The organism is Eggerthella sp. BIOML-A1 (assembly GCF_009875595.1).
Lineage (GTDB): Bacteria > Actinomycetota > Coriobacteriia > Coriobacteriales > Eggerthellaceae > Eggerthella > Eggerthella lenta.
In genome coordinates this window covers 115,343-173,013 of record NZ_WWRZ01000005.1, presented here as the reverse complement: position 1 = coordinate 173,013, position 57,671 = coordinate 115,343, and the positions used below count along the sequence as shown (strand labels likewise).

The 57,671-nt window shown below is 65.7% G+C and carries 41 protein-coding genes (2 of these 41 running past the window's edge); 32 read left to right on the top strand and 9 right to left on the bottom strand.

Annotated elements, in window-relative coordinates:
• The 5 genes from GT590_RS07750 to GT590_RS07730 all read left to right on the top strand — a co-directional run.
• A protein-coding gene (locus GT590_RS07750) for a 4Fe-4S dicluster domain-containing protein (protein WP_009305085.1) crosses the window boundary here: on the top strand, positions 1-478 show its 3' portion. The gene continues 149 nt to the left of window position 1, outside the view; only the last 478 of its 627 coding nucleotides appear in the window; its start codon lies off the left edge, out of view; its stop codon occupies positions 476-478.
• A gap of 18 nt (positions 479-496) precedes the next feature.
• Positions 497-1,723, top strand: coding sequence for an NrfD/PsrC family molybdoenzyme membrane anchor subunit (gene nrfD / locus GT590_RS07745; RefSeq protein ID WP_114551520.1), 1,227 nt, complete (start codon positions 497-499; stop codon positions 1,721-1,723).
• A gap of 62 nt (positions 1,724-1,785) precedes the next feature.
• Entirely contained in the window at positions 1,786-2,142 is a 357-nt protein-coding gene (locus GT590_RS07740) for a hypothetical protein (protein ID WP_114551519.1), read from the top strand.
• Positions 2,143-2,148: 6 nt separating this feature from the next.
• Positions 2,149-2,598 carry a DUF4405 domain-containing protein gene (locus GT590_RS07735; protein WP_114551518.1) on the top strand — a complete coding sequence of 150 codons (450 nt, stop codon included), beginning with the start codon at positions 2,149-2,151 and terminating at the stop codon, positions 2,596-2,598.
• Positions 2,588-3,286 (top strand): molecular chaperone, encoded by a 699-nt coding sequence (locus GT590_RS07730; protein WP_114551517.1) that lies wholly within the window; start codon positions 2,588-2,590, stop codon positions 3,284-3,286. The genes GT590_RS07735 and GT590_RS07730 overlap by 11 nt, the downstream gene beginning before the upstream one ends.
• Positions 3,287-3,660: 374 nt before the next feature.
• On the opposite strand, the gene GT590_RS07725 is transcribed toward GT590_RS07730, so the two are convergent.
• Together GT590_RS07725 and GT590_RS07720 are read right to left on the bottom strand one after the other, a co-directional pair.
• Complete coding sequence (locus GT590_RS07725) at positions 3,661-4,719, bottom strand: beta-propeller fold lactonase family protein (protein ID WP_114551516.1); 1,059 nt, start codon at positions 4,717-4,719, stop codon at positions 3,661-3,663.
• Positions 4,716-5,390 carry a YitT family protein gene (locus GT590_RS07720; RefSeq protein WP_114551515.1) on the bottom strand — a complete coding sequence of 225 codons (675 nt, stop codon included), beginning with the start codon at positions 5,388-5,390 and terminating at the stop codon, positions 4,716-4,718. The genes GT590_RS07725 and GT590_RS07720 overlap by 4 nt, the downstream gene beginning before the upstream one ends.
• Positions 5,391-5,653: 263 nt before the next feature.
• Here GT590_RS07720 and nrfD (GT590_RS07715) point away from each other — a divergent pair, with 263 nt between their 5' ends.
• The 12 genes from nrfD (GT590_RS07715) (at position 5,654) to GT590_RS07660 (ending at position 17,093) form a co-directional block, all read left to right on the top strand.
• Positions 5,654-6,637, top strand: coding sequence for an NrfD/PsrC family molybdoenzyme membrane anchor subunit (gene nrfD, locus GT590_RS07715; protein WP_161170991.1), 984 nt, complete (start codon positions 5,654-5,656; stop codon positions 6,635-6,637).
• A 13-nt stretch (positions 6,638-6,650) separates the two neighbouring features.
• Positions 6,651-7,046: a GntR family transcriptional regulator gene (locus tag GT590_RS07710; RefSeq protein WP_009608997.1), complete on the top strand. Its 396-nt coding sequence runs from the start codon at positions 6,651-6,653 to the stop codon at positions 7,044-7,046.
• A gap of 33 nt (positions 7,047-7,079) precedes the next feature.
• Positions 7,080-8,069 (top strand): slipin family protein, encoded by a 990-nt coding sequence (locus GT590_RS07705; protein ID WP_114551513.1) that lies wholly within the window; start codon positions 7,080-7,082, stop codon positions 8,067-8,069.
• Between the two features lie 80 nt (positions 8,070-8,149).
• Entirely contained in the window at positions 8,150-8,428 is a 279-nt protein-coding gene (locus GT590_RS07700; RefSeq protein ID WP_114551512.1) for a helix-turn-helix domain-containing protein, read from the top strand.
• Complete coding sequence (locus GT590_RS07695; protein ID WP_114551511.1) at positions 8,418-9,563, top strand: type II toxin-antitoxin system HipA family toxin; 1,146 nt, start codon at positions 8,418-8,420, stop codon at positions 9,561-9,563. The genes GT590_RS07700 and GT590_RS07695 overlap by 11 nt, the downstream gene beginning before the upstream one ends.
• 295 nt (positions 9,564-9,858) lie before the next feature.
• The gene (locus GT590_RS07690; RefSeq protein WP_009609000.1) at positions 9,859-12,324 is read left to right on the top strand and encodes a molybdopterin-dependent oxidoreductase; all 2,466 of its coding nucleotides are present in this window, start codon (positions 9,859-9,861) and stop codon (positions 12,322-12,324) included.
• Positions 12,324-12,947: a 4Fe-4S dicluster domain-containing protein gene (locus tag GT590_RS07685; protein ID WP_161170990.1), complete on the top strand. Its 624-nt coding sequence runs from the start codon at positions 12,324-12,326 to the stop codon at positions 12,945-12,947. Before GT590_RS07690 ends, GT590_RS07685 begins: the two co-directional genes overlap by 1 nt.
• A gap of 11 nt (positions 12,948-12,958) precedes the next feature.
• The gene (nrfD, locus tag GT590_RS07680) at positions 12,959-14,185 is read left to right on the top strand and encodes an NrfD/PsrC family molybdoenzyme membrane anchor subunit (protein ID WP_009305072.1); all 1,227 of its coding nucleotides are present in this window, start codon (positions 12,959-12,961) and stop codon (positions 14,183-14,185) included.
• A 75-nt stretch (positions 14,186-14,260) separates the two neighbouring features.
• Positions 14,261-14,617 (top strand): hypothetical protein, encoded by a 357-nt coding sequence (locus GT590_RS07675; protein WP_114538229.1) that lies wholly within the window; start codon positions 14,261-14,263, stop codon positions 14,615-14,617.
• A 25-nt stretch (positions 14,618-14,642) separates the two neighbouring features.
• Positions 14,643-15,119, top strand: coding sequence for a DUF4405 domain-containing protein (locus GT590_RS07670; protein WP_161170994.1), 477 nt, complete (start codon positions 14,643-14,645; stop codon positions 15,117-15,119).
• On the top strand, positions 15,079-16,407 hold the full coding sequence (locus GT590_RS07665) for a radical SAM protein (protein ID WP_240129808.1): 1,329 nt from the start codon (positions 15,079-15,081) through the stop codon (positions 16,405-16,407). The genes GT590_RS07670 and GT590_RS07665 overlap by 41 nt, the downstream gene beginning before the upstream one ends.
• Positions 16,408-16,409: 2 nt before the next feature.
• Positions 16,410-17,093, top strand: a complete 684-nt coding sequence (locus tag GT590_RS07660; RefSeq protein ID WP_161170989.1) for a molecular chaperone — start codon at positions 16,410-16,412, stop codon at positions 17,091-17,093.
• Here the strand turns inward: GT590_RS07660 and GT590_RS07655 are convergent.
• Positions 17,051-17,992, bottom strand: coding sequence for a YafY family protein (locus tag GT590_RS07655; protein WP_114551506.1), 942 nt, complete (start codon positions 17,990-17,992; stop codon positions 17,051-17,053). The genes GT590_RS07660 and GT590_RS07655 overlap by 43 nt on opposite strands.
• A 10-nt stretch (positions 17,993-18,002) precedes the next feature.
• Positions 18,003-18,644, bottom strand: coding sequence for a GNAT family N-acetyltransferase (locus GT590_RS07650; RefSeq protein ID WP_114551505.1), 642 nt, complete (start codon positions 18,642-18,644; stop codon positions 18,003-18,005).
• Positions 18,645-19,156: 512 nt separating this feature from the next.
• Between GT590_RS07650 and GT590_RS14515 the strand changes: the two genes are divergently transcribed.
• The 8 genes from GT590_RS14515 to GT590_RS07610 all read left to right on the top strand — a co-directional run bounded on the left by GT590_RS14515 (position 19,157) and on the right by GT590_RS07610 (position 27,434).
• A complete protein-coding gene (locus GT590_RS14515; RefSeq protein WP_229068530.1) occupies positions 19,157-19,453 on the top strand; it encodes a helix-turn-helix transcriptional regulator in 297 nt (98 codons plus the stop codon).
• Positions 19,454-19,455: 2 nt separating this feature from the next.
• A complete protein-coding gene (locus GT590_RS07640; RefSeq protein WP_147271391.1) occupies positions 19,456-20,016 on the top strand; it encodes a hypothetical protein in 561 nt (186 codons plus the stop codon).
• Between the two features lie 191 nt (positions 20,017-20,207).
• Positions 20,208-21,320 carry a serine hydrolase gene (locus GT590_RS07635; protein WP_114551503.1) on the top strand — a complete coding sequence of 371 codons (1,113 nt, stop codon included), beginning with the start codon at positions 20,208-20,210 and terminating at the stop codon, positions 21,318-21,320.
• On the top strand, positions 21,317-22,486 hold the full coding sequence (locus GT590_RS07630; RefSeq protein WP_114551502.1) for a hypothetical protein: 1,170 nt from the start codon (positions 21,317-21,319) through the stop codon (positions 22,484-22,486). The genes GT590_RS07635 and GT590_RS07630 overlap by 4 nt, the downstream gene beginning before the upstream one ends.
• Positions 22,487-22,928: 442 nt before the next feature.
• Complete coding sequence (gene pheS / locus GT590_RS07625; protein ID WP_343085333.1) at positions 22,929-23,981, top strand: phenylalanine--tRNA ligase subunit alpha; 1,053 nt, start codon at positions 22,929-22,931, stop codon at positions 23,979-23,981.
• Positions 23,982-24,208: 227 nt separating this feature from the next.
• Entirely contained in the window at positions 24,209-26,647 is a 2,439-nt protein-coding gene (gene pheT, locus GT590_RS07620; RefSeq protein ID WP_086414834.1) for a phenylalanine--tRNA ligase subunit beta, read from the top strand.
• Positions 26,648-26,794: 147 nt separating this feature from the next.
• The gene (locus GT590_RS07615; RefSeq protein WP_009305060.1) at positions 26,795-27,097 is read left to right on the top strand and encodes a nucleotidyltransferase family protein; all 303 of its coding nucleotides are present in this window, start codon (positions 26,795-26,797) and stop codon (positions 27,095-27,097) included.
• Complete coding sequence (locus GT590_RS07610; protein ID WP_009305059.1) at positions 27,084-27,434, top strand: DUF86 domain-containing protein; 351 nt, start codon at positions 27,084-27,086, stop codon at positions 27,432-27,434. Before GT590_RS07615 ends, GT590_RS07610 begins: the two co-directional genes overlap by 14 nt.
• Before the next feature lie 13 nt (positions 27,435-27,447).
• On the opposite strand, the gene GT590_RS07605 is transcribed toward GT590_RS07610, so the two are convergent.
• Positions 27,448-28,218 carry a hypothetical protein gene (locus GT590_RS07605; protein WP_086414833.1) on the bottom strand — a complete coding sequence of 257 codons (771 nt, stop codon included), beginning with the start codon at positions 28,216-28,218 and terminating at the stop codon, positions 27,448-27,450.
• A 130-nt stretch (positions 28,219-28,348) separates the two neighbouring features.
• Here GT590_RS07605 and GT590_RS07600 point away from each other — a divergent pair, with 130 nt between their 5' ends.
• The gene (locus GT590_RS07600; protein ID WP_086414832.1) at positions 28,349-29,074 is read left to right on the top strand and encodes a TVP38/TMEM64 family protein; all 726 of its coding nucleotides are present in this window, start codon (positions 28,349-28,351) and stop codon (positions 29,072-29,074) included.
• 246 nt (positions 29,075-29,320) lie between these two features.
• Entirely contained in the window at positions 29,321-30,205 is an 885-nt protein-coding gene (locus GT590_RS07595) for a methionyl aminopeptidase (protein WP_114551501.1), read from the top strand.
• Between the two features lie 161 nt (positions 30,206-30,366).
• Here GT590_RS07595 and GT590_RS07590 read toward each other — a convergent pair whose 3' ends face one another.
• Positions 30,367-31,776 carry a sensor histidine kinase gene (locus GT590_RS07590; protein ID WP_114551500.1) on the bottom strand — a complete coding sequence of 470 codons (1,410 nt, stop codon included), beginning with the start codon at positions 31,774-31,776 and terminating at the stop codon, positions 30,367-30,369.
• A gap of 6 nt (positions 31,777-31,782) precedes the next feature.
• Positions 31,783-32,502 carry a LytTR family DNA-binding domain-containing protein gene (locus GT590_RS07585; protein ID WP_114516299.1) on the bottom strand — a complete coding sequence of 240 codons (720 nt, stop codon included), beginning with the start codon at positions 32,500-32,502 and terminating at the stop codon, positions 31,783-31,785.
• 265 nt (positions 32,503-32,767) lie between these two features.
• On the opposite strand from GT590_RS07585, the gene GT590_RS07580 reads away from it, so the two are divergent.
• The 3 genes from GT590_RS07580 to GT590_RS07570 all read left to right on the top strand — a co-directional run bounded on the left by GT590_RS07580 (position 32,768) and on the right by GT590_RS07570 (position 55,634).
• On the top strand, positions 32,768-34,093 hold the full coding sequence (locus GT590_RS07580) for a GHKL domain-containing protein (protein WP_161170988.1): 1,326 nt from the start codon (positions 32,768-32,770) through the stop codon (positions 34,091-34,093).
• 208 nt (positions 34,094-34,301) lie between these two features.
• Complete coding sequence (locus GT590_RS07575; protein WP_114551498.1) at positions 34,302-45,815, top strand: fibronectin type III domain-containing protein; 11,514 nt, start codon at positions 34,302-34,304, stop codon at positions 45,813-45,815.
• A 216-nt stretch (positions 45,816-46,031) separates the two neighbouring features.
• Positions 46,032-55,634, top strand: a complete 9,603-nt coding sequence (locus GT590_RS07570) for a fibronectin type III domain-containing protein (protein WP_161170987.1) — start codon at positions 46,032-46,034, stop codon at positions 55,632-55,634.
• A 173-nt stretch (positions 55,635-55,807) separates the two neighbouring features.
• On the opposite strand, the gene GT590_RS14310 is transcribed toward GT590_RS07570, so the two are convergent.
• Positions 55,808-55,957 (bottom strand): hypothetical protein, encoded by a 150-nt coding sequence (locus GT590_RS14310; protein ID WP_181872148.1) that lies wholly within the window; start codon positions 55,955-55,957, stop codon positions 55,808-55,810.
• A gap of 167 nt (positions 55,958-56,124) precedes the next feature.
• Between GT590_RS14310 and GT590_RS07565 the strand changes: the two genes are divergently transcribed.
• Both GT590_RS07565 and GT590_RS07560 read left to right on the top strand, forming a co-directional pair.
• Positions 56,125-56,370: a hypothetical protein gene (locus GT590_RS07565; RefSeq protein WP_114551496.1), complete on the top strand. Its 246-nt coding sequence runs from the start codon at positions 56,125-56,127 to the stop codon at positions 56,368-56,370.
• Positions 56,357-57,166: a hypothetical protein gene (locus tag GT590_RS07560; protein WP_114551495.1), complete on the top strand. Its 810-nt coding sequence runs from the start codon at positions 56,357-56,359 to the stop codon at positions 57,164-57,166. The genes GT590_RS07565 and GT590_RS07560 overlap by 14 nt, the downstream gene beginning before the upstream one ends.
• 109 nt (positions 57,167-57,275) lie before the next feature.
• Here GT590_RS07560 and GT590_RS07555 read toward each other — a convergent pair whose 3' ends face one another.
• Positions 57,276-57,671: the 3' portion of a peptidylprolyl isomerase gene (locus GT590_RS07555; RefSeq protein ID WP_009305051.1), read on the bottom strand. The gene runs 33 nt beyond the window's last position; the window shows 396 of its 429 coding nt (coding positions 34-429); its start codon lies off the right edge, out of view — the gene reads right to left on this strand; the stop codon is at positions 57,276-57,278.

Sequence of the window (57,671 nt, the reverse complement as noted above, 5' to 3'; positions counted from 1 at the left end):
GGCGGGAGCATACCCGAATTTGACGATGGAGAATATCGCTGTTGCGTGCCAGCATTGCGAGAATCCTGCGTGCGTGAAGGTGTGCCCTGTTGGAGCAACGTACAAAGATCCTGAAACCGGTGCGGTTCGTCAGGACTACGATAAGTGCATCGGCTGCCGCATGTGCATGTCGGCATGTCCGTACACGGGCGTCCGCTCGTTCAACTGGGAAGAGCCGAAGCATGCGATCGGCCATGCTATGGGCGATGCCGACGTGGCGACGCATCAGAAGCACGTGGTGGAGAAGTGTACGATGTGCTGGCATCGGCTGGCGAAGGGTTTGCAGCCGGCTTGCGTGGAGGTATGTCCCGGACGGGTGCGCTTCTTCGGCGATTTCAACGATCCCGAATCAGAGGTGTCGCGCCTTCTTCGCGAACGCGCCCATAAGCAGCTTCTGCCCGAGCGCGGCACGAACCCCTCCGTCTACTACCTCGTTTAAGCAGAAAGGGAGAATGAAATGTCTGAGAACACTCAGGCGGCGCCTGCCGCCAAGGCTCCTGCTGCCAGATTCGGGGGCAAGGGGCTCAACATCGGCATCGTCGTGGCGGCCGTCGTCACGATCGCGGGGCTGGCCCTCTGGGGCGTGCAGCTGTCCGGCGGCCTCGTGCAGACCGGCATGCGCAATCTCGACTCGTGGGGCCTCTACATCACCATGTTCATGTTCCTGGTGGGGCTCTCGGCCGGCGGCCTGATCATCAGCTCGGTGCCGCGCGCGTTCGGCATGAAAGGGTTCGGCGGCATCTCGAAGATCGCCGTGTGGACGTCCATCTGCTGCACGGTGCTCGCCGTGGGCTTCGTGGTGATCGACCTCGGCCAACCGCTTCGCCTGTGGGAGCTGTTCGCGTACTCGAACCTGGGCAGCCCGCTCATGTGGGACATCGCGGTCATCTCGATCTACCTCATCCTGTCCGTCGTGTACCTGTGGGCGACGCTGCGCGCCGAGGCGGGCAAGGTGTCGGAGAAGGCCCTGCGCGTGATCTCGGTCGTCGCGCTGGTCACCGCCGTGCTCGTGCACTCGGTGACGGCTTGGATCTTCGGGCTGCAGCAGGCCCACGAGTTCTGGCACACCGCCCTGCTTGCGCCCTGGTTCGTGTCCTCGGCGCTGGTGTGCGGCGTGGCGCTGGTGCTCGTGGTGGTCATCGCGCTGCGCAAGGCCGGGTACCTCGAGCTCGATCAGGCCAACGTCGTCAAGCTCGTCAAGATGCTGGGCGCGTTCGTCGTCGTCGACCTGTACTTCTTCGGATGCGACCTGCTGACCGCCGGCTTCCCGGGCGGCTCGGGCTCCGAGATCGTCGCCATGCTGGTGTCCGGCCCGCTCGCCCCGTTCTTCTGGGTCGAGATCGTCGGCTGCGCGCTGTGCGCCGCGGTGTGCTTCGCGCCGAAGCTGCGCACGAACCCGCTCATCGTGGTCGCCAGCCTGCTGGCCATCGCGGGCATCTTCTGCAAGCGCGTGCAGCTGCTGGTGGGCGGGTTCCAGATCCCGAACCTGGACTACGCCGGTTCCATGACGCAGTACACGGTGACCGATTGGGCGTCGGGCATGACGGGCGCCTACCAGGGCATGGTCTACTGGCCGACGCCGATCGAGTTCGGCATCGTGCTGGGCGTGATCGGCCTGGGTGCCTTGCTCCTGCTGCTGGGTCTCAAGTACCTGCCGCTCAAGCCGGTCGACCAGGATCGCTGACAGGGACGCTTCGGAAGGAGCGCGGCTTCGCGCGCTCCTTCCTTGTCTGACGAGGTGAAGCCATGTTCAAGAAACTGCTCGTGACGCTTGTCGCCTTCCTGCTTGCGGGCGCGTGCGTGCTCGCGGCGGGTGCCGCGGCCGAGCCTGCGACGGGGGTGCGGCCGATCGAGGCCGATTCCCCCTGCCCGGCCGTCGGGTGCGCGTCGGGGTCGTGCCACGGCTTCGACGACGTGCCCGAGCCCGACGGCATCCACGAGATGACGTGCCCGGAGGCGTCGTGCGCCTCGACCGAGTGTCATGCGTGGGACACGCTGGCCACGCGCTATTACCAGGCGTCCGACGCGAGCCTGAACCTGTGGGTGCTTGCGCCCGTGGCCTTGGTCGTGGGTCTTGTGCTGATCGTGCGGAAGGTAGGGTGATGCCGTATGGATAGGAAGCTTCTCGCCGTCGATGCGGCGTGCTTGCTGGTTTACCTGGTCGCGGCGAGCCCGGCTCTCACGGGCGTCGGCGTCCACGAGTGGCTGGGCCTCGGCGTGCTGGTCGTCTTCTTCGCGCATGCCGCGATGCATGTCGACTGGGCCGTCGAGGCAGTTAGGTCCGCGTTCGCGCGGCCTTCGTGGGCGCGGACGGGGAACCTTGCGCTCGACCTTCTCATCGTCTCCGCGTTCATGACGGTGACGGTGTCGGGAATCATGGTGTCGGGCGCGGTGCTGCCGGCGCTGGGGCTGTACGCGGACGGCTACTACTTCTGGGATCCGCTGCACGCGATCGCGGCGAAGGCGCTGCTCGCGCTGCTGCTCGTGCACGTCGTGGCGCATTGGCGCTGGCTGGTCGGTTTCTTCAAGAACGGGAAAGGGGAACGTCATGGGAAATGAAGTTGCGGACGCGAGCGTCTGGCAAATTCGCGCCGCCGCCTGGGAGCTGGCGGCGCTGAGCCTGCGCTACCCGGGCGCGGAGCTGGCCGGGGCCGCGGCGGGCGGCGAGTGGGACGAGGCGGCGGGGGAGATCCTGGCCGCGCTGGGTCTGCCCGCGGAGGTCCCCGCGGCGGCGGGCGATCCCGCAGGCCCTCCCGCCGCCCGCGCGGCCGACGCCGAGGCCGCCGCGGGCGCCGACGCGCTCCTGCGCGCCCTGCGCCCGGAGGCCACGCGCCTGTTCGTCGGGGCGCCCGAGCCCGCCTGCTCCCCCTACGAGGGCGTGTGGGCCGCGGAGGCCGACGGGGTGCAGCCGCTTCTGTTCGTGAACCCCCGCTCCATGGAGGTCGAGCGCTTCATGCGCTCCTGCGGCCTCGGCCGCCCGGAGGGCACCAACGAGCCCCTCGACCACGTCGCGACCGAGTGCGAGCTCCTGGAGCACCTGGCCCTGCGCGCGGCCGGCGCCCCGGCTTCCGAGGGCGCCCCGGCCGACGCCGACCTCCCCGGAGGGAGCCCGGCCGCCGCCTACGAGGCCTTCCTCTCCGGGCACGCCCAAGCCTGGATGCCAGCCTTCGCCGAGCGCCTGGCCGCCGAGGCGCGCCATCCCTTCTACCGCGCGGCGGCGGCCTACCTGGGGGCGCTGGTCGATTAGGACGTTGCCAAACCGGCCGATTCCAGCCATCTTGCCGCGAGCCTCTGACCAGGTAAAATAATGTATATTACCTGGTCAGAGGTTTGACAAAAAATGACCGTATTGGTAACCGGCTGTTCGGCCGCTTCGTCTCGCGTTCGGTCGAGGCGGCGAAATCCGGTAGAGATTCACGGTTCAGGCGCAGATCGGGGTGCTTCGCGGCTTCGAAGAAGCCTGATAACGCGGAAATCCCTGGTAACGCATCTCGATGTCGGCCTATGTCGTGCCCAATCCGTGATTTTCTGCCACATTCTGCCGACGCAATCGCACGTGCGTTGAAAGCGCGAAGTATTTGGCGCGTTTCGGTCGTCCGTTGTGTGGCCGCCGCTTGCGGCTTACGCGTCCCAGATGACGCACGCCGGTTGTGGCACGTCCACGCACGCGACCGCTCGCAGCATTCCGTCGGCATCGCGTTCGAGCAGGCGCACGTCGTCGCTCGCGAGGTTGGCGACGGCCAGAAAGCGCCCGTCGGGCGACAGCGAGAAGTGCCGCGGCCCCTTCCCTCCGGACGCAACGTCGCAGCGCCCCGCAACCCGTCCCTGGTCGTCCACCGGGAAGACGACCAGCTGGTCGCTTCCGCGCACCGACGCGTACAGTTGCCGCCCGTCGGGCGAGAACGCGATATGCGCCGCCAGCGCGTCACCGCTCGGCGCCTGCGGCAGGCTCAGCTGCTCGACGATCCTCCAATGCAGCCCGCCTTCGCCGATCCGGAACACCAGCACGTCGCACGCCAGCTCGTTCACCAGCGCGGCCATCGGCAGACGCGGGTGGTACGCCACCATGCGCGGCCCCGACCCCGCCGGCACATGCACGGTTTCCGCAGCCGTCGGCGCGAGCATTCCGCATGCGTCCGCCTGGTAGATCGCGAGCGCGTCGAGCCCCAGGTCCACGGCGACCAGCAGCCGCGTTCCCGGCACGAAGCTCAGCGAGTGCACGTGGGGCGCCTCCTGCCGATCGTCCCGCAGGCCGCGTCCTTCGTGGCGCCGCGACGGCAAGCCCGCCGCCAAACGCCCGTCGTCCAGCAGAGCGCAGCAGGCGACGGACCCGCTCAGATAGTTCGCCCCGAAGAGGTTGCGTCCGTTCGGATCGGGCAGCACGAAGCACGTGCCCGCATCGTAGGGCGCCGTGCACGCTCCGCGGCAGGTCAGCGAGCCGTCCGGCTCGATGGCGTAGGCGGCCATCCGCCCGCAGGAGTCCAGCTCGTGAGCGGCGAACAGCAGCGATCCGCGCTGCGCCAGATAAGTTGGGTTCGCCCCGCAGCCGTCCGCGCGCACGACGTGCGCCTCGCTGCCGCCTTCGCCGAACGCGATCGTGCGGATCCCGCCGCGATCGGCGCCGTTGGTGTAGCTGCCGACGAACAGCCGCCGCAGGGCAGGAGCAACATCGGCGCTCATGAGCGCTCCTCCGCCAGTTCCTCGCGGTTCAGAATTCCGAAGCGGCGGTACAGCGGCAGCGTGGCGAACCGATTCCACGCCGTGATCAACGGTCCGGTGAAGAACGCGGCGATCACGGTGAACACGCCGATAGGCCCGCCCGCCAGCACCGCCAGGACGGTCACGGAGATGTCCTGCGTCATGCGGCACGCCGTGTACGAGAAGGGCAGGCGCTCGGCGGCGATGGGCGCGATGGCGTCGATGGGCGCCACGCCCATGCGCGTCTTCAGGTACAGCGACACGCCCAGCGTGAACAGCAGCGTGCCGACGACCAAATGAACGCCGGCGCTGACCAGGCCTTCGAACTTCGGCAGAAAGCCGAGCAGCCACGTGAACAGCTCGATGAGGTAGCCGACGCCCACCATGTTGATGAGCGTGCCCAGGCCTATCTGGTACTTGTCCAGCGCGAACACCGCCGCCAAGATCGCCAGGTTCACCAGCAGCTGGAACGTGCCGAAGTCCATGCCCACACGCGCGCTGAACCCCAGGTTCATAGCGGTGAACGGGTCGACGCCCACGTTTCCCACGCGGCACACCGTGGTGCCCAGCGCGATGCACACGACGCCGAGGCATGAGAGCAGCAGCTTGCCTTTGAGGTTGTAGGTGTGGCGCAGGTCCATCCATTTCGCCATGAGCCGTCGCCTTTCTTGCGGGAATGATTCCGTCGATTCGCCAAGTATGGCCGGGAGGTCCGTAATCCCGGCGCGCGGCCGCTTTTTGTGCGGAACCTGTCAGGGCTTCGCCATGCGTCCGGCACGCAGCGGGGAAGGGCGGCCGCCGACTGGCGCGACCCGCCCCGCGTATGACACGTTGTCATATCAAACGCTTCCGTTTTGTGCGATACTGACCCCAGCGCAAAAGCGCTCGGGCGCGCGGAAGGCGAAGGAGGGGGACGATGTTCAGCGTTTTGGCGGTGGGCTATCTGTTCCTCGGCGGTGCGGGCGCGGGCGCCATCGCGGTTGCGTCGATCCTCGACCTCGCGTGGGTGAAGGCTCCGTTCGGGCATGCATCGCGCATCGGCATCGGGGAGGCGACGCCGCTTGAGCGCACGGTGGCTGTCGGCATGCTCGCCGGGTTCGCGGCGCTCGCGCTCGGCATGCTGTTCTTGCTGTTCGACCTCGGGCGCATCGATCGCGTCGCCTCGCTCTTGCTGCGGCCCTCGCTCTCGTTTCTCACGGTGGGCACCTACGCGCTCGCGGGGCTGGCGGCGTGCGCGGCGCTGCTGGTGGCCGTGCGGTTCGCCTATCTGCCCGGCGTGCCGCGTGGGGCGGTCCGAGCCGTCGAGGCTGCGGCTGCGGTCGTGGCCGTCGTGGTCATGCTGTACACCGGTTTGCTGTTGCAGAACACGGGCGCGGTGGCCTTGTGGAGCTCTCCGCTCGTGCCCGTGCTGTTCCTGCTGTCGTCGCTTTCCTGCGGGATCGCGACGCTTCTGCTGGCGGCGTATTTCGCGCCGGCGGATGCGGCCACGGCATGGCTTTTCCGCACGCTCGCGCGCGTCGACGCCCTGATCGTCGTGCTGGAGGCCGTGGCCGCGGCGCTGTTCGTCGCGTTCGCGCTCGCCGACGACCATCCGGGGGCGGTCGCGTCCGCCCAGCGTCTTGCGGAGGGCGACTTGGCTTTGTGGTGGTGGGTGGGCTTCGCGCTGTGCGGGCTCGTCGTGCCGCTGGCGGTGGAAGGCGTGCTGTCAGCGCGCGGCTCCTTCTCCGAGGCGTGCCGGACGGCGCTGGCCGTGGCGGCCGTGCTCGTGCTGGTGGGCGGGTTCAGCATGCGCACCGCCCTGGCCGAGGCGGGATCGCATCGCGAGCTCGCGCTGGAAGGCGCGGCGGCGGAGCAAACGTCCGAAGGCGAGCCGACCGGGCTCGAACTTCGATTGGAATAGAAAGAACGGACACGTGGCCCTATTCGAGATAAACGAGAAGAGCAGCATCCCCATCTGGCTGCAGCTGAAGAACCGATTCATCTACCTCATCACCTCGGGGTACTACAAGCCGGGCGACCAGCTGCCCACCGTGCGCGGCCTCGCCGCGGACGTCGAGGTGAACTACAACACGGTGAGCAAGGTGTACATGAGCCTCGAGCAGGACGGCTACATCCAGTCCAAACGTCGCCAGGGCGCGTTTGTCCTCGATGTGTCCGACAAGCCGGGCGTCAGCATCTCGTCCACGGCCGAGATCGTCACGAGCGAGTACCTCAAGCGCTGCTTCGAGCTGGGCATGTCGCTGGAGGACATCGAGCAGCAGTTCGCGCTCAGCTTGAACGAAGCGAAAACCAAGCGGGACGCAGGCTAAAGGCCGCGCCCGAACGCGAAGGGAGATCGAACGATGAAACGCGACAAGCGAGCAGGCGTGGAAGCGGGCGTCGGGCCGTCCGGGTTCCCTACGGGCGCTCTGCCCGCGTATTCCGACGGCCGCAGCGCCCCCGACAATATCCGTTCGGCGACCAACCGCAGCCGGGCCTCGCGCAACGGGGCCGTCGTGTTCGCCGCGGTAGTGTTCGTGCTGGCGTTCGGCATCGTGCTGGCGGCAGCGCAGGCGGCGTTCGGGGAGATCGGCCTCGTCGCCCTCGTGAGCGCGGCCATCGTCGGGTGGCTGGCGTCCTCGTCGGTGCACATCGTGCTGGAGTGGGAGAAGGCGGTGGTGCTGCGCTTCGGCAAGTTCAACCGCGTGGCGGGCCCCGGCATCGTATTCACCTGGCCCATCGTCGAGTTCTACACGTTGCGCATCGACCAGCGCGTGGCCACCACGTACTTCGGCGCCGAGGAGACGCTCACGAGCGACCTCGTGCCCATCAACGTGGACGCCGTGCTGTTCTGGATGGTGTTCAGCGCCAAGAAGGCGTGCGTGGAGGTGGAGGACTACTCGGCCGCCGTGGCCTGGGTGGCCCAGACGGCCATGCGCAAGGCCATCGGGCGCGCCACCGTGGCCGAGGTGGCCATGCGACGCGATCAGCTGGACGCCGAGCTGAAAGACGCCATCGAGGAGAAGCTCAGCCCCTGGGGCATCGACATCATCGACGTGGAGGTGCGCGACATCGTCGTTCCGAAGGAGCTGCAGGAGGCCATGGCCATGGAGGCCGTGGCCGAGCGCAAGAAGAACGCCCGCATGGTGCTGGCCGAAGCCGAGAAGGACATCTCCGAGATGCTGAAGGACGCCTCCGAAGTGTACGCCGGCGATCAGGACGCCATGAAGCTGCGCACGATGCATCTGGCCTACGAAAGCGTCGAGCAGTCGGGCGGCACGCTGGTCATCCCCAGCGCCTTCAGCGAGGGTTTCGCGCCGAATGGGCAAGAGGCGTCCCGGCAATCGGAATAGACGTGGTAGGCGATAATCAACAATAGCTACTATACGAGCTAAAATTGCAAAATTGATAGATTTAAGCTAATATACGAGCTATGATTACCTTGCTTGACCAAGAAACCCCGGACGATATCGCTGCGGCGCTCGCTCAGCGTGTCCGCATGCGCCGCAAAGAGCAGAAGCTCACCCAGGCGCAGCTGAGTAGCAAGGCCGGCGTGAGCCTTGGGTCGTTGAAACGCTTCGAGCATGACCATCAGATATCGCTGCAATCGCTCATCAAGCTGTCGATAGCTTTGGGGTGCGAGTCCGATTTCTCCGAGCTGTTCTCCAAGAAGGGCTACTCCTCGATCCAGGAGGTTCTCGATGAACGATAGCTCGCTGTGCGATGTCGATCTCGATATTCGTTCCGTCCGAGTTCGGTATGCCGGACGTATGGTAGGGACGCTCGCCCTGACCGCCGACGGCGTCCTCGCGTTCGAATACGACGATGGCTGGATAAGGGAGGGTTTCAGCATCAGCCCGCTCAGCCTTCCGCTGGAAAAGCGCGTTTTCGTTGCGCGGCGACATCCGCTCGACGGCGTGTTCGGCGTGTTTGACGACAGCTTGCCCGACGGATGGGGGCGTTTGCTGGTCGATCGGTTGCTTCGATCTCACGGCATCGATCCGTTCGCCGTGAGTCCCATCGCCCGGCTTGCCATCGTGGGGTTCAACGGCATGGGCGCACTCGAATATGTTCCGGAGATACCGTTGACGAGTCCTGCGACTTCGACGGACTTCGATGAGCTGGCTCGAGAATGCGCGAGCGTGCTCGCTGCTGACGGCTCCCAGGATCTTGACACATTGTTCGCGATGGGCGGCTCGTTGGGTGGGGCGCGACCGAAAGTGCTGACCAGCATCGATGGCGACGATTGGATTGTGAAGTTCGCCTCTTCCCAGGATGATCGCGACATCGGCGAAAGCGAATACCGATATGCTCTCGCGGCCAAAGCGTGCGGAATCGATATGCCCGAAGTTCGCCTGTTTCCCTCGAAGCGCTGCTCGGGTTATTTCGGCGTACGCCGCTTCGATCGGGTCCCCGATGCATCGGGTGTTGCGCGCAAGGTGCACATGGTTTCCGCCGGCGCGCTTTTGGAGACGTCGCATCGAATCCCCAACTTGGACTACGAGACTCTCATGCGCCTCACGCTCAAGTTGACGGACAGCTTCGAGGAAGTCGTGCGTCTGTACCGGCTCATGTGCTTCAACGTGCTGGCGGGAAACAGGGACGATCATGCGAAGAACTTCTCGTACCTTTACGACGAGGATCGGGCGGTCTGGACGCTGTCGCCTGCGTACGATCTCACGCGCAACGCAGGCATGAACGGCGAGCATGCCACGACGGTGAACGGAAAGGGCAAGGGAATCGGGCTGGACGACCTTGTTTCCGTGGGCGTCAAGGCGGGCTTGTCGAAGTCGAGCGCGCGGACGATAGCCGACGAAGTGCGGCAGGCGACGGCGGGACGGCTATAAGCTCTCATACCATAACCTCCATGATAACCCTTTATACTCCCAGTTCAACCTCTATATCCTCAAAATAGTATAACTTCCTGTCATAGCCTGCCATACATTGTTATTGATAATCATAGTGACGTATGGCAGACTATGACAAGAAGGAATCGGCCGATTCTGATATGAGGGGGGAATATCGGAACCTGTATCGGAGCGCACGCGCACCCATGCAGCCGGAGGGGGATACCCGTACGCGGAACACTCACCTTCTTACGATGATCCCCGGGCATTCTGCAACATGAATGGAGGAGGAGACATGTCTGAAACGAAGAGCCCGCTCGGCGGACTCACGCGTAGAGGCTTCCTGAAGACGACGGGTGCCGTCACGGCCGTCGCGGCTGTCGCAGGCACGGGCGCTGCGCTGGCGCCGATGCCGGCGAATGCGGAGGGAAGTTCATCCGCTGATGGCGAGCAGACGTTCAGGAGCGCATGCCGCGGCAACTGCGGTAGCCGCTGCCCCTTGGAGGTGACGGTGCGCGAGGGCAAGGTGGTCAAAGCCCGTCCCATGGATATGCCCGGCGAGGATGCCGTCCGCAAGCGCTTCTGCGTGAAGGGGTTCAGCCAGCCGCAGCGCGTGTACGATACCGACCGGCTCAAGTACCCCATGAAGCGCGTCGGGGAGCGCGGAGCGGGCGAGTGGGAGCGCATCAGCTGGGACGAGGCTGTTAGCACCATCGCGGAGAAGATGGGCGCGGCTATCAAAGATTACGGTGGCACGTCGGTTGCCGTTTGGTCCTCGTATGGTTCGTACGGCGTTCTGAACGGTGCGATGGCAGGCTACATGTCCGTTGCCTACGGTCGCTTCATCACGGCCGTCGGGGGCTCGGTACTGGGAGCCGGTGCCGATACGGCGCAGCAGCATGAGCAGTCGACGCTGCTGGGGATTTCGGGCAACGACTTCGTGGATGCCGCCAACGCCAAAACCATTATCTCGTGGGGCGGCAATCCGGCAGAGGCGTACGTGCATGCGTGGCAGTTCGTGTGCGATGCGCGCGAGAAGGGCGCAAAGCTCATCACCATCGACCCGCAGTTCACCGCGTCGGCCATGCACTCCGACGTCTACGTTCCCGTCCGGCCGGGCACCGACGGCGCGCTCATGCTGGCCATGGCCAATCATATTATCGAGAACGGCTTGATGGACGAAGAGTTCATGCGAAGCAGCACGGTGTCTCCGTTCTTGGTGAAGGAGGACGGCACGTACCTTCACATGAGCGATCTGGGCACGCCTGCCACCGAGGGTCCGGTGGATCCTCGCACGGGCAAGCCCACCGTGATCGATCCGGTTGCGGTGTGGGACGAGGCTGCCGGCGCACCTGCGACCGCCGATGCCGCGCAGAAGCCCGCCATCGAAGGATCGTTCGAGGTGCAGGGTTTCGCCGTGAAACCGGTCTACCAAGTTGTCAAGGAGAGCATTTCCGAATACACCGTCGAGAGGGCTGCGGACATTTGCGACCTCCCGAAGGAGCAGATCGAGGAACTGGCCCGCGTGTATGCCACCGAAGGCCCCGTGTACGTCATGACGTTCCAGGGACTCGGACACCATGCGAACTCCCATCACAACTTCAAGAACCTCGCGTTCCTCGCGGCTCTGACCGGCAACGCCGGCAAGCCGGGCGCTTCCATCTGCGGCAGCCCATCGACGGGCATGGTGGGCTACAACGTGAAAGCCTACATGTTGGGAACTCCCGGTGCCAGCTTCTGCGGCATGTACCTCCCGAAGGTCATGGAGGAGAAAAAGTGGGCGGGGCAGGATCTCGAGATCCGCGTTCTGTGGTGCTGCAACGGCAACATGCTGTCCTGCGAGTCGGGCCGTCAAGACCTCATCGACGCGGTCAAGAAGATCGACTTCGTGGTGTGCGCAGACGTCAACATGACCGACACTGCGCAGTGGGCCGACATCCTTTTGCCGGTGCCCCATTCGTTCGAGGTGCAGGATTTCGACCCGGTGTGCTCGGTGCCGTATCCCACGTTCACCCAGAAAGCGCTCGATCCCCTGTACGAATGCAAGACCGATCTGGAGATCATGCGTTTGGTGACCGCGAAGATGGGCATGGACATCTACCCGAAATCGGACGATGATTTCTTGAAGGAAGTCATCGACACCGAGGCCAACGTCAAGCAGGGCTGCACGTTCGAAGAGCTTAAGACGGGCAAGCTGGTTCGCGATGCTTCTTACACCGATTCGCGTATGGTGCCGAAGTTCGGCAGCGCCGAGGCGCAGCGTTTGAAGTACTACCTCGAGAAGCCCACGCCGCGCAACAACTTCGGGCAGAAGATCGCCGATTGCGAGCGTCTGCCTTACTACGAGCACGCGAACGAGGCATACGAGGAGAATCCGCTGCGCGACAAGTATCCGCTGTTCGGATGCAGCGAGCACAGCAAGTATCACGTGCATTCGCAGCTGGCGTACACGCCGGTCATGCGCGAGCTCGAGCCCGAGCCGTTGCTGAAGGTCAACGCGACCGATGCCGCCGAGCGCGGAATCCAGCAGGGCGACTACGTGCGCGTCTACAACGATCACGGCTATGCCGTGCTCAAGGCGCGTGTGACCGAGGGCATCAAGCCGGGAGTCGTCTCTATTCCGCACGGTTTCCAGGCTAGCCAGTTCGTCGAGGGGCATACGCAGGATCTGACGAATGTGTACATGAACGATTTCTGCTCGAACAGCGCCTTCTACGACTTCCTCTGCGAAGTCGAGAAGTACGAAGGGGGTGTGAGGTAATGACCCGCTACGGCATGGTCATCGACACGAAGCGATGCGTGGGGTGCAACGCCTGCTCCGTGAACTGCAAGATAACGAACAACCTTCCCGAGACTAATTGGTGGACCCGGGTCCTCACGGAGGGCGGCGACGAGATCGACACGCCGGCCGGCGTCTTCCCTGACGTGTCGATGCGCTACATCACCGTAGGCTGCCAGCATTGCGAGAACCCGGCTTGCACGAAGGTGTGCCCTGTGGGGGCAACCTACAAAGATCCCGAGACGGGCGTCGTGCGCCAGGACTACGACAAGTGCATCGGCTGCCGTATGTGCATGGCGGCTTGCCCGTACACGGGCGTGCGCTCGTTCAACTGGGAGGAGCCGAAGTACCCCGTCGACCATGCTGTCGGCGATGCAGACGTCCCGAAGCACCAGAAGCATGTGGTCGAGAAATGCACCTTCTGCTACCAGCGCCTTGCCCGTGAGGAGGTGCCGGCATGCATGGAGTTGTGCCCGGCCCGCGCCCGTCACTTTGGTGACTTCGACGATCCGGATTCGGAGGTGTCGAAGCTTGTCAAAGAGCGCTCCTGCGAGCAGCTGCTGGCCAGCGAAGGCACGAAGCCGTCCGTGTACTACCTCGTGTAAGGGGATTGATCATGTCTGAGAACGTATCGGCGGAGAAGTCCGCCAAGGTTTCCGCTGCCGGATTCGGCGGCAAAGGGGTTGCTGTCGCCATCGTGGTGGCGGCCATTCTCACCGTCGGCGGTTTGGCTTTGTGGGCATTTCAGCTGACCAGCGGCATGGTGAACACCAACATGCGCAATCTGGACTCGTGGGGGCTTTACATCACGATGTTCATGTTCCTCGTCGGTCTGTCCGCCGGCGGCCTTATCATCTCGAGCGCTCCGCGCGTGTTCGGCATGGAGGGTTTCGGCGGCGTGTCGAAGATCGCCGTGTGGACCTCCATCTGCTGCACGGTGCTGGCGATCGGCTTCGTCGTGATCGACCTCGGCCAGCCGCTGCGCCTTTGGGAGCTGTTCGTGTACTCCAATCTCGGCTCGCCTTTGATGTGGGACATCATCGTGCTGGGCACGTACCTGATCCTGTCCATCGTGTATTTGTGGGCTATGCTGCGCTTCGAGGGCGGCAAGGGCTCTGCCGCTGCCTTGCGCGTGGTGTCCGCCATCGCTCTGGTGTGCGCCGTGCTCGTTCACTCGGTCACCGCTTGGATCTTCGGTTTGCAGCAGGGTCGCGAGATGTGGCATACTGCGCTTCTGGGCCCCTGGTTCGTGTCGTCGGCTCTGGTGTGCGGCGTGGCGCTCGTGCTCGTCGTGGTCATCGCGCTGCGCAAGGCTGGTTACCTGGAGCTCGCGCAGGAGCACGTCGTCAAGATGCTCAAGCTCCTCGGGGTGTTCGTGATGGTGGATTTATACTTCTTCGGTTGCGACTTGCTGACCGAGGGCTTCCCGGCCGGATCGGGGGCGGAGGTCGTCGCCATGCTGACCACGGGTCCGCTCGCTCCTTTCTTCTGGATCGAGGTCGTCGGGTGCGCCGCCACGGCGGTCATCGCCTTCGTGCCGAAGCTGCGCACGAACCCGCTTATCGTGATCGCAGCGGTGCTGGCCATCGTGGGCATCTTTTGCAAGCGCGTGCAGCTGCTGGTGGGCGGCTTCCAGATCCCGAACCTCGATATGCCCGCCGTCGTGTCCGGTCCGGCTCTTACGGATGCGGGTGCGGCTCTGCAGAGCGCAGGCGGATCGATGGTGTACTTTCCGTCGATGCTCGAATTCGGCGTCGTGCTGGGCGTTTTCGGGCTGGGCGCGCTCATGTTGCTGCTGGGCCTCAAGTTCCTCCCGTTGAAGCCGACTGAGCGTTCGCACTAGATACGATCCGTTTTTCGGCGGGGCGCCTGAACCATCGGGCGCCCCGCCGTGCGACATGGAGGGGTGGCGAACGAGATGCTGAGGAAAGCGATCATCACCTTGGCGACGTTCTTTTTCGCGGGGGTCGTCGTGTTCGGGGCTGTTGCGGCTGCGAGTCCGGCGGTGGGGCTTCCCCGGCCTATCGAGCCCCACTCGCCTTGCCCGGTCGTCGGGTGCGCGTCGGGGTCGTGCCATGGTTTCGGCGATGTGCCCGAGCCGGATGGCGTGCACGAGATGGCCTGTCCCGAGGCGGGCTGCGCCAGCGTCGAGTGTCATGCGTGGGATACGCTGGCGACGCGCTATCGCCGCGCGTCCGATGCCAGCTTGAACCTCTGGATCTTGGCGCCGGTCGTGCTCGTCGGGCTGCTTGTTCTGATCGTGCGAAAGCTTTAAGAGGGGAAGTGACCTGGTGAAGCGGATGCTCGTTGTTGATTTCTCGGCGTTTCTGACTTATGCGCTTGCAGCGCTTCCCTCGTTGACGGGCGTGCCTGCGCACGAATGGTTTGGTTTGGCCTTGCTGGCGCCCGTTTTCGTCCATTGCGCGCAGCATGTCGATCGGGTCGCGCGCGCCCTTCCGCGATGCGCCCGCGGGGCGCGTCTGCGGAGCTGCGGGCGTTTGGCGCTCGATGCCGCGTTGCTCGTGGCGCTCTCGACCGTCTTCGTGTCGGGATTGGGCATGTCGGGCGCGGTGCTGCAGGCGTTCGGCCTGTATGCCGAGGGGTATTATACGTGGTCGCCTCTGCATGCCGCGGCGGCGAAGGCGCTGTTCGCGCTTCTTCTCGTGCATATGGCCGTGCATGCGGGTTCGCTGTACAATCTGCTGAAACGGCGCGGCGTTGCAAAGGCCGCCGCGCATGACGACGGAGGTTTCGACGATGAGCGCCGATCTGTTTGAGGCGAGGCCCACGCTGCGCGCGTGGCTTGACGAATATGCCGCCATCGAAGCTGATTATCTTGCTCGGCTTGCCGATTGGGGCATCCGCATCGCGCCGCGCGATGCGGATGCGGATGTGGTCCGTGCGGCGAAGGATCGGCTGCGGGAGAAGGGCGCGCAGTTCCGCAACGGCGATGCCGGCGTCGTCTGCGGCAACCTGTCGTCGGCGTGCGTGGCCTGCACGGGAGGGCGGGGGAGCAAGACGTTCTTCCTGTCGCTTGCATGCAATCGATCTTGCTATTTCTGCTTCAACGCCAACCAGGCCGACTACGCCGATCGTCTGCGCGTGAACAATGCGTGGCGCGACGAGGTCGATGCGTTCGCCGATGCGTGCGGCGGCGAGGTCACCCATGTAGGGTTGACGGGGGGCGAACCCTTGCTCCATGCCGACGAGTCCGTGGCGTTCTGCGCTTACGTTCGCCAGCGCTTTCCGCGTGCCCATATCAGGTTGTACACCGCCGGCGATTTCCTTGACGAACCGCTGCTCGATCGCTTGCGCGATGCCGGGCTTGACGAGCTGCGCATGAGCATCAAGCTGGACGTTCTCGACGTCGATCGCGCCGATGAGATCATCGATGACGCCGTCGACGTGCTTGCCCGTGCGAAGCGCTTCATCTCGCAGGTGATGGTGGAGATGCCCGTGATACCGGGCACGGGCAAGGCGATGCGTCGTCTGCTGGATCGTCTTGATCAAGTCGGCGCGTTCGGCATCAACCTTCTTGAGTTCTGCTACCCCATGGGAGCTTGGGACGAGTTCGAGCGCCGCGGCTTTTCGGTGAAGAACCCGCCGTTTCCCGTGCTGTACGACTACGGCTACGCAGGCGGTCTGCCGCTGGCGGGCAGCGAGCTCTTGTGCTTGGAGTTGTTGGAGTACGCGCTTGACGAGGGGTTGTCCCTTAGCGTGCATTACTGCTCGCTCGAGAACAAGCATCGCGATCAGATCTGCGTTCAAAACGGCGCTTGCTCCGTCGATGCGGGAGTGTACGAGCGCGATCCGCATGATTTCTTCCTGAAAACGGTGAAAGTGTTCGACGGCGACGTCTCCCTGGCGCGGCGCGCGCTGGAGGCGTGCGGCGTCGGCGCGTTCTCGCTTGAGGACGAAGGCCTTAGCCTGGCCTTCCATCCGCGCCACATCCCTATCGTGCAAGCACTGCCCGTCGTATTGTGTCGATCGATCAACGTGCTGGAAGAAACCGCGGATGGCTTCATCGTTCGCGAGCTGAAACTGGAACCCTTGAAAGGCGAATGACGATGACTGTTGATGAGCTCTGGCAAACCCGTGCCGCCGCCTGGGAGCTCGCGGCGCTGAGCCTGCGCTACCCGGGCGCGGAGCTGGCCGGAGCCGCGGCGGGCGGCGAGTGGGACGAGGCGGCAGGGGAGATCCTGGCCGCGCTGGGCCTGCCCGCGGAGGTCCCCGCGGCGGCGGGCGAGGGCGGCTGCGACACCGCGGGTCCTGCTGGTGCCGACGCGCTCCTGCACGCCCTGCGACCCGAGGCCACGCGCCTGTTCGTCGGGGCGCCCGGGCCAGCCTGCTCGCCCTACGAGGGCGTGTGGGCCGCCGAGGCCGACGGGGTGCAGCCGCTTCTGTTCGTGAACCCCCGCTCCATGGAGGTCGAGCGCTTCATGAGGTCCTGCGGCCTCGGCCGCCCCGAGGGCACCAACGAGCCCCTCGACCACGTCGCCACGGAATGCGAGCTCCTCGAGCACCTGGCCCTGCGCGCGGCCGGCGCCCCGGCTTCCGAGGGCGCCCCGGCCGACGCCGACCTCCCCGGCGGCGGCCCGGCCGCCGCCTACGGGCGGTTCCTCTCCGGGCACGCCCAAGCCTGGATGCCCGCGTTCGCCGAGCGCCTGGCCGCCGAGGCGCGCCATCCCTTCTACCGCGCGGCGGCGGCCTACTTGGGGGCGCTGCTGGCCGACTGGCCGTCGGAAGCGTAAGTGCGCGCCACGGCTTCGGCGTGCTTGAGCAGCCAGGCGCGGACGTCGGGCGGCTCGAGCACTTCCAGCAGAGGGCCGAACGACAGCAGATAGTAGCGCGTGCGTTCGGTGATGTCGCAGGTAAGGGTCACGAGCCAGCTGCCGTCGGCCTCGCGCGCTATCGTCTCGGGCGCGAACTCCTCGCGGACGCGCGACTCGGCCTGCGCGGCGAAGCGCATCACCAGCACGTCGTCGCCTTTCATGTGCCCGCCTTCATCAAGTGCAGGCAGCTCGCGCGCTTCGAACGTTTCCGGCAGCACATCCAGCGTTTCCCAGTCGATGCGGAACAGCTTGAACATGCGCCATGCATCCCGCTCGCGGCACCATGCGCGCAGGTACCACGACGATTCCTTGAACATGAGCTGGGCGGGCTCCACGGTGCGCTCGGTGCGGTTGCCCTCGGCGTCGAAGTAGACGAACGACAGCGGGTGCCGCCCGATGGCGGCGTCGCGGATGGTGTCGAACGCGGCGCGGTAGTTCGGCGGCGCGCCCCAGAACGAGAAGTCCATGTCCAGCCAGTTCACGTTCTCGCGCTGGAACAGGCGGCCGAGGCGCACGGCCGTCTCGTCGCTCGCATCGTCGCTGGCCCCGGTGCGGTTGAGCGCGGAGAGCGCGGCCATGATGTCGTCCTGTTCCCGCTCGCTCAGCACCGAGCGGTCCAGCACGTAGCCGTCCATGAGGTGCACGCCGCCGCCTTTGCCGCGCGTCATGTACACCGGCACGCCCGCGGCCGACAGCGCGTCGACGTCGCGGCGCACGGTACGCTCGAACACCTCCAGCTTGCGCGCCAGCTCGCCCGTGGTGGCGGTGCCGCGATCCATCAGCAGGTAGACGATCTCGAACAGACGTTGAGGCTGCATGGCTTCGTCCTTACGCACAGTCGGTCGGGGCGTTGGCTTCCAGCGCGGCGTTCGCTTCGTCAAGCACCTGCTGCACGAAGTCGGGGCGCGTACGAGCCAGTTCGCCGAACGGAACGGGATCCGCCGGGTCGTCGTCGAAGGGGGCGAGCTCTTTCACGTACCAGGTCACGTCGTGCCACGAACCCGCCTTCCAGCCGGCGTACGATTGCACCCAGCAACGCTGGAACCCGCAGCCGGCGTGCAGACGCTCGCTTGCCTCGTTCGGCACGGTTACCAGGCCGTACGCGCTTTTCACGCCCTGCGCGCGCAGCAGTTTCAGCAGCGCGTCGTACAGCGTGCGCCCCCGGCCGCCCCCGGTCGCGCCTTGTTCGAGGTACACCGAGAGCTCCGCATTCCACCGATAGGCCGCCCGGCTGGCTTGGGCGTGTGCGTACGCGAACCCGACGACGCGCCCGTCCTGCTCGAGGACGAGGCACGGATAGTCGACCATCGCGTCGGCCATGCGCGCGGTGAATTCGGCGCGCGAGGGCGCGACGGTGTCGAAGGTGACGGGCGTCTCGACGTACGGCGTGTACACCGCGCGCATGGCTTCCGCGTCGCCGCGCGCCGCGATCCGTACGTTCGCGCTGGTCGCACAAGGGGAGAAGTCCATCGGTTCGATCCTTTCGTACCGGAAGGGAAGGCGGTGCGCACGGTCTGGGCAGAACCGCGTCCCCATACTACCACGAGCATGCAACCGGCGTCCGCGCCCTCGTTTGGCGCGTTCGAGGCTTCCGATCGAACCTGTGTCGAGCGTGCTTCGGAGAAGGATGGCTGCGCCCTGTTCGCCTGCTGGCCCCGCTGGCACGATTTCGCTCATCTATATGCTGCAGAATCGAGGTTTTGGCACGCTGGGCGCTCTCCATCGAAAAAGGTTCGGACAAAACCCCAGATCACGTTTTTCTCGCGGTGACGAAACCATCGTTGCAAGGGGGGTCGACTGCCAAAAACTCGATTTTGCAGCATAGAGGTTTCATCCGTGGGTCGAACGGCCATGATTGGGTTCCCGGTGGATCTCCTTGCTGCAACTCTTTCGCGAAATGCAATATATATTTGACATTATGTTAGATAGATCGTATAGTTATGGAAAAGAACGAGTGGATTCGCGAAAGGGAAACGATCAAGATGAGCGCTGTATCGTGGGCGGCCTCCGGCAGCATCGGACGTAGGGCCGGCGTTGCGCCGGTTACGGGCGCGTCGTCGACCGCCCCCGCCGAAACGGGGAAGAATCTGCGCATGAAGGCCGCTCGCGTGGCCGCCGATCTGTCTCAGGCCGACCTGGCCGCGGCGGTTGGTGCCACCCGCCAGACCATCGGCCTCATCGAAGCCGGCGGCTACAATCCCACGCTCAAGCTGTGCATCGCCATCTGCAAAACGCTGGGATGCACCCTCGACGACCTTTTTTGGGAAGAAAGCGAGTGATCATGAAGCTGATTCAACATTGGGAGGCGTACCGCGGCCCGAAGGACGAGCGCGTCGAGGCCGAGACGAATCGCATCTACAAGGTCGGGTTCATCATGCTTTCGATCGGGCTTGTACTGTATATGTACTACGGTAGCGCGCTCAAGCAGGCGACGTATATGCGAGATGTGATGGCCACCGGCACGGGACAGGTCGTAATCGCTTCGAGCGACCTGTTTCTGTACGGCTGGGTCCTGTTGACGGCCATCGTCTGCATCGTCTTGCAATGCCGCAAAGGGTTTACTGACAACGGTCGTTTTGCCGAGGCTGAAATATTCCCCATAGGTTACTACGCATTCAGGTCGTGTTTCGTTAGCGTGATCGTCGGCATATTTACTCCGGCTATCCGCGTATTGGCTGAGTTTCAGATACTGGGAGCGGATGGGATCATGTGGTGGGCTGCAGCTTTCCAAGGCGTGTTTGTCGCGGTCGCGATGTTCCTGATGCTCATGTTTCTCTTCTGGACGGGCTTCAAGACGGCGCAAAGCCGCCGCAAGCAGCTTGACATGCGTTTAGGCGAATAGCCCTTTCGCGCGCCTCTTCCGACTAGCACGACCCCGTGGCGCTCCTATGTTGTTTGGCCGTTGCGTACTTGTATACTCCTGTTCGTTAGGGAATACTGCACAGACGGAAAGACCCGGAAAGCTCGAAGCGATGGGGCGGAGTCGCCGGAAAGGCTGTTGTGGCAAAGGTTCTCAAAACGATCAAACATCGGTTGAAGCATCGACCGGCCCTCGTCGCGGGCGTGATCGTGGGTGCCGTGGCGGTGTTGGCCATCGGCGCGTGCGCGATGGCTGCGAGCGCCGCCCGACCCGAGGATCCCATTGCCGTGGCCGACGAGGTGGTTGCCGCGCTCCCCGAAGCGACTGCGCAGACGGGACAGGCTGCGGCCTCGCAAGCGCAATCCGGGGATGTCGTCGACCCGCGCGCCGTCGCCGAAGATGCGCGCACAGCGCTCGACGCCGCATCGGGCACTGAAGACGTGAACCTGTTCAATTCGGTGACCGGCATCGCGCGCACCCTGTCCTCCGACGAGATCTCCGATGTGGAAGGCGCCATCGCCGCATACCACGATGCGGGTTACGAGGTGGGCTTTGTCATGTACGACCTGACCACGCACGAGGGTGTGGGGTACAACGCCGATCAATGGTTCTTCTCTGCCAGCACGGTCAAGGCGCCGTTCGTGGCTTTCGCGTCGCAGGATATGGTGGACGGCGGCCGAGCCTCTCTTGATGAAGAGGTGGTCGAAGACGTCATCCTTGACGGTACCGGAATCATGTCGTCGGACGACATAGATCGCTACGACCTGCAAACCGTCATGGCCAACACCATCGTGCATTCCGACAACACCGGTTACGGGCTGTTGCGCGAACGCTTCGATCAGAACGATTTCCAGGCTTGGTGCGCCGCGGCCGACGTGGACGCCGCTTCTTGGCAAGGCGAATGGTACCCCTACTACACGCCGCGCGACTTGGCGAAGATGTGGCTGAACGTCGGCGCCTACGTGGCCGAAGGCCAGGGCAACGCGCCGTGGCTCGCCGACGTGCTGCAGCAGACCGACGTGTCGTTTCTGCGCACGGCTTTGGGCGAGGGCCGTCGTGTTTTGTCGAAGCCCGGCTACGAGATCGATACGCCCTGGTACGACATGGGCGCGCTCAACGATGCTGGCCTCGTGGTCACCGATACTGATGTTTACGTAATCGCCATCATGTCCGACGCCGATTACGATGACGAATACTTCACCGACAACGAGCACCTGATCGTCGATCTTGCGTCCGCGTTGGGGGCGGCGCACGATCGCCTGCTGTTCGAAGGAGGCGTAGCATGAGATCCGCACGTTGGAGCATACCGAACGCGATGCTCGCGGGAGTTCTGGCGCTTGCTCTGTGTTCGGGCGGAACCGTTTTCGGCGGCGGGGTCTTCTCGCGCGCCTGGGCAGACGAAGCGGAAGAGGCGCAGAGGGCCGTCGACGATGCGCAGGCCACGCTCGACGACGCCGAGGCGCATATGGAAAGCATCGCGGGCGACTACGACGCCCTCAAGCAGGACGTCGAGGAGCTGCAAGCGCGCGTCGACGAGATATCGGCCCAGGCCATGGATGCCCAGCAGGCGGTCATCGAAGGCCGCGCGGCTCTCGGGAAGACGGCGGTGCACGAGTACACCAACGGGGGAGCGTCGCAATCGCTCGTGACCATGGTGCTGGAGGCGCGAAGCTTCAGCGACCTCATACGCAATCTCACCTATCTCGATTCGATCATGCAGTTCCACGCCGACGAGGTGGACGCGCAAAAAGAGCGCTCGGCGAAGTACGAGAAGCTCATCGACGACCTGAACTTCCAGAAAGACGAGCAGGAGAAGAAGCTCGAAGAGCTGGAAGCGAAGCGCGCGGAAGCCGAAACCGTGCTGTCCGAGGCGAGCTCCAAGCTGTCGAACGCCCAAAGCGACCAGGCCGCGCGTTTGGAAGCGCTCAGGCAGAAGGCCGAGGAGCTGGCGGCTGCCGATGGCGCCACCGGGCCGGTCATCGACGAGAATGCGGATACCATCGGCCGCGAGGACGTGGTCGATTCCAACACCCCGGTCCAGCCGAACCCCGATCCGGATCCTCCGGCGCCGACACCAGCGCCTTCGCCCGAACCCGCTCCCGAGCCGACGCCCGATCCCGGCATCAGCTGGTCGACCGGCATCGCGTCCGCGTACGGCGGTTCCACCGATCCGTACACGCCGAACCCCGGCACCACGGCGAACGGGTCGGTGTGCGACGACAACTCCATGGGCGTGGCCATCCCGATGTCGTGGCCGAACTTCCGCTCGTATTTCGGCCGCACCGTCGAGATCTCTTACAACGGGCAAACCGTGCTGGCCACCGTAAACGATTGCGGTGGCATGGGCGGGGGCAGCCGATCTCTCGACCTGCAGCCCGGCGTATGGAAGGCCTTCGGCTTCTCGTCGTGCCTCGACTGGGGTCTGCGCACGGTCAACTACCGCTTCCTGTAGAACGCCGCGACGCGTCCTTGTGGAATTTCCCGCACGGCGTGCGCTCATGTGCTAAACTGCATCGTTACATGCGATGACGAAGACAGCGCCGCGCAACGCGGCTGCCGGCAGAGACGGGTGCCACCGGCTGAAAGCTCCCGGGCAGCAAGCGCGACGATTCCCTTCCGAGCAGCGCGTTTGAACGCGGACGCAGAGGCGCGACCCTGGTCGCCGCCCCGCGAGACGCTAAGTAGGATGCGCCGGGGGCTCCCGTCACAGAGCGAACGAGCGGGCGGCCCGCACAGCGGCCGTCAACCGAGGTGGTACCGCGAGAGCCTTCTCTCGTCCTTGGACTTTGGGCGCATGCCCTCAGGAGCAAGGACGAGAGAAGGCTCTTTTTCATGTGCGCCGCCGGGCGGGCGGCGCGGGGCGAGAGACGGAAAGGGACGGCAGAATGGCAATCGTGGAGGAACTGGAGGCGCTGCGCGAGCAGACCATCGCGCAGATCGCGCAGGCGGCCGACACCGCGGCGCTCGAGCAGGTGCGCATCGGCGTGCTGGGCAAGGCGGGCACGCTGACCGGGTACCTGCGCCAGATGGGGCAGATCGCGAAGGAGGAGCGCGCCGCCGTGGGCAAGACGGCGAACGAGGTGCGCGCCGCCGTCGAAGGCGCGCTGGCCGCGCGCAAGGAGGAGCTGGCCGCAACCGAGCTGGCCGCCGCCATCGACGCGGCCGCCGTGGACGTGACGCTGCCGGGTCGCTCGCAGCAGGTGGGCACGCGCCACCTCATCAACCGCATCACCGACGAGATCTCCGAGATCTTCCTCGGCCTGGGCTACACGGTGGCCACGGGCCCCGAGGTGGAGACCGACTACTACAACTTCGAGGCGTTGAACGCCCCGGCCGACCACCCCAGCCGCAGCCTGGCCGACACGTTCTACGTGCGCGACCTTTCCGGCGCGCAGGCGGCCGTGCGCGGCGAGTCCGACGTGCTGCTGCGCACCCAGACCTCCGGCGTGCAGGTGCACGCGATGGAGGACAACGAGCTTCCCATCTACGTGATCGCGCCCGGCAAGGTGTACCGCCGCGACGTGGCCGACCCGTCCCACCTGCCCCAGTTCACGCAGATCGAGGGCCTCGTGGTGGACGAGGGCATCACGTTCGGCGACCTCAAGGGCACGCTCGACTACCTGTGCAAGCAGATGTTCGGCGAGGAGCGCAAGACGCGGTTCCGCGCCCACTACTTCCCGTTCACGGAGCCGTCGGCCGAAGTGGACGTGAGCTGCGGCATCTGCCACGGCGAAGGCTGCCGCTTCTGCAAGGGCACCGGCTGGCTGGAGATCCTCGGCTGCGGCATGGTGGACCCGAACGTGCTGTCCATGTCGGGCATCGACCCGGAGAAGTATTCGGGCTTCGCGTTCGGCATGGGGGTGGAGCGCATCGCCTGCCTGAAGTACAACGTGCCCGACCTGCGCATGCTGGTCGAAGGCGACATGCGCTTCTTGCGGCAGTTCTAGGGTTTCTGGCGGGTCGGCGGGCGGCGCCCAGTCGCTCAAACAGTCCTCGCTGCGCTGCGGCGCCGCGAGGCAAAGCCGAGCAAGTCCCCGAAGGGGAAACTCGCTTGGTGGGCACCGCCCGCCGACCCTTCGCACTATTAACGTTGCTGCGCTGCGTCTGCGCCCTCGGCTGTATCGGGTCGAGGGGTTCAGTCAGACGGGGGCTTGGTGGAAAAGAGGAAGAGCTGATGAAGGTTTCTTTGAAATGGTTGTCTGAGTATGTGGACGTGCCTTCGGACGTGAAGGCGTTTTGCGACCGGCTCGATTTGACGGGCACAGGGGTGGAAGCGATCGAGAAGACGGGCGACGCGTTCGACGGCGTGGTCGTGGGCTACGTGGAGACGTGCGAGCAGCATCCCGACAGCGACCACATGCACGTGGTCACCGTGGACGTAGGTGCGGGCGAGCCGGTTCAGATCGTGTGCGGCGCGCCGAACATCGCACAGGGGATCAAGGTGCCGGTGGCCACCATCGGCGCGGTGCTGCCCGGCGACTTCAAGATCAGGAAGTCCAAGCTGCGCGGCGTCACCAGCTGCGGCATGTGCTGCTCGCAGCGCGAGCTGGGCATGGGCAGCAACCACGAGGGCATCTGGATCCTGCCCGAGGACGCGCCCGTGGGCATGCCCATTGCCGACTACCTCAAGCTGTCCGACACGGTGCTCGACCTCGAGGTCACGCCGAACCGCCCCGACTGCCTCAGCATGGCGGGCATGGCGCGCGAGGTGGGCGCGATGTACCGCACCGACGTGACGTATCCGCAGATCGACCTCGTGGAGGACGCCGACGCGACCCCTGCGGCCGACCAGGTGAGCGTGGAAATCGCCGACGCGTCCCGCTGCTGCCGCTACACGGCGCGCGTCATCAAGGACGTGCAGGTGGGCCCGAGCCCCGACTGGCTGGCCGAGCGCGTGGCGGCCGCGGGTGCCCGCTCCATCAACAACATCGTGGACGTGACGAACTACATCCTGTTCCTGCTGGGCCAGCCGCTGCACGCGTTCGACTTCGACAAGCTGGCAGGCGCGGACGGCAAGGTGCACATCGTGGTGCGCCCGGCGGCCGAGGGCGAGCAGTTCACCACGCTCGACGGCGAGGACCGCCAGCTCGTGCCCGACATGACCGTCATCGCCACGCCCGAGCGCGCCGTGGCGCTGGCCGGCGTCATGGGCGGCCTCGAGACCGAGGTCACCGAGGCTACCACCACGGTGCTGCTGGAGGCCGCCGCGTTCGACCGCGCGCACACCAGCCGCACGAGCCGCAACCTGGGCCTGATCAGCGAATCGTCCATGCGCTACGAGCGCGGGGTGGACGACAACCCGGTGGCCCTCAACGCCGATATGGCGGCCGCGCTCATCGCCGAGGTGTCGGGCGGCACGGTGTGCCCCGGCATGGTGGACGTGTGGCTGGAGAAGACCGAGCCCGTCGACCTGAAGTTCCGCGTGCCGCGCTTCTGCGCGATGATGGGCGCCGAGATCCCGCGCGAGGAGGTCGTCGACATCCTCAGCCGCCTGGGCTGCGAGGTGTCCGATGCCGACGACGCCGACGTGCTGTCCGTGACGGCGCCGACGTTCCGCCCCGACCTGGAGCGCGAGATCGACCTGTACGAGGAAGTGGTGCGCCTCTGGGGCATGGACCGCATCCCGGCCACGCTGCCGGGCGGCCGCGGCCGCTACGGCACGCGCTCGCAGCTGGAGCACGTGTCCGACATCATCCATCGCACCATGTGCGCGAGCGGCCTCAACGAGACGATGACCTATTCGTTCGCCGAGCCGGGCGACCTCGACCGCCTGCGCATGAGCCACGAGGGGCTGGGGCGGCCGGTGGAGCTCATCAACCCGCTGAACGCCGACCAGTCCGTCATGCGCCAGAGCATCGTCCCCGGCCTCATGCGCAACGTCGCCTACAACCAAAGCCGCGGCGTGAAGAACGTGCAGCTCTACGAGATGGGCGCGGTGTTCTTCGCGACGCAAGGCAAGAAGCAGCCGAAGGAGCGCCGCCGTCTGGCCGGCGTCATGGCGGGCGCCATGGGCGACGCCGGCTGGAACAGCGCTCCGGCCGCGTTCGACTTCTTCGACGGCAAGGGCGCGATCGAGAACCTCGCGCGCGAGCTGGCGCTGCCGAAGCTGCGCTTCAAGGCGCTCTCGGCCGACGAGGCTCCGCACCTGCAGCCCGGCCGCGCGGCCGCGGTGCTGTCGGGCGGCACCGAGCTTGGCTGGGTGGGCGAGCTGCACCCGCTGGCCGTGGACGCCTTCGACGCGACGGCGCCCGTCGTGGCGTTCGAGCTTGACGTCGACGCCCTGGCGAAGTCGGCGCGCCCCGCGCGCGACTACGTGGACGTGCCCACGTTCCCGGCCGTATCCATGGACGTGGCGTTCGTCGTGGACGAGGGCGTCACCCACGAGAAGCTCGTGCAGTGCATGACCTCGGCGGGCGGCAAGCTCTTGGAGGACGTGCGCCTGTTCGACGTGTACCGCGACGAGGCGCGCGTGGGCGCGGGCAAGAAGTCCATGGCCTACGCGCTCACGTACCGCGCCGCCGACCGCACGCTCACCAGCGAGGAGGTCGACAAGGCTCACGAGCGCCTGGTCAAGAAGGTGTCCAGCGCCACCGGCGCCGAAGTCCGCGGGTAGGGCCGCCCTTCAGGCGCGGCTGGCGCTCGGGTTGTCATCCCGAGCGCAGGCTCGCCCGGGCTGTTCCTGCGTTCCCGTCCAGCAACGACGGGGACGCAGGGGGCCGGCGGGTGGCCGGCATGTCGATGGCGGTGGTATACTAATGCCATGAAAGTGCTCGACCAACATACCATCGCTTCGGCAGTGCGCTCTATTGCTCCTGGTTACGGAGTTGTGAAAGCGTACCTGTTCGGTTCGCACGCGCGCGGCGATGCGGATGCGGCATCTGATGTGGATCTGTGCATTGAGCCTGACGACGGGTTCACGCTCTTTTCCCTTGGAGGCTTCGGCAGCCATCTTGAAGAGGCGTTGGGGGTGCCGGTCGACGTGGTGTGCGGGGACGATTCGTTTTACCCGCGTGCGCGCGAGCGCTACGAGCGAGACAGAAAGCTCATCTATGAGAAATCCTGAAGCGATCGAATGCATCGAACTCATGGTGCCGCTTTGCGATATCGTATCCGACCGAATCGCGCGCTACTCGATGTCCAGAGAAAGCGTGTGCCTGAACGACGACCATCTCGATCTTTTGCTGATGCCGATATTTCAGATCGGGGAACTGATCGGCGGAGGCGGATACCTCGATGCTTTGCAGGAGCTCTATCCTTCGGATATGTGGGTTCAGGCATATGGCATGCGCAATCGAATCGCCCATGGTTATGCAAAATTGAAGCCTGCGATTGTTTGGGAAACAGCTATAACAAGCATTCCCGCCCTGCGGGAATTGTGCCTGCGGTTGCTCGAAGACTAGCGCGGTATCTGCCTTACATCCCCATGATTGCAAGCGCTTCGATCATCTGATCGCTTTCGTACGCAAGCGCGCCTTCCTCCGTGAGCACGGTCAAGGAATAGGTGGTGTTCTCGAACACCTCGTTGCGGTCGTTGAACGTGGCAAGCTGCCATATTGCTGCGGCGCTTCCCTCGGAGCACCGCCCGATGCGTACAGTTGAGGACATGTCGAACTTCTCGCTGGCGGTTGCGTTGCGGTATGCCTCGTCTGCCAAGCCCGCAGCTTGCAGGAGCGCGTCTCCGACCGCTTCGGCCTCGGGCGGTTCGGCATAGGGCGCGGTGATGCTCATGGTGATGGCGCCTGGTCGTTTGCCTGCGCGCATGAGATCGGACGTGGTCTCGCCGCCGTTGAGGCTGAACAGGATGCGCGTTGTCGAGCCGGGAGGTGAGAGCGGCGTATCGGCCGACGTGCTTTCCCAAGCGCCTGTGGGCGCACCTGCGCCGTAGGAGAACCCCAGACGCTCCACTGTGGCGGGGATGTGCTCAGGATCGAGCGAGAGCAAGCGAACGAGGTCGTACGCCGAATCGATGTCGGCTGGGTTCACGCCGTAGAAGGTCGTTTCTGGCACATGGGGACTGGTCGCATTCGACGCCGGTGCGGCCTTGTCGATGACGGCCAGCGGTTCGTGCGTTTCAGGCTCGACGGGGAGATCGCTCCCGCTGCATCCGGAAAACGATGCTATACCGAGCGCGAACGCGAAGGCGAGGCTAGTCGTCAGAAGGGACGCTCGGTTGGATTGGCGCATGGGGCATCCTTTCCTCGTCGGTTCCGTTTCCCCAGTATAGCGCAATCCCGTTACCGGTTCGTCAACGGACGCACACCTGCGCGCGGCGCCGCCGTACGACAATCGGATGCGGTACGGCGAAAGGAACGGCATGGCGAAATCGGCAGGCACGCAGGATAGGGAGTTGCGCAAGCGGCGCATGGCCGTGGCGGCGGCGCTGCTTGCGTTCGCCGGCATCGTCGGGGTGCTGGCGCTGCTGTTCGGTCGCGACGCGCTGGCTTTCCTGACCGACGGACATCGCGTTCAGCAGCAGGTGGAGCGCTTGGGGCCGCTTGCGCCCGTGGTGTTCGGCCTGCTGGTCGTTCTGCAAGAGGTGACGGTGATCGTTCCCAGCGAGCCGCTGGAGCTTGCCGCGGGCTACGCGTTCGGGTTCTGGGAGGGCGCGTTCGTGTACCTTGCCGCCAGCGTGGTCGGCTGCTTCGCCATCATCGCGGTAGTGCGCTTCGGCGGCGATCGCGTGCTCGAGCTCGTCCTCACGAGAAAGGGCCGCGAGTGGCTGGCCCGCTTGCGCGGGGCGCAGAGGTTCGACTTCGCCATTCTCGCGGCGTTCTTCATCCCCGGCCTGCCGAAGGATCTCATGGCCTATCTCGCCGCGTTCGCCGGCATGCGCCCCGTGCACCTGGCCGTTGTCACCACGGCCGGTCGGCTGCCGTCGGTGCTGGCCATCACGCTGGGATCGTCGTTCGCCGCCGCAGGCGATTGGCGGGCGACCGCCATCGTGTTCAGCGTCACCGCCGCGGCCGTGGTGATCGGTGCGCTCGCATACCATCGCTTCAAGCGCCAGCGCGACGGGGGTGCGGGAGGTGCGGCGAAGTAGGCGGTCAACGCGCTTAGCGGGGCGGTGCGACGGTCTTCAGAATCTAGAGAAAACTCCCCATTTTGTCCATAGGTGTTTTGGTCATAATTTTGAACGTCCTCCAGGGGCATGGCGCGGGATTTGCTGGCGCACGGAGCGGGCGGGACGGGCAGAGTGGGATGCGATCTCCCGATCTTCATCCTCTTTTCCGATGTTCGCGATGTCTAACAAGCGGTACAATAGCCGGCAAAACGAAAGGATACGCGTATGTACGACGGACGAACCAACCCGGGCCGCAACGACGAATGCTGGTGCGGCAGCGGCAAGAAGTACAAGAAGTGCCACCTCGATTTCGACGAGCGCCTGCAGAGCATGTACGAGCAGGGCTTCGAGCTGCCTGAGCGCGCCTCGCTGAAAAGCGCGGCCGACATCGAGGGCATCAAGCGCAGCGCGGCCGTCAACATCGGGGTGCTGGACTACGTGGCCGAGCGCATCGGGCCGGGCACGACCACCGAGGAGGTGGACCGCTGGGTGCACGACTACACGGTGGAGCACGGCGGCATCCCGGCCGACTTGAACTACGAGGGCTACCCGAAAAGCGTGTGCACCTCCATCAACGACGTGGTGTGCCACGGCATCCCGTCCGAGGACGACGTGCTGCGCGAAGGCGACATCGTGAACGTGGACTGCTCCACCATCCTCGACGGCTACTACTCGGACTCGTCGCGCATGTTCTGCATCGGCGAGGTGTCGCCCGAGCGAGCGCGCCTCGTGGACGAGACGAAGAAGGCCATGGAAGCGGGCCTTGCCGCCATCGAGCCGTGGGGGTTGCTCGGCGACGTGGGCGCGGCCGTGAACGCGTACGCGAAGGCGCAGGGTTTCTCGGTGGTGCGCGAGTTCGGCGGCCACGGCATCGGGTTCGACTTCCATGAGGACCCGTTCGTCAGCCACGTGTCGGAACCGGGGACGGGCATGGTGCTGGTGCCGGGCCTCGTGTTCACCATCGAGCCCATGGTGAACGCCGGCGAGGCGCCCATCGACATGAGCGACCCGAATGGCTGGACCGTGCGCACCGCCGACGGCAGCGACACCGCTCAGTGGGAAGTGCAGGTAGCCATCACCGAGGACGGCTACGAGTTGCTGAGCTGGTAGGATACTCGGTGTCTCGGAAGGCGCTGCGGAACGCATCATCGCCCGAAAAACACGGAATCGCGGGCGAAAACGTGTTTTTCGGGCGATGATGCGACGGCGCGTCACCGGGTCGCCACGCGGGCTGCTCCGGGCGGCCCGCGCGGCCGCAGGCGTTCCGGATGCTAGCGCGCGCCGCCCGTGCGCAGCAGCACGCGGATCGTCGCCGCATACTCGTCGATCTCAACTTGCACCTCGCCCCGGTAGCGCTTCGCCAGCGTAGCCACCGAGGCCAGCCCGATGCCGTCGCCCTCCCGCTTAGCCGAGCGCGCGCCGCTCGACAGCACGCCGTCCGGCGCCGCGGCGGCCAGCGCGCGGGCATCGGACGGCGTGCAGCTGTTGCGCACGGAAACCAGCACGGCGTTGCCCTCGATCCGTGCTTCGGCGTCCACGAAGAGCGGGCGCGCCCCGTCCTGCGCTGTCGACCCGCGCCCGCCCGCTCCGCCTTCCCCGCGCTCCGTACGCTCGCAGGCTTCCACGGCGTTCTCCAGCAGGTTCGCCATCGCCATGCAGAAATCGGCCTCGGGCAGCGGCAGGCGCTCGGGCAGCGCGAAGGCCAGCGACACGTCGGCGCCGCAGGCTCGCGCCCGCTCGGCGAAGTGCGCGGCCACGGCGTCCAAGGCGAAGTTGAGCGCGTAGGCGCCCGGCTCGCGCTGCGCCTGGCCGGCACCCTGCTCGTCGAGGTACGCGCGCAGGCCCTGCACGTCGTCCTCGTCGGCAAACGATCGGATGACCAGCAGTTGGTGGCGGAAGTCGTGACGGGCCTTGGCGGTGTCGCGCAGGGTGCGCCGCAGGCTCCGATAGCGCTCGTGCTGCAGCTCTTCCAGCTGGGCCGCCTCGCGCAGGCGCGCGTTCTCCATGACGGTGCGCAGGGCCGAGAACAGCATGAGGTACGACGCCACCATCAGAAACGCCAGCACGCCCACCGCCAGCGCGTACAGCGCATCCGAGCCGCTCGACAGGAACTCCACCGCGTACGCGAACATATACAGCGCGTTCGCTGCGACGAAGAACCCCGCGGGCACCGCGGCCAGGCGCCGCCAGAGCGCGGGGTCGTCCACCTGCTCGACGCCCCAGCGGATGGTGCGGGCGAACAGCGGCGCCAGCACGAGCGGGCCTGCGGAGCACACGACGGCGTCCAGCACGCGCCGCGCCCCGAAGCTCCATTCCAACGCCACTGTGCGTAGCAGCACGTCGTAGGCGAGGATGGCGATGGCGGCGGCAGTCGCGGCGCTGAAGAACACGAACAGACGCTTGCCCCACGGCAGCTTCGTCAGCGCGGCCAACGACAGCAGCGAGACGGCCAGCACGGGAACGGTCGCCCAGACCCCTTCCTCGCCGGCGAAGACCGCCACGCCGATACCGCAGGCCAGGCTGACGGCGGCGACGATGCCCAGCGCCATGCCCACGGTGACCCCGAGCGAGAAGCGCAGCCGTCCGCGCACGGCCAGCAGCATGAGGAAGAACATCGCCAGGAACGTGGGCGCGTTGCGCACGACGTACCACAGAACCCCTCCGGCAACGTCCTCTCCCATGGAAGCCTACCTCCGCGCGTGCTTGAACAGATAGTCGAAGTAGCGGCTGCGCGCCTCGGCGCGCGACGAGCGGCGCACGGGCAGCTTCGAGCCGTCGTCCATGAGGAAGCAGCCGTCGTCGGTGAGGTCGTCCACGTGGGCGAGGTTCACCATGATGCCGCGGTTGCAGGCGAACAGCTGCGGGTACGGCGCCACCATGTCGGCCAGCCGGCCGAACGACTGGCGCCAGCGCAGCGGCCCGTTCGCGGTGCTGAGATTCAGGTAGTGCCCGTCGGCGGTGATGGAGCGCACCTGCGACAGCGGCACGTTGATCACGGCCGATCCGTCGTGGATGCGCAGCATGGTCTCGTCCCCGGCGAGGCGCTCGATGGCCTCGTCCAGGGCGGCGGCGATGTCGTCGGGCGTGAACGGCTTGGTCAGGTAGTGGAACGCGCGCACGCGGAACCCGTCCACGGCGTGCTCGCTGGACACAGTGGTGAAGATGATGAGGCCGGGGTAGTTCTCGCGCCGCAGCCGCTCGGCGATGTCGATGCCGTTGGCGCCGTCCAGGAAGACGTCCAGGAAGACGAGGTCGAAGGCCAGCGCGTCGGTCGTCTCGAACAGGTCGCCGCCACCGCGGAAACGGCATATCTCGCAGGTGCGTCCCCGCTTGTCCAGATGGGAACGGATCGCGTCTTCGAGGGTTTTGGCATCAGGTGCGCAGTCGTCAACGATGGCGATTCTCATCGGTCTCTTTCTTCGATACATGCCGGCAGGGAGGGGTTCGCCTGAACGGCGCATATCGGTTATGCGGCGCGTCATGGAACCTCCTTTCCATTTTGGCGGTATCGTCGAAAAGCGACGGATGTTTTCGTGCCAGATCGGCGCGTTTCGTGCCAGACTGTGCATGGACGGAAATCGCCTACGTGCGGTCGGGTCGTCTGGCGAACAGTATAATGCAACGCGCCGCCCTGGGGCGGACGGGTGGACGGACGGAAAGGGAAAGATGGCCATGGAAGGGGATCTGCCGACGTTCGTGCTGCGTTTGGCCGGGCTTGTCGTTGCGTTGTTCATCATGTACGCGCTGACGGAGAGCCGCTTCGGCCGCGCGACGACCTTCGTCGCGTTCGTCGGCGGCGTGGCGCTGATCGCGTTGGGCAACTTCGCCGTGTTCTCGCTGGCTGGTCCTGAGACGTTTCTGAGGTTCTACCCCCTGACCGGCAACGTCGCGGCGTTCGCGCTGCTGCTCGGCATCGCGCGGCAGCGGCCGCTGGTCGTGGCGTTCACCATCCTCACGGCCATCCAGTTGAACGCCGTCATCGGGATGCTGGGGCATGCCGCGTCGCTGACGGTCGATCCGACGCGGGCCTTGGCGGTCAACCTGGCCGTGCGTGCGGTCCTCGCCGTGCCGTTGGTATGGGCGACGTTTCGCTTCTTCCGGCCGTACTATCTGGAGGCCGCGCGCACGATGCGGCGCGGATGGGGGCTTCTGTGCCTGATACCCTTGGCGTTCTACGCTTTGTTCTACCTCGTGTACATCGTGGGCGCGGTGGAGGGCGAGGGTATGCGTATCGCCATCGTGATGCTGGCGCTGGCCATGGCACTGGCCGGTTACGCCATCGTGTTCGTCGCCCTGCGCGAGCATGCGCGGCGCACGCGGATGGCAGAAGCGCAACGGCTGTTGGAGGAGCAGGCGAGAGCGTTCGAGCGGCAGATCGAGGCCGTGCGCGCCTCCGACGAGAAGATGCGCGTGCTGCGTCATGACCTGCGCCATCATCTGGGCGTCGTCTTGACGCTCGTGCGCGCGGGCAAAGACGAGCAGGCGCTTGCCGCGCTTGGAGGCGTGGACGAGGCGGTGGAGGAGGCGGCCGTGCGCCGCTGGTGCGAGAACGAAGGGGTGAACGCCCTGCTGGATTTGTACCTGGGTCGCGCCATGGCCGCCGGCGTCCAGGTGGAGGCGTCGTGCGACGTGCCGCGCGACCTGCCGGTGAACGCGCTCGAGTTCGCCGGCGCGTGCGCGAACGCCATCGAGAACGCCGCAGCCGCCTGCGCCGACCAGCCCGCAGGCGAGCGCCGCCGCATCGCGGTGCGCATTGTGAGCGAGCCGCGTTTGGCGCTGGAGGTGGAGAACACGTGCCGCGGAACGGTGCCTCTGAACGCCGAGGGGCTTCCGGAGCCGCAGCGGCCGGGCCATGGCGTGGGCGTGCGCAGCATCGCCGCTTTCGCCGAACGGCATGGTGCGCATCTGACCTGCGAGGCTGCCGAGGGCATGTTCCGCCTGCGCCTCGTCCTGCCCCAAAACGTCCCAAGTGGGAGTGGTTCCCATCCTGGACACTGAGCGAAGCGCGCAGCCTCCGGGCTTCGCTCGGGATGACAATGGCTCCGCCGCCTGAGCTCGGGATGACAGCGAGTGCTTCTCGCCGCCCGCCGTTCGGGCGCCCTGCTTTCATGCCACATCGTCCCGTTTCGTGCCAGAAAACGGTTTTCGCCTTCGCACCTCGGTAAACTTTGCTTGAAGTGTGTTTCCTGCGAGAACGGGGTGCGGTATGGGTCAAGTGTTGAAGCGCGAATACGGAAGCAAGCGCGCGATGATCGCGGCGCTGCTGGCCACAGGCGTCCTCGCCGCGTTGCTCGCGCTGACCGGCCTCGCGGCCCCGGTGCCCGCCTACGCGGCCGAGCTGCAAGGCTCCGGCACGGAGGACGACCCCACGCTCATCTACAACACCGACGATCTCATCGCGTGGTGCAACAAGCTGAGGGACATGAAGTCCTCCGAAGAGCACAACCAGCACGCTCGTCTCATGGCCGACCTCGTCGATGACGGTTGCGTCAACGATAAGGTAATCACCGACATGAATTACCCTGACTTCCAAGCAGCCGAGTTCGACGGCAACAACCACCTCATCGAGCTCCGGCTCAACTCCCACGGCGGCATGTTCGAAACCGGTGGCATGCCGCTTGGCGTGAACACCGAAGCGACCATCAGGAACATCAACTTCGTAGGCACGGTGTCGAATTCGGTGTCGGACAGCCGCAACGCGGGCACCGTGTTCGCGCGCGTTGGCACCCCAGGCGACGAAGAGGATGACCGCCGGATCGGCGTGTGGAACTGCACGAACCAGGCAACCGTGCATGCCTACGGTAACGCCGGCGGCTTCATCGGCTCGTACCACGACGAAGAGCACGGCTACATCTCCGTCATATACTGCGCGAACTTCGGATACGTCACGTCCGAGAACGCGCATGCTGGCGGCATGGCGGGCAGCGTCGAGCAGGTGGGAGGGAACCGCCGCACGGCTCGGGTGCTGTACTGCTCGAACAACGGCAGCATCATGTCGCAGGGCGGCACCTTCGAGAACAGGGACGGCGAGGAGTTCGGCGGATCCGCCGGCGGCTTGATGGGGTATTTGTCGTACGGCAGCGTCAACAACTTCACGTTCGGCCGCAACTACAACCAGGGGGCGATCGAGAGCCAGGGCGGCCTCGGATACGCCGGCGGCCTGGTGGGGTACCTCGATACCGCCTACAAAAACGGCGAGATATCGGGCTGCTACAACACGGGCCTCATCAAGGCCCAGGCCTCGTCCGATCAAGCCGGCGGCATCGTCGGCCGCGCGCAGGCAGGGGGGTACGGCGTCTGGATCGCCCATTCCCTGACTTCGCGCGAAAGCATGCCGGCGGGCGCCATGGACGACAGCTACCACAACGGCACCGTTGTCGACGAGGCCCAGATCGGCTCCGCCTTTGCCGTGGAGTACCTGGACGACCACAACTACGTGCTGGACAACGCGGGTTCCTACACGCATTCCGGCCTCCCGGTGTTCACGACCACGGGCGTTGGCGAAAGTTTCACGGTGACGCTGGTGAGCCCCGTCGCCGGCAAGGTCAGCTACGCGGACGCCTATTGGAACACGGCCGTCTCCCCCGACGCGCTGTCCGCTGCGGCGTACGCGCCGGAGGGCTACCGCCTGGCCTATTGGACAAGCGAAGCGCCCGACGCGGGCAGCGGCTGGAGCAAGCCGCCCGAGGAATTCCTCGGCATCGTCTACGGCGACGTCACGCTGTACGCCTACTGCGTGCCCGCTACGGTTAACGTCAAGTTCGATCTGAACGCGCCGAAGAACAACAGCGGCAAGTACGTGTTGGAGCCGATGGGGGACAAGGGCTCGATGCCGAACAAGACCATCGCGGAGAACGAGCCCGTCGGCGCGCTGCCCGTCTGCTACTACACGGGCACGCCCGTCAGCGACGGCTGCTCCTTCTTGGGATGGGCCACCGAGCAGGACGGAAGCCTTCCCACGGCGGAATGGATCAGCGAAAGCTCCACCAACCTGTACGACTACATGGACGAGGAGAGCCAAACCGTCACGCTGTTCGCGCAGTGGGGCGAGGAGGGGCTTCCCGCGTTCGAGATTCTCCGGCAGCCTGAAGACTGCACCCTCTCCGCTGCGGCCGGCGTTCCCCACGACGCTTGGTTCGATTTCGCCACCAGCTTTCAGGCGGACACCACGGACGACTTCGAAACGACGTTGCAGCGCAAGCTGCGCGCCGGGGACGATTGGGAGGATGTGTGCTCCGTCGGGCACAACGGCACGCAATACACCTTCGACATCGAGTCCTCCGACGAGGCCTGCTACGATTACCGCTTCAAGATAGACTACCGTTCGTGGCCGCGCGAGGGCACCGTCTACACCAGCTCGGCGAACATCGTGCTGAACATCCCGCAGTCGGAAGCGGAAGCGGCCGCCGTCGTCCTGAAGGGCGACGGCGCCGACGACGAGGTGCTGGGCACGCACACCTACGACGTCAGCGGGAAGATAACGAGCGACCTCGAGCGGCTCATGGACGAGTCCGTCCCGGGCGGCTTCGCCCACCTGGCGTGGATCGAGGGCGGCCCCGACAACATCCTGCCGGCGAACGGCACGGCTGCGGGCAAGCAGTACGTCGACAATGCGCGCGCCTTCACGCTGGAGAACCGGCATTTGGAGGAGGGGCAAACCTACACGCTGTGCGTGGCGCGCGTGTTCGACGATTACTACCGGGACGGCCGCTACCAGGGCGAAAGCGAGCCGTACCGCGTGCAGTTCACGGTGCCGCGTGCCGACGACGTGCCCGCCTCCGTGACGCCGGTGCGCGTGACGGACCAGCCGGTGGTGCAGGGCAGCGGCGACGCGGCGCAGGCGGTGGAGTTCGAGGCTAACTACTCGGCGCCCGTCAACGGAACGTTCAACCTGGCCGCGGACGCGCAATGGACGCGCAAGCACGCCGGCGACGTGGACGTGCAGTGGCAGTGCAAGCTGCAAGGGGGAGGCTGGACGAACCTGCCCGACGACTTCTTCGCCAAAGACGGCAAGGGCAAGCCCATCGCCGGCCAGGTGTGGAACGACGATCGCACCGCCGCGCGTCTGCACGCCACGCTGAACGCCGCGGCGGAGCTTGACGGCGCGCGCTTCCGGGTGCTGCTTTCCACGCCGCCCTCGCCCGCCGACACGGCAAGCGAGCAGTCGGAGAAGGATCTGGACCTGTTCAGCCCCGAGGTGACGAATCTGCAAGCCAACGTGAACGACGACATCCCGCACGTGAGCGTCACGTGGGATTGGGTGGACGGCGCGGGCAGCGTCGTGCCGTCCGACGGCTTCCTCGTGCTCGTGCAGGTTAAGGACGGCGAGGATTGGAGCATCGCGAGCGCCGGGCGGGTGTACACGCGCACCTACGACGCCGACCTCGTCTCGGACAAGACCTATCGGGTGATCGTGCGCGCCGACGTGGACGGTCTGGAGGGACGCACCGCGGCGCCGTGCGAGTTCAAGACCGCGTACAAGAAGTCGGTTTCGCTCACCTGGCCCGCGTCTTACGGCATGATGCGCGCCGACGGCTCGCCCAGCAACCTCGACGTGGATTACGACTGGTCGGACTACAACGACGGCCACCACGCCGCCCGTTACCAGTGGTATCTGTGCGACGAGCTGGACAGCCCGAAGCAGGGCCTTTTCGACGAATTCATGACCACTGAAACCGACACCGTGCGCCTTCCGGACGACTTCGACAACGCCGGTCGGCCGTGGGATCCCCGCACCGCGCAATGGGCTCAGGTGGTGGCCTCGGTGTGGACGCTCGACGACGAAGGACATCCCGCGGACATGGTGGAGGGCACCCAGGCTACCTCGACGGCCCTGCCCATCATCCACGAAACCACCGCGCCGCGCGACGTGCGCGCGGAAAGCGTGGGCTCGCACAGCGCGAAGGTGTGCTGGACCGCGCCCGCGCAGGGTACCGCCCGCGAATACCTGGTGCGCGTGGGAGACGGCATCAGCAAGGTGGTTTCCGCGAAGAGGAGCGAAACGGCCGAGACGACCTACGAGGTGAAGGTGGACGGCCTGGCCAACGAAACGTCCTACGCCTTGAGCGTCTCCGCCAACGACGCCCGCTTGGGCGACTCCACGGCGATTCAGACGGCTTATGGGCGGGACTTCACCACGCTGGCCGCGCCCGCGGCGGGCACCTGGACGGTGGAATCATCCAAGAGCGCGTACGCGATAGGCGAAACGCTGCACTTCACCTCCACGTACGCGGCAAACTCGGGAACCTTCACGAAGGCGGAACTGCAATGGTACTCCTGGGGCGAGGGCGACTCCTCGTGGCGGCCCGAGGGCCAGGCGGTCACGCTCGAAGGCGAGGATATCGACCGGGAAACGTGGGAGGATACGTTCGAACGTCCGGTGGACGCCGGCGATTACGGGCGTCAGTGGAAGGCGGTTGCGACGCTGGGCACGCCCGACGAGACGGTGAGCGCCAGCACGAACATCGTGACGATCGCGGTGGTGCCGCAAACGCCATCCGTAACGTGCGGCGTTCCCACGCCCACCAGCATCCCGGTTTCGTGGACGGCGCTCGACGACGTCGACGGGTACTGGGTCAAGTGCGCGAAGCCGGGCGCCGACGGCAGCCCGGCGAGCTCGACGACGTACTCCCTGTCCGCGAGCAGCCTGACGCCGGACCAAGACGGCAGGCTGCACTACGAGGTGGCGAACCTCCAGCCCGAAACGAGCTATCAGGTGAGCGTCGCTGCGTTCGCGCACGGCGTGAACAGCGCGTTCTCTGCCGCGACGACGGTGACGACGCCGGCGGTGCCGGACATCGAGGCGCCCGTCTTCTCGCAGGCGCCGAAGTCGACGTGGGTGGAGGCCGGCGCGGAGGCGACGTTCACCGCGCAGGCGAGCGTCGGCGGCGGCGCGGTCTCGTACGCCTGGCAGCGCAAGGGCGTAGGCGAGCAAGGATTCTCCCCGCTCGCCAATGGCGAGAAATACGTCATCAGCGAGGAAGCCGACGTTACGACGCTCACGGTGAAGGACGTGGGCATCCAGGACGTTGGCGCGACGTTCCGCTGCGTGGCGACGAACAGTGAAGGCGGCCAGACGGCCGACGCCGTCAGCGCGGCGGCCTACCTGACGGTGATCCCCGCTGCGCCGACGGACGCGAAGGCATGGGCGACCAGCGCGACCGCCGGTGAGGTTACCTGGACGGTGGAAGGTGCAGTGCGCCGCTTCGTGGTGACGTACCAACGTGCGCATCCCAGCATAGTGTATCCCAAGTATTCCAAGGTCGTCACCGTTGCCGATGACGCAACGGAGGGCTGGTGCCGAATTGACGGGCTGGAGCCCGGCTTGAATTATGGAATCAACGTATACGCCGCGCCGCTGGCGGGCTGGGTTTCGAGCAAGGGAGCGTATGCGGGCATCAGCACGCCGCCTGCATGCACGCTTGACACGGCGACGGTGACGATGTCGCCCGACAAGACGGTGGTGGAACCAGGTGCTTCGGTGACGTTCGAGGTCGCGACGAATGCGGACGGGAAACCGGAAGAGGAGCTTGCCTACCGTTGGCAGCGCAACACGTTCGGTGCGGGCTGGCACGACGTGGACGGCGCCAACGCGCCAACGCTGAACGTCACGGCGCCCCAGGGCGGCACGGTGGAAGGCTACCGCTGCATCGTGACGTCCACCACGACGAAGGATGACGCGCACGACCAAAAAACCGTGACCAGCGACTCCAAGCTGCTGGCGACGAACGTTCCCGTGGAGCAGCCGGTGCGGCTTGCAGCCGAGCCGGGCACTGACTCGGCGCGCTTAAGCTGGGCGGGAGACGACGCGCGTCCCGTCACTTACGAGGTGGAGTACGCGCAGGGTCACGCGCCGGTCGACGACGCCTGGATGACCGTGGAGAACGTGGGCGCTTCCACGTCGTGCGACGTGGAGGGCTTGACGCCCAATACAGTGTACTCCTGGCGCGTGCGCGCCGTGGTGCGCGACGATCTGAGCTCCGATTGGGCTCAGGCCGAAACGTTCACCACGCTCGAGGAATCGAGCGCGCTGGCCACGGTGACGGTGACGCCGCGCTGGGGCACGGCTGTGGCGGGTGGCGGCTCGAACGGAGTCGAGTACACGGCCATGACGAACCTGGACGACGTCGCAACCGACGAATCGCTGTCCTACCAGTGGCAGCAAAGCGCGACGGGCGACGAATGGGTCGACATGGAAGGTCAAACGAGTTCCACGTTCTGGGCATCCTCGGCCAATCCCAAACCGTGCTCGTGGCTGTACCGCTGCGTCGTGACGGCAAGCAAGGACGACGTCCCGCTGAAAACCATAACCAGCGAGCCGGTCGGCTTCGTGTCCCGACCGAAGGTTCCCACCGGCTTGGCGGCAAGCAGCGTCACGGCGGCTGCGGCGAACCTTTCGTGGACGAACGGTTTGAACGCGGACGACGGCCTGTCCTACCGCGTGTTCTGGCGTGCGTCGGGAGCTGCGGACTGGCAGAGCGCGAACACCGGGCGCGAGGCCTCGTACGCGCTGAACGGCCTCATGCCCGCCACTACGTACGAGTGGTACGTGCAGGTGATGAACGACGGCGCGCCGTCGGTGCGCTCGGCCGCGTCGATGTTCGTGACGCAATCGCTGTCACCCGACACGGTGCTCACACGCGTGGTGGTGAGCCCTGTCGACCAGGCGGTCGAAGCGGGCGAGCAGGCGACGTTCGCGGCGTACACGAACGTGGACGACATGGCATCTGCGACGAGGACGTACAAGTGGGAGACGTGCGACCTGGGCAAGGATCCCGACGACCCGACGACGTCGTGGACGGAGGTAGCGGGCGGCACCGCGACGGGCAACGCGATAACGCTCCCCGAAAACACGGACGGCTACGTGCGCTGCACCGTGACGTACGCGCCGCCGGTCAACGCGTTCGCGCCGCTGAGCAGCAACCCGGTGACCAGCGAGAACAAGCCGCGCGTGCGCATCGCGCCCACGCTGCCCAGCAACCTGGAGGTTGACGCGGACGCGTTGGGCCAGACGTCGGCCAGGCTTTCGTGGAACGGCGACGAGTCGAGAACGGTGTTCGACGTGGTGTACCGCCCCGTCGGCGAAACCGCATGGAGCCGGGAGTCTGTCGGGAACAACAAGGGTATCGAGCTGAAAAACCTCGCGTCGGGCACGACGTACGAGTGGGGCGTGCGCTCCGTCGCCTACGCTGACAGCGACGACCCCTTGCCGTCGGGCTGGGTGGCCGGCTCGCCGTTCGCCACGGAACGGGACTTCGCGTTCTCGAAGGTGGAGGTCGCGCCCAGCGCGCCCAGCGTCATGGCGGGCACCGAGGACAAGGTCACGCTCACGGCGACCACCGATGCGGATACCGCTAAAGAAACGCTGACCTACCAGTGGCAGAGCAAGACGGGTTCCTCCGACTGGGCCGATGTGGCTGGTGCGAAGGCCGCCACGCTCGAGGTTTCCGCGAAGGATATGCCGGTCGGCACGCATGCCTACCGCTGCGTGGCCACAGCCGAGCGCGACAGCAAGGAAAAGACGCTCGAAAGCAACGAGTCGATCGTGACGGCGATGCCCGCCGCGCCCACCGGACTCACCGTCTCTGATATTCATAGGCTTTTCCCCGATGATCCTAACCATACGAATGTTGCGGCCACGTTCCGCTGGACGTGGGGCAAAGATCCCGCGCCGGAGGGGCTCGCGTTCGAGGTGGGCTATCGACAGATTGCAGGACAGGGTGTCGCGGATCCAGAGTGGAAATCCGAAACGTTCGAGTACGACGGGAGCATGGAGCACACGACGAAGTCGCTGGACGATGAGGGTCTCACCTATCAGTGGCGCGTTCGGGTTGTGCAGAACGGCGTGGCATCGCCTTGGTCGGAGGTCGACACGTTCAACACCACGCTGAAAGAGCCCGAGGAGCTCAATTGGGTGGAGGTGACGCCGTCTGACAAGCTGGTGGGCGCGACCGATTCGGTCACGCTGAAGGTGACCACGAACGTGGACGGCAAGGAGAACAAAGGCGCCCTCGCGTATAGGTGGGAGCGGTGCGAACTCACGGTTGATCCTCGCAAGGCTCCCGACAGTGCTTGGACGACGATCGCGGGCGCAACTTCGGACACGATAACGCTTTCCCCGGACGAGCAGAAACCGACCAACAACAAGGCGAACCTCTACGTGCGCTGCAGGGTGACGCGGACTATCAACGGCGTGGCCAGCGACCCGGTGACCAGCAATCCGGCGCGCGTACGCGTTGAGCCGCTACCGCCGCACGATCTTCGCACGTCGATATACAGTAGCCAATACGGCGACAGTGGCGTTGATCTTTATTGGGGATGCGACGACTTGCGTAAAACGAGCGATTCGGTGCTCGGCTTTGAGGTGAGCTATCGCATGGTTGGCGCAAACGAATGGGAGGAGGTGCCGTGGGTCGCCTCATCCCATCGGGATAACAATCATTACAGGTTGTCCTCCCTTTCCGCTCGTCTAGATCCGGGCGCGACTTACGAGTGGCGCGTGCGCACCGTGTTGAATAACAGCATGAAGCAGAGTTGGGGCTCCGGAGGCCCGCATACGGAGTGGGTGGACGGCTCGGCGTTCACCATGCCGAAGGTTGCGGTCACCCCCGCGGCGGCTGCGGCGGTCGTCGGCAGCGGGCGCACAATCACGTTCGCCGTAACGTCCAACGCCGTCGTGCACAGCGAGGGCACGGTGACGTACCAGTGGCAGCGCAAGGCAGCCGGCTCTACCACCTGGAACGACCTCAAGGACGAAACGAACAGCACGCTGAGCATCGTGGCGAACGACGCAACCGCAGCTGAGGCGAGCAGGTATCGCTGCGTGGTTAAGGTGCCGTTCGGATACAACAATTCTTACACGAGGACGACCAACGAGGTCGCCTGCACGCTGGCGCCTGCTGCTCCAACCGATCTGACGGCATCGAACATCGAGTCCGACAAGGCAAAGCTCACCTGGCAGTGGAGCCAGGGGGCGTTGTCGAGTGCCGCCACGTTCAACGTGTCCTACCGGGAAGCCGGCGCGAAGGAGTGGACGACGGCTACGGTCGCAGACAACTCGAAGGCGTTCACGCCTGAGGGCTTGAAGCCCGAGACGGTGTACGAGTGGCACGTGCAGGCCGTGCAGAACGGCGTGGAATCGCTTCCGTCGTTCGAGAACCTGTTCGTCACGGCCTCCGAGCATCCGGCTCTGAAGCTGGAATCGGTGCTCGTCGAGCCGGCCGACCAGGAAGTCGCGCCGGACGTGTCGGCCAAGCTGACGGCAGCCACGAACCTGGACGACTGGGTGGATACGAGCACGTCTATTACGTACGAGTGGCAGAAACGCGCGCTCGATTCCGATCCCGACGATCCTGACGTGTGGAAGAAGATAGACGGCGCGGAATCGCGCGTGGTCGAGCTTGAGGCTGGCGCGAGCGGCTACGTGCGCTGCAAGGCGACCTACGACGGCGTCGAGGTGCTCAGCAACGAGGCGCGCGTGCGCGTGCAGCCCGGCGCCGCTCCCTCCAACTTGAAGGTTGACGAGGGCAGCATCGACGACACGACGGCGACGCTCTCGTGGGACGGCGCGCCAAACGGCGGCGACTCCTTCGCGCTGTCGTACCGGGCGGTGGGCGCGGACGAGTGGATGACGGCGACGGGGCTCAAGGCGTCGCCGTATGAGGCGACCGGCCTCGCTCCCGGCACGAAGTACGAGTGGCGCATGTGCGCGGTGTCCGCCGACGGGCTGACGTCCGCTTGGGTTCCCGGCCCCGCATTCGCCACCACCTCGCCGGACGGCGAGCTTGGAAGCGTCGTCGTGACGCCGCCCAGCGCAACGGCGGTGGCGGGGGATAGCAAGCTGGTCGACGACTTCCTCGCCACGGTCTCCGGCGTCGGCGAGGGTCAGGCGCTGGCGTACCAGTGGCAGGTCCAGCTGTCCGGCGGGTGGGCCAACCTGCCCGGGCAGACGGGCGAGCGCACCCACCTGTCGGTTGCCAACTTGGAGGCCGGGGTGCATACCCTGCGCTGCGTCGTGACCGCGACGGCGCCGGGCGGCAAGTCGGAGACGGCCGAGAGCAACGAGGCGGTGCTGACCCTGTCTCCGATGGCAGCGCGCAACCTCGCCGCGCAGAACGTGCAGGACGGTGCGGCGACGCTCACGTGGACGTGGGAGGGGCCGGGCGCGGCCGATTCGTTCAACGTCCGGTATCGCGAGGAGGGTTCCGAGGTCTGGACGGACGTGCCCGCGGGGAAGATCGATGCTGCGTATAAGACCTGCACCATCGACGGCCTTGCGCCGGGCACGCCCTACGAGTGGCAGGTGCAGGCGATGCAGGGCGGCCAGGCGAGCGAGTGGTCCGAATACAGCGGGTTCGTCACGTTGTCGAACGGGTCGCTGAAGATCGCGCGCATTTGGCCGCCCGACGTGATCGTTGCGGCCAACGAGCAGGCGACGTTCGCGGCATTCACGAACCGCGGGAATGCCGAGGACGTTTCGTACGAGTGGCAGTACCGCGCGCTCGGTTCCCTCGAGGACGCATGGGAGGTTATCCCCGATGCAACGGGACGGGTCGTGACGCTTGATGCCGGCACCATCGGTTACGTGCGCTGCGTTGCCACGCAAGCGGCTCCGGCGGCACCGGCGGCCGAGGTGGCCGAGGTCGTTGAGACGCCTGAGGTGCCTGAGGTGGGCGAGGTTGCCAAGACGGCCGAGACGTCTGCGGCGCCCGAGACGGACGAGGCGGTAGAGGCGAATGGGACGAAAGAGGCGACCGCGAACGAAGCGACCGAGACGAACGGATCGCTCGAGACGAACGAGGCGCTTGAAGCTGACGAGGCGAGAGAAATGCTCGGCGCAGCCGAGACGAACGAGGCGCCCGTGGTGCCTGAGGTTGCCGAAACGTTGGCGGCTCCTGCCCCGGTGGTCGTGTACAGCAACGAAGCGCGCGTGCGCGTGATGCCGAGCGCGCCGGAAAATCTTGCGGTGGGCGAGGTCGGGTTCAGGGACGCCGCGCTCTCGTGGGGCGCTAGCGACATGCCCGACAGCACGTTCACGTTGGCCTACCGTGCGGTTGGAACGGACGAGTGGACGGAGGTCGCCGGTTTGACCGCGCCCGCGCATAAGCTGGACGGCCTGGTTCCGGGCACGCGCTACGAGTGGCGCGTCCAGACGGTCGTTGTCGAGGACGGCGACGCGCTGGCGTCGGCGTGGGCGTACGGCGATTCCTTCACCACGCAGACGATGAAAACCTACCCGGTGACCGCCGGCGCCGACAGTACGTGGAAGCCGGGGCAGCCAGGCCTGTCGTTCACCATCGATGCGCTGCGCGACAAGTTCCTGTCGTTGGCGGTCGACGGCGCTGAGCTCGTGCAGGACGTGGACTACGCGCTAGCGGCCGACGGTATGACGGTGACGCTGTCGCCTGACTACCTGGCCAAGCTCGCGGTGGGCAAGCATGCTCTGGTGGCGATGTTCACCGACGGCACGGCTTCCGCATCGTTCACCGTGGCTCCCGCCGACCCGGGTCCGACGCCCAACCCGCCGGATCCGCCTAACCCGCCGGGTCCGACGCCCACGCCGGATCCGCCGACGCCCACGCCGCTTCCGGACAGCGGCGGCAAGAAGCTCGCGCCCACGGGCGACCCGCTAACCGTCGCGTTGCCGCTGATCGGCTGCTTGGCGTTGGCAAGCGCTTGCGCCGCCATCATGGCATGCAGGTGGAAGCGCCGCCGCTCCTAAAAGCAGGACCCTCGCCCGCACCGAGTGGGCGAGGGTCTTCTTCTTTGGGCGCGAATCGCCTCCCACGCCGCGAAATGGATACCTGTCCTTGGATCGAACTCTGTTTCGTGCCATATCGGGCCGTTTCGTGCCAAAGCGCGTTTTTCGCCCTCGCACCTCGGTAAACTTTATTTTGAAGTGCGTTTTCCTTCGAGATCGGGGTGTGGTATGAGGCGGATGTTCAAGCGGGAACTGGGAAACGGTCAAACGGCGTTCGCAGCGCTGCTGGCGGCGTGCGCGCTGGCGCTGGGGATCGCCGTCTTCGCGGCGCCGGATGCCGCCTACGCGCTCGAGGGAAGCGGCACGGAGGACGACCCCTTCCTCATCACCTCCGCGAGCGACTACGTCGATTGGCGCCATGAGCCCAGCCCCGGCCATGCCTCCCTGCAAAACGACATCACCTTGACCGACGACGATCTCGATGCCGCAGGTCACCGCACCCTGGAAGCAGACGAGAACCTCAACGCCCAAGGACACGGTCAATACGGGGTGGAGCATACCATCACGCTGAGCCTCACGCGCCATCGCGGGCTGTTCGACACCGTGTACGGCACCGTGAGAAACCTGCGCCTGCAGGGCAACGTCTCGTCTTCCGAAGGCAACGTCGGTGCCATTGCGGGCACGTTGGGCAACGGCGCATGGGTGGTCGACTGCGTGAACTGGGCGAACGTGACGGGATCCTACAACGTCGGCGGCTTTGTCGGCCAGCTGACAGTGACCGATACAAAAGCCCGGCAGTACCTGGAGAAGTGCGCGAACCACGGCATCGTCACAGCGACGGGCGCGAAAAGCGGCGACAGCAACGTGGGCGGCATCGTGGGCTTTGTCGACTGCAACGGCGAGGACAAGGACCAGCGTCCTGAAATAGACATCGTGAACTGTTACAACGCGGGAACGGTGGTGGGCACGAAGAAGAACACCGGCGGCATCGTCGGCGAGGCCATCGCCCATAAGACCAAGAAGGGCGACTACTGGGGCGCGTACTATCCCGGCGGACGCGAGGAATACGTCTACGGGATTCCGAAGAAGCATTCCGACATCATCATCCGCAACTGCTACAGCACGGGCACGGTGGACGGCGGCACGAAAGACGCCGCCGGCATCGTCGCGCATATCAAGGGCGCGGTGACGGTGCAGGGTTGCTACAGCGCCGGTTCGGTGACGGCCGACGACAACAAGACCGCGCACGGCATCGTACATTGGAGCGAAAGCGATTACGAAACCACCTGGTTCGACAAATCGATGGTATACGGCGAGCCGATTTCTCGCTGCTACAGCGTTGATGTGGACGGGCATGGATGGCAGGATGATATGTTGACTGACGAGCGGCACAACGGTAGCGTCGCGAAACCCGAGTGGTTGTCATCCGCCGACGGTTACCTTGAAAATTTGCAAGTGTGCGATTTCTACCAAAACGCCCAAGATCATCAGGAGCGATCCTCATTGTTCAAAGAATCGCCGAGCGCCGACATCAACGGAGGGTTTTACATCTTGGACGGGGTCGGCGTCGGCCAGGAGGTGTCAATCGGAATCTATCCCCTGAACGGTGACGAGCATTCTTCAATAGACGGCATGTACTATGGTCAGAGCATCGGCAAGGAGCCGAAAAAGCCCGCAAGCCGCGAGCACTACGAGTTCCAGTACTGGACGGCGCAGCCGCCCGACACCCCGCTTTCCGACAAGAAGAACGAAAACGGCATGTACACGGGCGGCCTGTACGCCAGCGCGCCCGAGCGCTACGATTTCTCCAGCCGCGTCTTCAACAACCTGCATCTGTACGCCTACTGGACGCCCGAGCTGATCACCGTGAGCTTCAGCGAGAATTGGCCCGACGACGTCGATAGGACGAGCGTGACGGTGCAGCCGACGACGAAGACCGTGACCTACGGCGAGAAGATCGGGGCGCTGGCGAGCGCGTCGATGGAACCGAGGTCCTATGAGCACGTCGGATGGCGGACCTCGAAAAACAGCAGCAAGTACGATCCGGTGCCCGTCGGCCCGGACTTCGTGGTGGAGGAGCCCTACTGCAACGGCGACGACCTGTACCTGTACGCCCTGTGGACGCCGAACGACTTCTACCTGACGAAGCAGCCGCAGGACGTGACCCTCGATCCGAAGGGCGGCAAGCACGACCGCGAGAGCATGGCGGTCGAGATCTCCCACCCGGAGTACTTGGACAAGATCGAGTACCAGTGGTACCAGGGCGACGATCCGAACGACCGCTCGGGGTTCAAGCCTGTTCCGGGCACCGCCAGCCATGACAAGAGCCATGTGGTGGGCCCCTTCGATCCTAGCGACGCCAACAACCACTACTATTATTATTGCGAGGTCACCCTGACGCGCTCCAGCGACAAGACCCGCTCGACGATCGTCTCCGACATCGCGCACGCGACCGTCGCGCTCAGCGACCCGCAGGATGCGACGGTCGATCGAACCCGCATCACGTACTGGGCCGACACCGTGCAGGAAGAGCCCGACGGCGGGCGCTCTTATATGTACAGCGTCCCCGTCTCGTTCACGGTGCCTCGAGGCGACGACAACGTCAACTACTACGAGATCCGTCTGGGCGACGACGTGAAGCAGGGAAATCTCAGCCGCAGCGACCAGGGCAGGACCATCGAGCGCGAGTTCGACCTGCGGTTGACCGCGCAGAAGGACGTGGCCGCCACGGTGACGCTGTACCACCGCATGCCCGACGGGCGCTATTCCGCCGCGTCGAACACGGTGTCCGTCCCGTTCAAGGTTCCCGAGCGCTCGCTGCTTCCTGTCACGTCGGGCAATGCCGTGCTGACCGAGGCGCATATCGACCCGAACGATCCCGACACGATATGGGCTGAACCAGAGCCTCTGCCCATGCCGCTTGACACAGGCAGGCCGATAAACGCCGTGGCCGATTTCACGTGGAACGCCGATCCGGGCGAGGACGTGCAGACGCTGTGGCAGTACTCGACGGACGGCGGCGGCTCCTGGGCGAACGTCGATCTTTCCGATGCCGACCATGCGGGCATCGTCACCAGGGAAAACGCCGGTGGGTGGCAGTCGCGCGCCTATTTGGCGCTTGACGCTCCGCGCACGTACGCCCCCTGCGTGTTCCGCGCCGTCGTGTCCACCGTGGGCGCGTCCATCGACTACGGCGTGAGCGGCCCATCGCCGCGTCTGTCCATCCTGGTGCCGAAACCCACGAACGTCGAAGCGACGGTCGTGCACCACGCCGACGCGACCATTGCCTGGGAGTGGAGCACTCCCAGCGATCCGGCCAAGCTGTTCAGCGTGGACTACTATCCCGAGGGGCAGGAGTCCGCGCGGCGAAACATCTCCGCCAAAGGCGTAGAGCGCAGCGCGACGCTGACGTCGCTTTCCGAGAAGACCACCTACGTGGTGAGCGTGACGGTGTGGGATGAGCAGGACAACGCCGCCGTGAGCGACACGTTCAAGTTCACCACGCCTCAGACCCCCGGCGGAACGCCAGGCGTCACACCGGGGGTCGTATCGGCCAAAGCCTACGAACCTGTGGAGCTCACGGCGTTGTTCACGCCTCTCAATTCCGATTCCGTGATAGAAGGGTACCAGTGGCAATACTCGAGCAGTTCCGAAGGCGGCAATTGGCGTGATTCGAGCGATGGCGCAAACGAGCAGACTTATCGTTTCGAGATGGCCCGAGGGGAGACCCACTATGCAGCCGCCGTGCGCTGCCTCATCACGGTGAGCGGCGAGGTTTTCGAAACGCCCCTCGTTCGCGTGGTTGAACAGGTTAAAGACAACATTCCCCCCGTTATTTCTTCCTACGCGCTTACGTACAGCATGGATATCAGATTAGCTCGGAACTTAAAGGACGATTCCACCTCCAAGTACCTTGTGGCGTACAAGCAAGAGGATAGCGAGGAGTGGAGCTACCAAATGGTGGAGCATTCCGGCGATGAGGACTTCGATGTAAGGGTTGCAGGACTCGTTCCGGAAACGAAGTACCAGTACAAGGTCTGCGCGCTCACTGACGACCTGATAATGAGGTCGCCGTGGTCTTCGATACACAGCACAACGACGCTTCCAGAGGCCGCCATCGGAAACGTGAAGATCAAGAACCATCACGACAAGGTGATCGTCGGCGACGAGGGTTCGAATCTCTACCTTGAGGCTTCAGCTACCCAAACGCCCGGACCCGAACATTCCGACGATTGGCGCGTTGCGTTCGCATACCAATGGCAGTACTTCGACGAGGCGATTGGTTGGGTGGATGAGCCCAATGCGACTGGGCAGAGCCTCTATCGCACGGCGACGGCAGCCGACTACGGACGCTCTTGGCGGTGCGTGGTGACCGAGACGGTGTACAATAGACTCATCAAAGGCGATCCGTCCGACAGCCAGACGACGCGCGCGTCCGACCCGATCACGGTGCCCATCACGCCTCCTGCTGTGACGAGCATGACCCTCGAGCCCGACGTGCGCACGATCGACGTCGTGTGGGAGCCGCTCGAAGGCGTGGAAACGTACAGGATCACCTACACCGACCAATGGGGGGACAAGGAGTACGTCGTCGTCCCGCCCGACCCGCACACATCGGGCGTTCACTACTCGTTCCGTGATGACGGCAAGGCGTGCTTCGTCGCGACCGGCTTCGCTCCCGAAACAGCCTACACGATATCCCTTTCGCCCATCAAGTTCGACGAGGAGGGGGAGGTGGCCCAGGTCACGGCCACCACGCTCAAAGACGTCGAGTACCCCGTGTTCATCGGGCAGCCGCAGAACGCGTTCGTGGAGGCGGGCGCAAGCGATGCCGTTTCGTTCTCCACCGTGGTGGCCAAGCCCGCCATGGAGGGCGCCAGCCTTTCGGCCACGTTCGACGTGCGAGACGCCGATGGAGAGTGGCGGGTGTTCGACAAGAACGTGAGCCAAACGACTGACGCTTACGGCAACACCACGTTCTCCTACGAGCTGAGCGCGCCGGAAGGCGGCTGGGCAAGCGACACGACGGTCCGCTTCAGCGTGTCGAACAGGATGAACGACCGCGACGGCACGTCGCGTAGGGCCTCCGAGGCGGCTGCGGTGGTGGTGCGCCCGGCGAGGCCCGTGCCCGCCGTGTCCGACGTCGCGACCACGTCCGCGAAGGTGGCCTGGGAGAACACCGCGCAATCGGATCGCTACGCGGTGTTCTGGACCGAGGATATGACCGCGACGTTGGACGCGTTGGAGACGGGCCTCGCCGAGGCGGACGATGCGAGGTCGCTGCCTTCGTCGTTCTCCTCGTGGAACCGCGTCATCCTGAACGGCCTGGCCAGCACGCCTCAGCCGGAATACGTCATCACGGGCCTGACGCCCGGCACGCGGTACAAGGCAGCCGTCGTCGCCGCGCCCTCCGGCGGCCTGTGGTCCAAGCCGTCCGAGGAGGCGCTGTTCGCCACGCTGCGGGACAGCTCGCTTGAGGGCGTGAGCGTGGCGCCGCGGAGGTCGATGGCCGATGCGGGGCAATCGGTGGAGCTTGCGGCCACGCCGCAGTTCAAGGACGACGCGTCGGAGGCGGTGTCCTACGAGTGGCAGCGCCTGGCGGAAGTGTCCGACGGCAACGGCGTGTGGGAGACGATCCCCGATGCCGACCAGTCCGTCTACCGCGTGGACGTAACCGAGGCTACGTATGGCGCGCGCTTCCGGTGCGTCGCAAGCGCCGGCGGCGGCGACACGGGCGTCGCGCCGGTCAGCTTCGCCAGCAACAACGCCGTCGTGTGGGAGGACGTGCGGCCCGACGACCCCGCCGGTTTGAGCGCCCAGGCGACGAGCGCCACCCAGGCGGAGCTTTCCTGGTCGGGCGACACCCAGCGGACGACGTATACCGTGGAGATCAGCGTGGCGGGCACGGACGCGTGGAGAAGCTACGAGGCGGGCAACGCAACGACGTTGTCGGTTTCGGAGCTTGCGGCCGCGTCCGCGTACGAGTGGCGCGTGACCGCGCGCGGCGGCAACGGCCTCTCCTCGGCTGCCGTTGACGGGCCTGCGTTCGTGACGCAACCGGGCAGCGCGCTGGCGCGGGTGGCCGTCGTGCCGTCGGACACGACGCTGACCGATCCGGGGGCCGCGGTCGAGCTGGCGGCCGTCACGAACGCCGTGGGCGAGGGCGAGGAGCTGTCGTACGCATGGCAGAAGCACGTGTGGTCGCAGAGGGAGGGCGAGCAAGAGGGTGTCTGGTTCTGGGAGAACATTCCGGACGCGACCGGTTCCTCGTACGCTGCTTCGGCGCCCGAGGGCTTCACGACCGACGAGTACCGCTGCGTGGTCACGTCGACGTGCAACGGCGACGAGCGGACGGTTGCCAGCGAAGCGGCGCACGTGCGGCTCGCGCCGGCCGTTCCGGCGGGCCTTGCCGCAACGGACGTGAAGAAGGACAGCGCCACCTTGCAATGGAGCGCCGTGCCGGGCGAGGGCGCGGCGTACCGCGTGGCGTACCGTCCGGCGGACGGCGGCGACGACGCTTGGGTCGAGCAGAACGTGGACGCCGGTTCCGGCGACATCGTGACCTTCCAGGTGTCGGGTCTGCAAGCCAGCACCGCCTACGAATGGCGCGTGCGCACGGTGGTTTCGCTGTCCGGCGGCGAGCTGACATCGGACTGGTCGGATACCCAGACGTTCCTCACCTTGAGCGACAGCGGGTTGACGAAGGCCGTGGTTGCGCCCGCGTTGGTGCGCTACGATACGACGTCGGGCGCCGATGTGGCGTTCCGCGTGCTCACCGACGCGTCGGATGCGACCGGGCTTGGCTACCGGTGGCAGCGGGCCGCGGCGGGCGGCGACGATTGGCAGGACGTTACCGTAGGCGACCATTTTGCCGTGGATGGTGACAAGCTGACCGTGAAGGCCGTCTTCGCCTCCACGACCGAGGCGAACGGCACGAAGTACCGCTGCGTGGTGAGCGCTGGGGGCAACGGCGCGGCTTCGGTGACCAAGGAGAGCACGGCGGGTCGCCTGTGGCATCGCGTGGCCGCCCCGACGGAGCTTGCCGTCGGCGATACGTCGCTGAACGGAGCCGAGCTTTCCTGGAAGGGCTCGCCCGATTACGAGGGCACGTTCACGTTGGACTACCGTGCGGTCGGCAAAGAGGGCGGCGACGGTTCCTGGACGACGGTGGAGGGTATCGAGCGCGACGGCGAGGGCAACGGCTCGTACGCGCTGACCGGCCTCGATGCGGCCACGTTCTACGAGTGGCGCGTGACCTTCGTCACCGCAGCGGGCGGCGTCTCGTCTGAAACCGCCGTCGGCTCCACGTTCTCCACGTTGGAAGGCAGCAGGCTGACCTCGGCAACGGTCACTCCGCGGGCGGCGGTGGCCGACGAGGGGGATGAGGTGGAGTTCGCCGTGGCCACGAATGTGGACGGGGACGTTGCTGAAACCATGGTCCGCGATTGGCAGACCGCTCCGCGCGGGAGCGACGAATGGACGAGCACGGGGAAGAGCGGGCCGACGTTGTCGCTGACGGTTGGTGCGGACGACCTGGGCACGCAGGTGCGCTGCGTCGTGAGCTCCACCAAAAACGGCGGTACGGTGGAGAAGGCCAGCAACGCCGCTTCGCTGTGGAAGCGCCTCGAGGTGGCACCGCCTGCGAGCCCCGCTGTGGATGCCGGCAGCCTCACCGTCGCCAAGGCGCGCTTGACCTGGAACTGCGATGCGAAGATCGCGGGCACGTTCACGGTTGAGTATCGCGCGAAGGACACGGCGTTCGGCGACGATTGGACGAAGGTAGAGGGTATCGAGGGTAACGAGGCGAACTTGAAAGAGCTTACGCCCGGAACCGTCTACGAGTGGCGTGTGACCCATGTGCTGTCATCCGGCTTGCAGTCGGCTGCCGTAGCAGGACCCGACTTCACCACGAAGGCGGGAAGCGCGCTTTCCGAGGCGACGATATCCCCGGCGGTCGCGGTGGTCGACAAGGGGCATGAGGCCGTGTTCGCCGTGACGACGAACGTGGACGACGATACGGCCGAGGGTCGGTCCTACACGTGGCAGACGGCTCCGCGCGGAAGCAGCGCGTGGACGACCGTGGCCGGAGCCGCCGGGTCGGAGTTGACGCTGAAGGCGGAGGAGGACGACCTGGGCACGCAGGTGCGCTGCATCGTCGATTCCGTCAAGGATGGCGGCAAGAAGCGGACGGTCAGCAACACGGCATCGCTGTGGGTGCGCATCGACGTGGCCCCTCCGACGAGCCTGGCGGTAGATGATAGCCGCATCGCGTCCACGTCGGCACGCCTGAGCTGGGAGTGCGACGCGCAGGTGAAGGGCACGTTCACGGTTGAGTACCGTGCGGCTGGCGGCGAGTGGACGGCGGTCGAGGGCATCGATCAAAACGAAGCCGTGTTGAGAGGGCTTGTTCCCAATACAGCCTACGAATGGCGCGTGACCCACGTGCTGGCCGACAAGCTGCAATCCGTCGCGGTGGACGGCCCCGGCTTCGCCACGCCGGACGGCAGCGCATTGTACGAGGCGACGGTCGCCCCTCCGGTGGCGGTGGTCGACAAGGGGCAGAAGGCCGTGTTCGGCGTCGCGACGAACGTCGATGGCGATGCGGCCGAGAAGCTGACGTACACATGGCAAACGGCTCCGCGTGGAACCGACGCATGGACCGACGTGGAGCGGGTGTCAAGCTCGCAGCTGTCGCTGACCGTGGGCGAGGACGATCTGGGCACCCAGGTTCGCTGCATCGTGGAATCCGACAAGAACGGCACGGCCGGGCGCGCGGTCAGCAACGTCGCCAAGCTGTGGGTGCGCCTCGACGTGGTGCCCCCGGCGAACCCGTCGATTGACGAAACGAAGCTCTCGGCCTCGTCGGCTCGTTTGACCTGGGAGTGCGATGCCCAGGTCAAGGGCACGTTCGCGGTAGAATACCGTGCGGCTGGCGGCGAGTGGGTCGCGATCGATGACATCGAAGGCAACGAGGCAGTGCTCAAGGACCTCGCGCCCGCCACCGCTTACGAGTGGCGTGTGACCCACGTGCTGGCGCCCGGCCTGCAGTCCGCGACGGTGGACGGCCCCGGATTCACCACGAAGGCGGGCAGCGCGCTTTCCGAGGCGAAGGTGACCCCGGAGGTCGTCGTCGCCGACGAAGGTCGGAAGGCCTCATTCGACGTTTCCACGAACGTTGATGGCGACGCGTCTGAGAAGCTCTCGTACGTATGGCAAACGGCTCCGCGCGGAAGCGACGCATGGGCCGACGTGCCCGGGGCGAACGGCTCGCACCTGGAGCTGACGGTGGGCTCGGACGACCTGGGCACGCAGGTGCGCTGCGTCGTGAGCTCTGCCAAGGATGGCGGGGAGAAGAGCACGGTCAGCAACGCGGCGGCGTTGTGGAAGCGCATCCGAGTTGCGCCGCCTGCGAACCTCGCGGTGGACGCGAACGGCCTCGCCTCGACGTCGGCGCGCGTGATCTGGGAATGCGATGCGCAGATCAAGGGCACGTTCACGGTGGAATACCGCTCGACCGGCCACGCGGGATGGGTCGCAATCGAAGGCGTGGAGGGCAACGAGGCAGTGCTGGAAGGCTTGCTGCCCGCCACCGCTTACGAGTGGCGTGTGACCCACGTGCTGGCGCCCGGCCTGCAGTCCGCGACGGTGGACGGCCCCGGCTTCACCACCCCGGACGGTCCTGCGCCCGGTCCCGGCCCCAAGCCTCTGCCGGATCCCTCCGGCGGCGGAACCGTGCCCACGGGCGACCCGCTGAGCGTCGCGCTTGGTGTCTTGGGCACGCTGGCGGCCGCATGCGCTGTCATCGCCGCTTTTGCCGCGAAGCGCCGCAGGATGCACTAGAAGAGAACTCTTCCCTGTAGAGCGCAAACGAACGCTCGGCCCGCATGAAGCAGGCCGAGCGTTCGAAACCGCATCTTCGCCCCGAAAACGCGCTCGACGCGCTGAGGCGCGTTCTCGGGGCGACGACGGTCGCGGGGGGGCCGGGGAGGGGGTCGGCTCTCCCGCGCGATCTGTTACTTCTCGGCCACCATGCGGCCGATGACGTAGCCTTCGGTGTAGCAGCGGCCCAGCGACAGGCCGAACACGGTCAGCGGGTAGTCGATGCCGCCGTAGAAACGGCACGAGCGTATTTTAATAATTTCACAAACAAATGTTCGTATCATATGCTATACTGTTCTCGAACGAAAGAACCAGTGCAAGCGCTGAACCCGACGCCTCCCGAAGGACGGGCAGCCCATAGATGACCGCGGTGTTCCACGCGATCCGTACCATGCTTGCAGGATCGAGCATCCTCCCACGCCCTGGAACACGGTAAACGAGGTGTCGTACTATGCCTGCATTCGGAAATCAAACGTCGTGCTCCTACCCTGAAACGCTCGTGCTCGTCGAGGCGCTGCCTTTGTGCCGCATCCTCGCGTCTGATTGGCCGGGAGAGGGGGTTTCGGCCGAGTTTCCCCTGTTCGACGAGGAGGTTGAAGCGGAAAGCATGCTCGCGCGCCCGTTGCGATGCGCCGTGGTCATGCCGTGCGCCGAAGCGTTCGCGCTTCTGGAAGAGGTCGGTCATGTCGGATGGTAGCGCCTGGGAACGCGAGGCGCTTTCCATCAAGCAGGTTCCTTCGCTGCAAGCCCTGCTGCGCTGCTGCGACGAGCGGCTGCTCGTCCGCGCTATCGTCGAAGAGCATGCGGTTCTGGCCGGCGATTGGGATGCGCTTCCGGCGAAGCGCAAGCGGGCGGCCGAGAAGCGGCTGGCGGCCACGTTGGCCACGATGCGGGGCCTGCCGCTCGACAAGAAGGGCGCGCGGGGCAGCCTGCTGCTGCCGCACGAGTCGTTCGTGCTGCACGCGCGCAGCGGCTTGATCGAGCGCCACGTGTCAGCGGCGCTGCTTTCGCTCGACGACGTGCCGTTCGCGCGCAGGGCCGTCCAGCGCTCCGACGCCGCGCCGTCCGGAGAAGCCGAGGGGCCGCAGCCGCGTCCCTACACGCTCGATCCGTGGGAGCGGACGCTTGCGAGCCGCGTGTGGCTGGGCGGTTCTCGGTGCTGCCGCGAGCGCTATCTCGTGCTGGCGTCGGCGTTCTGGGAGATGACGTACTTCGGGTTCGAGTACGAGCGCGTCTGCGCGCGCCGTGCAGAGGAGAAGGCGCGCCGTCTGGTGGGGAAGGACGCGACCGGCGAGCGTCCCTCGGAGCCTCCGCGCACCGTGTCCGACGAGCGGCGCCGGCAGGCGGAGGGGTTCGGACTCGTGGAGCCCGACCGCTTCGAGCTCGACTACCGCGATAGCATGATCGTGCGAGTCGCGCAGCTCAACGACGACAGCCGCAAAGCCCTTTGGCTGCTGCTGCTCGACGTGGCGCGCCGTCTGGGCAAGGCCTGAGCGGCAGGGGCTCGTCGAAGCGTTCGTCGGATAGGAGGATAACGGGGCGAGAACGGGAACAGGCGCCCGCAGGCGCCTGTTCCCGAACGAAGCCGATGCCGTCGACGTGCTAGTCGGCAACCTCGACGAGCGTGATCTCGAAGTTGAGGTCCTTGCCCGCCAGCTCGTGGTTCATGTCGAAGGTGGCGATGCCGTCTTCGATGGAGCGCACGAACACGGGGAAGGGCTGGCCGCCCGGGCCCATCATGTACACGGTCTGGCCCACGGGAAGCTGGTCGCCGTTCGGGATCTGGTCGACCGGAACCTGCTGCACCATGGCCTCGTCGCGCTCGCCGTACGCCTCGGCGGCGGGGATGTGCACGTTCTTCGTGTCGCCCTGCGCCATGTCCTTCACGGCGGAGTCGAACCCGGGGATCATCTGGCCGGCCATGCAGGTGAACTCGATGGGCTCGCCGCGATCGACGGAGGAGTCGAACTTCGAGCCGTCGTCGAGGGTGCCCGTGTA

Excerpts from the sequence above, each read along its gene's own strand:
- GT590_RS07690 (WP_009609000.1), top strand. The coding sequence starts at position 9,859 with ATGTCTGAAACGAAGAGCCCGCTCGGCGGACTCACGCGTAGAGGCTTC.
- GT590_RS07655 (WP_114551506.1), bottom strand. The coding sequence starts at position 17,992 with ATGCAGCCTCAACGTCTGTTCGAGATCGTCTACCTGCTGATGGATCGC.
- GT590_RS07675 (WP_114538229.1), top strand. The coding sequence starts at position 14,261 with ATGCTGAGGAAAGCGATCATCACCTTGGCGACGTTCTTTTTCGCGGGG.
- GT590_RS07660 (WP_161170989.1), top strand. The coding sequence starts at position 16,410 with ATGACTGTTGATGAGCTCTGGCAAACCCGTGCCGCCGCCTGGGAGCTC.
- GT590_RS07705 (WP_114551513.1), top strand. The coding sequence starts at position 7,080 with ATGAAACGCGACAAGCGAGCAGGCGTGGAAGCGGGCGTCGGGCCGTCC.
- nrfD (WP_161170991.1), top strand. The coding sequence starts at position 5,654 with ATGTTCAGCGTTTTGGCGGTGGGCTATCTGTTCCTCGGCGGTGCGGGC.
- GT590_RS07665 (WP_240129808.1), top strand. The coding sequence starts at position 15,079 with ATGACGACGGAGGTTTCGACGATGAGCGCCGATCTGTTTGAGGCGAGG.
- GT590_RS07695 (WP_114551511.1), top strand. The coding sequence starts at position 8,418 with ATGAACGATAGCTCGCTGTGCGATGTCGATCTCGATATTCGTTCCGTC.
- GT590_RS07570 (WP_161170987.1), top strand. The coding sequence starts at position 46,032 with ATGTTCAAGCGGGAACTGGGAAACGGTCAAACGGCGTTCGCAGCGCTG.
- GT590_RS07740 (WP_114551519.1), top strand. The coding sequence starts at position 1,786 with ATGTTCAAGAAACTGCTCGTGACGCTTGTCGCCTTCCTGCTTGCGGGC.
- GT590_RS07605 (WP_086414833.1), bottom strand. The coding sequence starts at position 28,218 with ATGCGCCAATCCAACCGAGCGTCCCTTCTGACGACTAGCCTCGCCTTC.
- nrfD (WP_009305072.1), top strand. The coding sequence starts at position 12,959 with ATGTCTGAGAACGTATCGGCGGAGAAGTCCGCCAAGGTTTCCGCTGCC.
- GT590_RS07585 (WP_114516299.1), bottom strand. The coding sequence starts at position 32,502 with ATGAGAATCGCCATCGTTGACGACTGCGCACCTGATGCCAAAACCCTC.
- GT590_RS07730 (WP_114551517.1), top strand. The coding sequence starts at position 2,588 with ATGGGAAATGAAGTTGCGGACGCGAGCGTCTGGCAAATTCGCGCCGCC.
- nrfD (WP_114551520.1), top strand. The coding sequence starts at position 497 with ATGTCTGAGAACACTCAGGCGGCGCCTGCCGCCAAGGCTCCTGCTGCC.
- GT590_RS07610 (WP_009305059.1), top strand. The coding sequence starts at position 27,084 with ATGAGAAATCCTGAAGCGATCGAATGCATCGAACTCATGGTGCCGCTT.
- GT590_RS07725 (WP_114551516.1), bottom strand. The coding sequence starts at position 4,719 with ATGAGCGCCGATGTTGCTCCTGCCCTGCGGCGGCTGTTCGTCGGCAGC.
- GT590_RS14515 (WP_229068530.1), top strand. The coding sequence starts at position 19,157 with ATGAGCGCTGTATCGTGGGCGGCCTCCGGCAGCATCGGACGTAGGGCC.
- GT590_RS07575 (WP_114551498.1), top strand. The coding sequence starts at position 34,302 with ATGGGTCAAGTGTTGAAGCGCGAATACGGAAGCAAGCGCGCGATGATC.
- GT590_RS14310 (WP_181872148.1), bottom strand. The coding sequence starts at position 55,957 with ATGATACGAACATTTGTTTGTGAAATTATTAAAATACGCTCGTGCCGT.
- GT590_RS07580 (WP_161170988.1), top strand. The coding sequence starts at position 32,768 with ATGGAAGGGGATCTGCCGACGTTCGTGCTGCGTTTGGCCGGGCTTGTC.
- GT590_RS07630 (WP_114551502.1), top strand. The coding sequence starts at position 21,317 with ATGAGATCCGCACGTTGGAGCATACCGAACGCGATGCTCGCGGGAGTT.
- GT590_RS07595 (WP_114551501.1), top strand. The coding sequence starts at position 29,321 with ATGTACGACGGACGAACCAACCCGGGCCGCAACGACGAATGCTGGTGC.
- GT590_RS07700 (WP_114551512.1), top strand. The coding sequence starts at position 8,150 with ATGATTACCTTGCTTGACCAAGAAACCCCGGACGATATCGCTGCGGCG.
- GT590_RS07600 (WP_086414832.1), top strand. The coding sequence starts at position 28,349 with ATGGCGAAATCGGCAGGCACGCAGGATAGGGAGTTGCGCAAGCGGCGC.
- GT590_RS07685 (WP_161170990.1), top strand. The coding sequence starts at position 12,324 with ATGACCCGCTACGGCATGGTCATCGACACGAAGCGATGCGTGGGGTGC.
- pheT (WP_086414834.1), top strand. The coding sequence starts at position 24,209 with ATGAAGGTTTCTTTGAAATGGTTGTCTGAGTATGTGGACGTGCCTTCG.
- GT590_RS07650 (WP_114551505.1), bottom strand. The coding sequence starts at position 18,644 with ATGGACTTCTCCCCTTGTGCGACCAGCGCGAACGTACGGATCGCGGCG.
- GT590_RS07670 (WP_161170994.1), top strand. The coding sequence starts at position 14,643 with ATGCTCGTTGTTGATTTCTCGGCGTTTCTGACTTATGCGCTTGCAGCG.
- GT590_RS07615 (WP_009305060.1), top strand. The coding sequence starts at position 26,795 with ATGAAAGTGCTCGACCAACATACCATCGCTTCGGCAGTGCGCTCTATT.
- GT590_RS07720 (WP_114551515.1), bottom strand. The coding sequence starts at position 5,390 with ATGGCGAAATGGATGGACCTGCGCCACACCTACAACCTCAAAGGCAAG.
- GT590_RS07735 (WP_114551518.1), top strand. The coding sequence starts at position 2,149 with ATGGATAGGAAGCTTCTCGCCGTCGATGCGGCGTGCTTGCTGGTTTAC.
- GT590_RS07565 (WP_114551496.1), top strand. The coding sequence starts at position 56,125 with ATGCCTGCATTCGGAAATCAAACGTCGTGCTCCTACCCTGAAACGCTC.
- GT590_RS07560 (WP_114551495.1), top strand. The coding sequence starts at position 56,357 with ATGTCGGATGGTAGCGCCTGGGAACGCGAGGCGCTTTCCATCAAGCAG.
- GT590_RS07640 (WP_147271391.1), top strand. The coding sequence starts at position 19,456 with ATGAAGCTGATTCAACATTGGGAGGCGTACCGCGGCCCGAAGGACGAG.
- GT590_RS07590 (WP_114551500.1), bottom strand. The coding sequence starts at position 31,776 with ATGGGAGAGGACGTTGCCGGAGGGGTTCTGTGGTACGTCGTGCGCAAC.